The sequence below is a fragment of the Faecalicatena contorta genome (assembly GCF_001404335.1).
In the GTDB taxonomy this organism is placed as follows: domain Bacteria; phylum Bacillota; class Clostridia; order Lachnospirales; family Lachnospiraceae; genus Faecalicatena; species Faecalicatena contortus_B.
In genome coordinates, this window is sequence record NZ_CYZU01000002.1 from 1 (window position 1) to 54744 (window position 54744).

General features: G+C 45.1%; 74 protein-coding genes (1 of these 74 only partly in view). All 74 read right to left on the reverse strand.

Annotated features, from left to right (window positions below; genetic code table 11):
• Positions 1 to 51 precede the first annotated feature (51 nt).
• Positions 52 to 798, reverse strand: a complete 747-nt coding sequence (locus tag ARB69_RS01115) for an FtsX-like permease family protein (protein WP_055150116.1) — start codon at positions 796 to 798, stop codon at positions 52 to 54.
• Between the two features lie 3 nt (positions 799 to 801).
• The gene (locus tag ARB69_RS01120; RefSeq protein ID WP_050639783.1) at positions 802 to 1497 is read right to left on the reverse strand and encodes an ABC transporter ATP-binding protein; all 696 of its coding nucleotides are present in this window, start codon (positions 1495 to 1497) and stop codon (positions 802 to 804) included.
• 104 nt (positions 1498 to 1601) lie between these two features.
• A complete protein-coding gene (locus ARB69_RS01125; protein WP_050639782.1) occupies positions 1602 to 2006 on the reverse strand; it encodes a hypothetical protein in 405 nt (134 codons plus the stop codon).
• A 2-nt stretch (positions 2007 to 2008) separates the two neighbouring features.
• Positions 2009 to 2452, reverse strand: a complete 444-nt coding sequence (locus ARB69_RS01130; protein ID WP_050639781.1) for a LytTR family DNA-binding domain-containing protein — start codon at positions 2450 to 2452, stop codon at positions 2009 to 2011.
• 353 nt (positions 2453 to 2805) lie between these two features.
• Complete coding sequence (locus ARB69_RS01135; RefSeq protein WP_070102293.1) at positions 2806 to 5928, reverse strand: glycosyl hydrolase; 3123 nt, start codon at positions 5926 to 5928, stop codon at positions 2806 to 2808.
• On the reverse strand, positions 5915 to 7444 hold the full coding sequence (locus tag ARB69_RS01140; RefSeq protein WP_055150123.1) for a response regulator transcription factor: 1530 nt from the start codon (positions 7442 to 7444) through the stop codon (positions 5915 to 5917). Before ARB69_RS01140 ends, ARB69_RS01135 begins: the two co-directional genes overlap by 14 nt.
• A complete protein-coding gene (locus tag ARB69_RS01145; RefSeq protein WP_055150126.1) occupies positions 7432 to 9246 on the reverse strand; it encodes a cache domain-containing sensor histidine kinase in 1815 nt (604 codons plus the stop codon). Before ARB69_RS01145 ends, ARB69_RS01140 begins: the two co-directional genes overlap by 13 nt.
• A 150-nt stretch (positions 9247 to 9396) precedes the next feature.
• Positions 9397 to 10227 carry a carbohydrate ABC transporter permease gene (locus ARB69_RS01150; RefSeq protein WP_050639777.1) on the reverse strand — a complete coding sequence of 277 codons (831 nt, stop codon included), beginning with the start codon at positions 10225 to 10227 and terminating at the stop codon, positions 9397 to 9399.
• A 1-nt stretch (position 10228) separates the two neighbouring features.
• The gene (locus tag ARB69_RS01155) at positions 10229 to 11086 is read right to left on the reverse strand and encodes a carbohydrate ABC transporter permease (RefSeq protein ID WP_055150131.1); all 858 of its coding nucleotides are present in this window, start codon (positions 11084 to 11086) and stop codon (positions 10229 to 10231) included.
• A gap of 39 nt (positions 11087 to 11125) precedes the next feature.
• Entirely contained in the window at positions 11126 to 12463 is a 1338-nt protein-coding gene (locus ARB69_RS01160) for an ABC transporter substrate-binding protein (RefSeq protein WP_055150134.1), read from the reverse strand.
• A 740-nt stretch (positions 12464 to 13203) separates the two neighbouring features.
• Entirely contained in the window at positions 13204 to 13446 is a 243-nt protein-coding gene (locus ARB69_RS01165) for a hypothetical protein (RefSeq protein ID WP_242857490.1), read from the reverse strand.
• Entirely contained in the window at positions 13434 to 14165 is a 732-nt protein-coding gene (locus ARB69_RS01170) for a hypothetical protein (protein WP_207643108.1), read from the reverse strand. The genes ARB69_RS01165 and ARB69_RS01170 overlap by 13 nt, the downstream gene beginning before the upstream one ends.
• Positions 14162 to 14512 carry a hypothetical protein gene (locus ARB69_RS01175; protein ID WP_055150137.1) on the reverse strand — a complete coding sequence of 117 codons (351 nt, stop codon included), beginning with the start codon at positions 14510 to 14512 and terminating at the stop codon, positions 14162 to 14164. The genes ARB69_RS01170 and ARB69_RS01175 overlap by 4 nt, the downstream gene beginning before the upstream one ends.
• The gene (locus ARB69_RS01180; protein ID WP_018595964.1) at positions 14512 to 15123 is read right to left on the reverse strand and encodes a type II toxin-antitoxin system PemK/MazF family toxin; all 612 of its coding nucleotides are present in this window, start codon (positions 15121 to 15123) and stop codon (positions 14512 to 14514) included. The genes ARB69_RS01175 and ARB69_RS01180 overlap by 1 nt, the downstream gene beginning before the upstream one ends.
• Positions 15116 to 15391, reverse strand: a complete 276-nt coding sequence (locus ARB69_RS01185; RefSeq protein ID WP_055150140.1) for a hypothetical protein — start codon at positions 15389 to 15391, stop codon at positions 15116 to 15118. Before ARB69_RS01185 ends, ARB69_RS01180 begins: the two co-directional genes overlap by 8 nt.
• Before the next feature lie 8 nt (positions 15392 to 15399).
• A complete protein-coding gene (locus tag ARB69_RS26525) occupies positions 15400 to 15573 on the reverse strand; it encodes a hypothetical protein (RefSeq protein WP_157355571.1) in 174 nt (57 codons plus the stop codon).
• Positions 15574 to 15588: 15 nt separating this feature from the next.
• Positions 15589 to 15933 (reverse strand): hypothetical protein, encoded by a 345-nt coding sequence (locus tag ARB69_RS01190; RefSeq protein ID WP_055150143.1) that lies wholly within the window; start codon positions 15931 to 15933, stop codon positions 15589 to 15591.
• Between the two features lie 51 nt (positions 15934 to 15984).
• Positions 15985 to 17028 (reverse strand): SUMF1/EgtB/PvdO family nonheme iron enzyme, encoded by a 1044-nt coding sequence (locus ARB69_RS01195; protein ID WP_055150146.1) that lies wholly within the window; start codon positions 17026 to 17028, stop codon positions 15985 to 15987.
• Between the two features lie 137 nt (positions 17029 to 17165).
• Positions 17166 to 18293 (reverse strand): hypothetical protein, encoded by a 1128-nt coding sequence (locus ARB69_RS01200; protein WP_055150151.1) that lies wholly within the window; start codon positions 18291 to 18293, stop codon positions 17166 to 17168.
• A gap of 13 nt (positions 18294 to 18306) precedes the next feature.
• Positions 18307 to 18834 (reverse strand): 4Fe-4S cluster-binding domain-containing protein, encoded by a 528-nt coding sequence (locus tag ARB69_RS01205; protein ID WP_055150152.1) that lies wholly within the window; start codon positions 18832 to 18834, stop codon positions 18307 to 18309.
• 10 nt (positions 18835 to 18844) lie between these two features.
• Positions 18845 to 19561 carry a hypothetical protein gene (locus ARB69_RS01210; RefSeq protein WP_055150153.1) on the reverse strand — a complete coding sequence of 239 codons (717 nt, stop codon included), beginning with the start codon at positions 19559 to 19561 and terminating at the stop codon, positions 18845 to 18847.
• A 107-nt stretch (positions 19562 to 19668) separates the two neighbouring features.
• Entirely contained in the window at positions 19669 to 19941 is a 273-nt protein-coding gene (locus ARB69_RS01215) for an LPD28 domain-containing protein (protein WP_055150160.1), read from the reverse strand.
• Position 19942: 1 nt separating this feature from the next.
• A complete protein-coding gene (locus ARB69_RS26530; protein WP_157355574.1) occupies positions 19943 to 20113 on the reverse strand; it encodes a hypothetical protein in 171 nt (56 codons plus the stop codon).
• A gap of 60 nt (positions 20114 to 20173) precedes the next feature.
• A complete protein-coding gene (locus ARB69_RS01220; protein ID WP_018595951.1) occupies positions 20174 to 20641 on the reverse strand; it encodes a hypothetical protein in 468 nt (155 codons plus the stop codon).
• 173 nt (positions 20642 to 20814) lie between these two features.
• A complete protein-coding gene (locus ARB69_RS01225) occupies positions 20815 to 21354 on the reverse strand; it encodes a hypothetical protein (RefSeq protein WP_055150164.1) in 540 nt (179 codons plus the stop codon).
• Complete coding sequence (locus ARB69_RS01230; RefSeq protein WP_055150167.1) at positions 21347 to 21559, reverse strand: hypothetical protein; 213 nt, start codon at positions 21557 to 21559, stop codon at positions 21347 to 21349. Before ARB69_RS01230 ends, ARB69_RS01225 begins: the two co-directional genes overlap by 8 nt.
• Before the next feature lie 229 nt (positions 21560 to 21788).
• Positions 21789 to 22322, reverse strand: a complete 534-nt coding sequence (locus tag ARB69_RS01235; protein ID WP_055150174.1) for a helix-turn-helix domain-containing protein — start codon at positions 22320 to 22322, stop codon at positions 21789 to 21791.
• A 23-nt stretch (positions 22323 to 22345) separates the two neighbouring features.
• Complete coding sequence (locus ARB69_RS01240) at positions 22346 to 23059, reverse strand: hypothetical protein (RefSeq protein ID WP_242857491.1); 714 nt, start codon at positions 23057 to 23059, stop codon at positions 22346 to 22348.
• 164 nt (positions 23060 to 23223) lie between these two features.
• On the reverse strand, positions 23224 to 23463 hold the full coding sequence (locus ARB69_RS01245; protein WP_055150187.1) for a hypothetical protein: 240 nt from the start codon (positions 23461 to 23463) through the stop codon (positions 23224 to 23226).
• Positions 23464 to 23482: 19 nt separating this feature from the next.
• The gene (locus tag ARB69_RS01250) at positions 23483 to 23701 is read right to left on the reverse strand and encodes a hypothetical protein (RefSeq protein ID WP_055150190.1); all 219 of its coding nucleotides are present in this window, start codon (positions 23699 to 23701) and stop codon (positions 23483 to 23485) included.
• A complete protein-coding gene (locus tag ARB69_RS01255) occupies positions 23673 to 24218 on the reverse strand; it encodes a hypothetical protein (protein ID WP_157355577.1) in 546 nt (181 codons plus the stop codon). The genes ARB69_RS01250 and ARB69_RS01255 overlap by 29 nt, the downstream gene beginning before the upstream one ends.
• Positions 24209 to 24778: a hypothetical protein gene (locus tag ARB69_RS01260; protein ID WP_055150200.1), complete on the reverse strand. Its 570-nt coding sequence runs from the start codon at positions 24776 to 24778 to the stop codon at positions 24209 to 24211. The genes ARB69_RS01255 and ARB69_RS01260 overlap by 10 nt, the downstream gene beginning before the upstream one ends.
• A 14-nt stretch (positions 24779 to 24792) precedes the next feature.
• Positions 24793 to 25179: a hypothetical protein gene (locus tag ARB69_RS01265; RefSeq protein WP_055150203.1), complete on the reverse strand. Its 387-nt coding sequence runs from the start codon at positions 25177 to 25179 to the stop codon at positions 24793 to 24795.
• Positions 25180 to 25244: 65 nt separating this feature from the next.
• A complete protein-coding gene (locus ARB69_RS01270) occupies positions 25245 to 25463 on the reverse strand; it encodes a DpnD/PcfM family protein (protein ID WP_055150206.1) in 219 nt (72 codons plus the stop codon).
• 17 nt (positions 25464 to 25480) lie between these two features.
• Positions 25481 to 25861 carry a hypothetical protein gene (locus ARB69_RS01275; RefSeq protein WP_055150209.1) on the reverse strand — a complete coding sequence of 127 codons (381 nt, stop codon included), beginning with the start codon at positions 25859 to 25861 and terminating at the stop codon, positions 25481 to 25483.
• A gap of 10 nt (positions 25862 to 25871) precedes the next feature.
• The gene (locus ARB69_RS01280; RefSeq protein ID WP_055150212.1) at positions 25872 to 26054 is read right to left on the reverse strand and encodes a hypothetical protein; all 183 of its coding nucleotides are present in this window, start codon (positions 26052 to 26054) and stop codon (positions 25872 to 25874) included.
• Between the two features lie 11 nt (positions 26055 to 26065).
• The gene (locus ARB69_RS26535; protein WP_157355580.1) at positions 26066 to 26206 is read right to left on the reverse strand and encodes a hypothetical protein; all 141 of its coding nucleotides are present in this window, start codon (positions 26204 to 26206) and stop codon (positions 26066 to 26068) included.
• Positions 26207 to 26212: 6 nt separating this feature from the next.
• Positions 26213 to 26602, reverse strand: a complete 390-nt coding sequence (locus ARB69_RS01285) for a hypothetical protein (protein WP_055150215.1) — start codon at positions 26600 to 26602, stop codon at positions 26213 to 26215.
• 2 nt (positions 26603 to 26604) lie between these two features.
• Entirely contained in the window at positions 26605 to 26871 is a 267-nt protein-coding gene (locus tag ARB69_RS01290; RefSeq protein WP_055150218.1) for a hypothetical protein, read from the reverse strand.
• A complete protein-coding gene (locus ARB69_RS01295) occupies positions 26822 to 27205 on the reverse strand; it encodes a hypothetical protein (protein WP_055150221.1) in 384 nt (127 codons plus the stop codon). Before ARB69_RS01295 ends, ARB69_RS01290 begins: the two co-directional genes overlap by 50 nt.
• Before the next feature lie 842 nt (positions 27206 to 28047).
• Positions 28048 to 29751 (reverse strand): CHAP domain-containing protein, encoded by a 1704-nt coding sequence (locus ARB69_RS27535; protein ID WP_242857493.1) that lies wholly within the window; start codon positions 29749 to 29751, stop codon positions 28048 to 28050.
• A gap of 72 nt (positions 29752 to 29823) precedes the next feature.
• The gene (locus ARB69_RS01310; RefSeq protein ID WP_018595932.1) at positions 29824 to 30063 is read right to left on the reverse strand and encodes a hypothetical protein; all 240 of its coding nucleotides are present in this window, start codon (positions 30061 to 30063) and stop codon (positions 29824 to 29826) included.
• 127 nt (positions 30064 to 30190) lie between these two features.
• Positions 30191 to 30520 carry a hypothetical protein gene (locus ARB69_RS01315; protein ID WP_018595931.1) on the reverse strand — a complete coding sequence of 110 codons (330 nt, stop codon included), beginning with the start codon at positions 30518 to 30520 and terminating at the stop codon, positions 30191 to 30193.
• A gap of 16 nt (positions 30521 to 30536) precedes the next feature.
• Positions 30537 to 30710 carry a hypothetical protein gene (locus tag ARB69_RS26540; RefSeq protein WP_157355583.1) on the reverse strand — a complete coding sequence of 58 codons (174 nt, stop codon included), beginning with the start codon at positions 30708 to 30710 and terminating at the stop codon, positions 30537 to 30539.
• The gene (locus ARB69_RS01320; RefSeq protein WP_018595930.1) at positions 30643 to 31806 is read right to left on the reverse strand and encodes an RNA-directed DNA polymerase; all 1164 of its coding nucleotides are present in this window, start codon (positions 31804 to 31806) and stop codon (positions 30643 to 30645) included. Before ARB69_RS01320 ends, ARB69_RS26540 begins: the two co-directional genes overlap by 68 nt.
• Positions 31807 to 32179: 373 nt before the next feature.
• Positions 32180 to 32629, reverse strand: coding sequence for a four helix bundle protein (locus ARB69_RS01325; RefSeq protein WP_018595929.1), 450 nt, complete (start codon positions 32627 to 32629; stop codon positions 32180 to 32182).
• Between the two features lie 55 nt (positions 32630 to 32684).
• On the reverse strand, positions 32685 to 33755 hold the full coding sequence (locus ARB69_RS01330; protein WP_055150227.1) for an SUMF1/EgtB/PvdO family nonheme iron enzyme: 1071 nt from the start codon (positions 33753 to 33755) through the stop codon (positions 32685 to 32687).
• Positions 33756 to 33758: 3 nt separating this feature from the next.
• A complete protein-coding gene (locus ARB69_RS01335) occupies positions 33759 to 34124 on the reverse strand; it encodes a hypothetical protein (RefSeq protein ID WP_018595927.1) in 366 nt (121 codons plus the stop codon).
• Entirely contained in the window at positions 34124 to 34294 is a 171-nt protein-coding gene (locus ARB69_RS27060; protein WP_167702477.1) for a hypothetical protein, read from the reverse strand. Before ARB69_RS27060 ends, ARB69_RS01335 begins: the two co-directional genes overlap by 1 nt.
• A 2-nt stretch (positions 34295 to 34296) precedes the next feature.
• Positions 34297 to 34788 carry a hypothetical protein gene (locus ARB69_RS01340; protein ID WP_018595925.1) on the reverse strand — a complete coding sequence of 164 codons (492 nt, stop codon included), beginning with the start codon at positions 34786 to 34788 and terminating at the stop codon, positions 34297 to 34299.
• A 5-nt stretch (positions 34789 to 34793) separates the two neighbouring features.
• A complete protein-coding gene (locus ARB69_RS01345) occupies positions 34794 to 35111 on the reverse strand; it encodes a hypothetical protein (RefSeq protein ID WP_018595924.1) in 318 nt (105 codons plus the stop codon).
• 16 nt (positions 35112 to 35127) lie between these two features.
• Positions 35128 to 36243 (reverse strand): putative phage tail protein, encoded by a 1116-nt coding sequence (locus tag ARB69_RS01350; RefSeq protein WP_055150230.1) that lies wholly within the window; start codon positions 36241 to 36243, stop codon positions 35128 to 35130.
• 14 nt (positions 36244 to 36257) lie between these two features.
• Positions 36258 to 37391: a baseplate J/gp47 family protein gene (locus ARB69_RS01355; protein ID WP_018595922.1), complete on the reverse strand. Its 1134-nt coding sequence runs from the start codon at positions 37389 to 37391 to the stop codon at positions 36258 to 36260.
• A gap of 5 nt (positions 37392 to 37396) precedes the next feature.
• Positions 37397 to 37867 (reverse strand): DUF2634 domain-containing protein, encoded by a 471-nt coding sequence (locus ARB69_RS01360; RefSeq protein ID WP_018595921.1) that lies wholly within the window; start codon positions 37865 to 37867, stop codon positions 37397 to 37399.
• An 11-nt stretch (positions 37868 to 37878) separates the two neighbouring features.
• The gene (locus ARB69_RS01365) at positions 37879 to 38238 is read right to left on the reverse strand and encodes a hypothetical protein (RefSeq protein WP_018595920.1); all 360 of its coding nucleotides are present in this window, start codon (positions 38236 to 38238) and stop codon (positions 37879 to 37881) included.
• 16 nt (positions 38239 to 38254) lie between these two features.
• A complete protein-coding gene (locus ARB69_RS01370; RefSeq protein WP_055150233.1) occupies positions 38255 to 39493 on the reverse strand; it encodes an XkdQ/YqbQ family protein in 1239 nt (412 codons plus the stop codon).
• Between the two features lie 10 nt (positions 39494 to 39503).
• A complete protein-coding gene (locus ARB69_RS01375; RefSeq protein WP_018595918.1) occupies positions 39504 to 40187 on the reverse strand; it encodes a LysM peptidoglycan-binding domain-containing protein in 684 nt (227 codons plus the stop codon).
• Between the two features lie 3 nt (positions 40188 to 40190).
• Positions 40191 to 44717, reverse strand: coding sequence for a phage tail tape measure protein (locus tag ARB69_RS27445; RefSeq protein WP_055150236.1), 4527 nt, complete (start codon positions 44715 to 44717; stop codon positions 40191 to 40193).
• A 156-nt stretch (positions 44718 to 44873) separates the two neighbouring features.
• Positions 44874 to 45422 (reverse strand): phage tail assembly chaperone, encoded by a 549-nt coding sequence (locus ARB69_RS01385; protein ID WP_018595916.1) that lies wholly within the window; start codon positions 45420 to 45422, stop codon positions 44874 to 44876.
• 66 nt (positions 45423 to 45488) lie between these two features.
• Complete coding sequence (locus tag ARB69_RS01390) at positions 45489 to 45950, reverse strand: phage tail tube protein (RefSeq protein WP_018595915.1); 462 nt, start codon at positions 45948 to 45950, stop codon at positions 45489 to 45491.
• A gap of 14 nt (positions 45951 to 45964) precedes the next feature.
• A complete protein-coding gene (locus ARB69_RS01395) occupies positions 45965 to 47374 on the reverse strand; it encodes a phage tail sheath subtilisin-like domain-containing protein (RefSeq protein ID WP_018595914.1) in 1410 nt (469 codons plus the stop codon).
• 1 nt (position 47375) lies between these two features.
• The gene (locus ARB69_RS01400; RefSeq protein WP_018595913.1) at positions 47376 to 47597 is read right to left on the reverse strand and encodes a hypothetical protein; all 222 of its coding nucleotides are present in this window, start codon (positions 47595 to 47597) and stop codon (positions 47376 to 47378) included.
• 9 nt (positions 47598 to 47606) lie between these two features.
• Positions 47607 to 48482: a hypothetical protein gene (locus ARB69_RS01405; RefSeq protein WP_055150239.1), complete on the reverse strand. Its 876-nt coding sequence runs from the start codon at positions 48480 to 48482 to the stop codon at positions 47607 to 47609.
• Positions 48457 to 48765 carry a DUF5026 domain-containing protein gene (locus tag ARB69_RS01410; RefSeq protein ID WP_018595911.1) on the reverse strand — a complete coding sequence of 103 codons (309 nt, stop codon included), beginning with the start codon at positions 48763 to 48765 and terminating at the stop codon, positions 48457 to 48459. The genes ARB69_RS01405 and ARB69_RS01410 overlap by 26 nt, the downstream gene beginning before the upstream one ends.
• Positions 48766 to 48776: 11 nt before the next feature.
• Positions 48777 to 49217, reverse strand: coding sequence for a hypothetical protein (locus tag ARB69_RS01415; RefSeq protein ID WP_055150241.1), 441 nt, complete (start codon positions 49215 to 49217; stop codon positions 48777 to 48779).
• Positions 49214 to 49564, reverse strand: a complete 351-nt coding sequence (locus tag ARB69_RS01420; RefSeq protein WP_018595909.1) for a hypothetical protein — start codon at positions 49562 to 49564, stop codon at positions 49214 to 49216. The genes ARB69_RS01415 and ARB69_RS01420 overlap by 4 nt, the downstream gene beginning before the upstream one ends.
• A complete protein-coding gene (locus ARB69_RS01425) occupies positions 49561 to 49977 on the reverse strand; it encodes a hypothetical protein (protein WP_018595908.1) in 417 nt (138 codons plus the stop codon). The genes ARB69_RS01420 and ARB69_RS01425 overlap by 4 nt, the downstream gene beginning before the upstream one ends.
• The gene (locus ARB69_RS01430; protein WP_018595907.1) at positions 49977 to 50468 is read right to left on the reverse strand and encodes a hypothetical protein; all 492 of its coding nucleotides are present in this window, start codon (positions 50466 to 50468) and stop codon (positions 49977 to 49979) included. Before ARB69_RS01430 ends, ARB69_RS01425 begins: the two co-directional genes overlap by 1 nt.
• Positions 50469 to 50478: 10 nt before the next feature.
• The gene (locus ARB69_RS01435; protein ID WP_018595906.1) at positions 50479 to 51513 is read right to left on the reverse strand and encodes a hypothetical protein; all 1035 of its coding nucleotides are present in this window, start codon (positions 51511 to 51513) and stop codon (positions 50479 to 50481) included.
• A 13-nt stretch (positions 51514 to 51526) separates the two neighbouring features.
• Entirely contained in the window at positions 51527 to 51919 is a 393-nt protein-coding gene (locus ARB69_RS01440; protein ID WP_018595905.1) for a capsid cement protein, read from the reverse strand.
• A gap of 12 nt (positions 51920 to 51931) precedes the next feature.
• Positions 51932 to 53206 carry a hypothetical protein gene (locus ARB69_RS01445; protein WP_055150243.1) on the reverse strand — a complete coding sequence of 425 codons (1275 nt, stop codon included), beginning with the start codon at positions 53204 to 53206 and terminating at the stop codon, positions 51932 to 51934.
• A 48-nt stretch (positions 53207 to 53254) separates the two neighbouring features.
• Positions 53255 to 53515, reverse strand: a complete 261-nt coding sequence (locus ARB69_RS01450; protein ID WP_018595903.1) for a hypothetical protein — start codon at positions 53513 to 53515, stop codon at positions 53255 to 53257.
• Positions 53508 to 54005, reverse strand: a complete 498-nt coding sequence (locus ARB69_RS01455; RefSeq protein ID WP_087148790.1) for an XkdF-like putative serine protease domain-containing protein — start codon at positions 54003 to 54005, stop codon at positions 53508 to 53510. The genes ARB69_RS01450 and ARB69_RS01455 overlap by 8 nt, the downstream gene beginning before the upstream one ends.
• Before the next feature lies 1 nt (position 54006).
• On the reverse strand, positions 54007 to 54744 hold the 3' portion of the coding sequence (locus ARB69_RS01460; protein WP_055150246.1) for a phage minor head protein. 279 nt of this gene lie beyond the right edge of the window; 738 of the gene's 1017 nt are visible here — the last part of the coding sequence; its start codon lies off the right edge, out of view; the stop codon is at positions 54007 to 54009.

Here is a 54744-nt window from a genome sequence, read left to right on the forward strand (position 1 = left end):
ACAAATATGACCACTATGTTTGTGCATTATGGCAAAGAAAAAGAAGCTCTGTTACGAGCTTCCTAAAGAATGAACGCTAAATCGACTGTGAATAGTAACACGCAGTGCAATACGAATAGGAAATTTATCCTTGACAGGAATTCGTTTTACAATCCATTCCGCAGACGACAAACCGCCTGTTATACTCTGCTTTGTTTTCTTTCCGGCAATCAGCAGGCCAGGCTCTTTCCCACGGATAAAGAAATAACTAAGGAAAGCTGTGAGACAAAAGACAAGCGTCCCTCCCAGAAGACCAATGGCTGCGCTGCCAGGAGTAACTGCCCTGGTCAATCCGCTGACGGAACATGTCTCCTCATTCGCCTGAACCAGAATGTCGGACAAATAATATCCGGACAGCATACCAGCCGCAGCCCCTATTGATGATATACATGCAGTCAAGATGATAAAAAATGTGCATAAATCACGGTCTGAAAAGCCCAATGACTTTAAACAGCCAATCTGTTTTTTGGCCGAGCGGAAAAAACGGTAGAAAAACATGATAAATACAAAGGCAGTAAGTATTGCCATAGAAAAGAGAAAGATGTAAGCCAGTCTCGTATTGGAAAGCAGGGCCTCCTTATACTTCAGCTGGTTATCACTTAACGAGACATAGGAATCCAGCGTTGCCATATTCCCGTCTGCGGAGAACATAACAAAGAAAAAGGAAAGCGATGTAAGTCCGGTCAATAGAAAGAGAAGGACGACAAAGACTTTATTCCGCCCTACTTGTTTCACCAGTTGTTTATATAATAGACTCATATCTTACCCCCATACCATGTTTCTGGCTGCTATTGGTCGTTCATTCAGGGCATCACTTTGTACGACGCCATTTTTCATTGTAATAATCCGGTCGGCTGTCCTGGCAATCTGCGGATTATGCGTCGTGAAAAGAATGGTCATGCCAAAAGTCGCCTGCAGGTTATGCAAAAGCTCCACCACAATTTTGCTGTTCTCCTCATCTAGAGAACCGGTAGCCTCGTCGCAGAACAGGAGCCGCGGACTTTTGATCACAGCCCGTGCGATAGAGGTTCTCTGCTGCTGTCCCCCGGAGAGCTCAGCGGGAAACTTATGCAGCAAATCTTCCAACTGGAGTATCCGCACCAAACGGTCAAAGGACAGGGATGGTTTTTGGGGGCTTATTCCAATTTTTATATTTTCCTTTACCGTCAGGTTATCCAATAGCAGATAGTCCTGAAAGACATTTCCGACATCCCTGCGCTTCCATCCGGCAAGCTGTCTTTCAGTATAGTCCGTAATGACGGCATCTCCACACCTTACGCTTCCTCCTGTTGGCTTTATCAGCCCGGAAAGAATATTTACCAGAGTGCTTTTCCCGGAGCCGCTGGGGCCCAAGATGGCGGTGAATGTATTTTCATGTATCGTGAGAGTAATTCCTTTTATCACATGCTCTTTTCCAAAATCTTTCGTCAGGTTTTCTGCTTCCATAATTGTTTCCATGCGCATTTCCTCCTTATTCATTGCCGTTTCCGTATTCCTGTATTACATAGCTATTTAGGCACTGTACTATTGTAACGGTTCAGACATGTCTGAGCTGTTACACCCTATTCATTGTTGATGTTCTTCTTCCTGTTTTCCAGTAATTCATTGATCATCCTGACCTCTTCTTTCGTCCGGTATAGATCCATGAGACAGCCAACCAAATAAATCACGAAAACCATAATGATTAATACCCATACAGGTGTGCTCTGATACCAGTGGAAAACAGCGCCCAGTATCAGTGTCATCAACAGGGTATAGCTGATGTCCAGCATTATTTCAAAAACCGGATATTGGATATCAAGTCGATGAGTCATAAGGAATCCCAAATGCATCATGGTACTTAGTACCGCAATCTCAAAAATTGTATGAATAAAAATGGCTTTTCCGCCGTACAGTAATGCGACAACAGAAAGGGCAAGCACAATAATACCTGTAGATGCCATAATATGAATCACTACTTTTTTCATCACTACATATCCTCCTGTAATTTACGTTTAATATCAGCCAGATATTTTCTGGTAACATTCAGCCGCTCCCCGTTTTTTAATGTGGCTTCCATACGGCTGTTTAATAGAGGCCGTACAAAGTCCAGCACATGGATATTCAGGATGCAGGATTTACTGATCTGGACAAACCCGACCGGCGCCAGCGTTTCTAATAACTGATACAGGCGCATGTCTGTACGGTAAACTTCGTTTTCACAGTAGACAAAAGTACGTTTATCCACGCTTTCAATGTAGTAAATATCTGAGGCATTGAGCAGCCTCTCATTCCCGTCAGCCGTACATCTGATTTGGGTATCTGCTGACTGGACCAGCGAAATGAGCCTCATTACATCCTGGTTCATTTCCGGATATTTTATGGAAACCTCGATTTCTTTCTGGGTTGTATCTTGTTCCAGCTTGAGTAACAATGTAGTACCTCCTGCTTTTTATGGATTTAGATCCGAAGTCGTTGGACACTTATTTTGTGGATTTCGCATTCGAAAGATCTGATGCTTTATATATGTCAGACAACTGACGGACAGCATACGGCTTAAAAGAAGTATAAGCATTGTCCGGAGAAAAGGCAATTGGGAAATAACTGACATGCAAAATGATATAACTGACTTACATAAGAAATTGACCTGAACATAAAAAACAGCTGCTCTTCATAGTGAAGAAGCAACTGTCTCTTTAATTGCTTGTTTACCAATTATGAAATTAGAGCCGGAGTCATGGGCCGCTTATTTTATGAATTTCATATCATTTCTGGACATTCTTCTTTTTAATCACACACGTATAAAAGAGGCGCCTTTAAGATCCCGGACGGTTTTAACTGATATTCGCTGGCCCAGCACGTTCCTTCCGTTCTCCATGCATTTGGGCCATACCATTGCTCCGTTTCATTGCAATTATGGAGCGTACCAAAGGTATTGATACGATTTCCAAAAACAGTGAGCTTCAGTACATGCTCCCCTTCCTCAATCTCCGCCTTTACTTGGTATGGCGCATAGGCGATTGTGTGTTTCCTGCCTTCGTCAATTTGGACTTTTAAAAGAGGCGCTCTGAATCGGGATGCCTCAACAAGGATTTTCTGTCTTTTCTCCAATTGAAATGGAATATGATATTCTATGTTCCCGCCATAAAACGGAAGTCCCTGGCGAGTGATATCCGCATATGCCAGTTTTCTTACAGGCGCTGTCAGGGTTGATTCCGCGCCGGCCGTCTGTACTCCAAAATCCCCCAGCAGAAACATCGCCTCAATATTTTCCTTCTTCCTATAAGGGATTTTTACAATCAGTTCGTTTTCCCCCCGGCTGATGATACCTAATTCCCTGCATATGATGTCCTTGTCCACATACCATCCATCCCCCCTGCTCCAAACCCGGTTTCCATTGAGCCAAACTTCTGCCTCCCGATTTTCCAGGGCCAGTTTTGCTCCCGCTATATCTGCCATTGATAAAAACTTAAACCGCAAAAACAACCAGTGTTTCACCGGTTCAGCCTCCTGATCCAGCCAAGGCTGTGCAAAGGCTTCCATACGAAGGGGGTAACCCAGAACCTTCCGGAACTTATTGTCGATACGCAGTATTTCCTCTTTTTTCTGCCATGGCCCCTGGTCAAAAATATACTCCGCCTGATCGAGCACCAGTACATTCGGTTCCGATAAAACAACCGGTACTTTTTCCGGAATTTCTATTCGTTTCAGAGCTTCCGTTTTTTCCCTTTCCGGTATCACCGGCATCAATTTTTTTTGATATTCCGCAGTTTCTGCAGGACAAAGGCGAAGCAGAAGGCTGTCATGATTATACATTTCTTTTCGGATGATCGTTTTCCCATCAAAATACTCGGGGGCTAATTCTGTTTTTGTGCCATCCAGGGGATTATAACATATAACCTTGTATACTCCTTGTATTATAATGGTATTATTTTCACGCTCTGGTACATCCGGATTTTCCATTTTGTTTACATGTGCAAGGAAAAGTATTTTTTCTTCCTTGTCCTCCCGCATCTGATAAATCAAATTATCCGCTCTCATGCCATTTTCATTTTTTACATCTAACACTCTTCTATTCTCTAATTTATTTAAAAGCTTAGTGCGCGTAAATGGAACATATTTACATGCTTTTACAAATTCTTCCATTTCTTTTGAATATTTTCCATCCAGATACTTCGGCGTGTTACCTGTGAATAAAACGCTGCCGCCCTTTTTGTAAAATGCTTTCAGACGCTTGAACGTAGTAGTTCTCAATGTCTCACAATTCGGTACCAGAATTGCCTCATACCTCATGTCTCCCACCGGGAATATTTCGCCGTTTATTTGTTCTATGCTGTTTTGGTTTGGTAATAGCGATTCACTGATAAAGTCAAAATCCAGAAAACCATAGAGCAGCCACTCTATCACTTTTTCAAAATTCTGCTCCATCTCCTTTCGTATTCCACTTGTTTTTTCCTCACATCCCCAGTAAAGCCAATAAGATTCAATGGGATGGATCACACCGATCTTTACGACAGCCTTTCCCCTTGTCAGCAGCGTATTGATTCTTGCAAAATAATCTTCCACATAATGATACTCTCTGTACCAGGGTGACTGGTAACCAATGGCCGCCGGATAATCCCGCTTTGCTTCGCCTCCCATAGAAGTCCATGTTAAATGATGGACACGCACGGTTACACCCAGGGCCGCCTGCCAGTCTCCCTGCAGTTTATGTCCCCGAAAGTCAAAATCCCAGTTTGTTACACCGTACATTTCACTTAACACACCCGGACAGCCAAACTGGCGGGCTGCACTCTGGGCCTGTTTGGCAGTTGATAACTCCCGCCTGTCGCAAAGCATATCGATTCCCGGGAGCTGAAATGCTCTGTATGACCTCATGGCTTCTCCCAGTGCTGCTGTCTGCGATTCAAGAGCAGGCTCATCCATCATACGTCCTGTCAGCATGAACCCGTTTTGTCTGCACCAGTTCCCCAGCGTGTCTGCAAAAGCGGATACAAACCGTTCACAGACATGGTCATGAAACTGATAACGGATTTCAGAAACACAGTTTTCACCTTTTTCCCAAAATAATTCCGGCAGATAAGACAGAAAATCATGCCCATACGCTTCCGTAAACGTCTCGTCAAAATCATCTGTGTAAGGAATGATGACTTCCGTTTTGTCTTCCGCATAACATAGCCTTGTTTTATGGCAAAACTGCGGTTCATCTGTAAAGATCGCAGGAATAGACTTTCCAAATTCAGCGCCCAGTTTTTCCTTATACTTTTCATGTGTAACTTCAATAAAACATTGTATCGCCTTTTTATCCAGTGTATTCACATATGCCTGGTTATTAAACCATGGATTCTCCCCGGAGATTTCTAAATATGCAAACCATTCATCATAGCCGCTCCGTGGTACTTCTGAATCTGACAGTATGTGATAATCTATAAGCCATCCATCCCTGATCAGTACTTCATAGCGGGATAAGAGCCTGCGCTTATCGCTTCTGACAGCCTGACCCGTAGAGGTAACTTTACTTCCGGTCTGATTTTTCTCCAGACGGCAGGGAGAAAATACCAGAAAACGGATGCGGTATTTTTCATTTTTTGTCACCATTCCGCCTCCCGATCCGGAAGGCCAGCGATCCTCATCATATAACCAGGTCAGCATCTTTTCTTTTTTAAATTTTTTATGAGCATCCTCAACCAGACCAAGGAATTCCTCTCCCATATAGGGATTGTCAAGCCCTGTGCGGCAGTGAATATGCCCGCCGCCCATCCCCATTGCCTTTAGGGTATCTATGGTCATGCTGATTTTTTCTTTCGTCATATAGCAGTTCCATGCCCAGAAGGGCGTACCTCTGTATTCACTGTCCGGATTCTGGAACTGCGCTTCCTGAAAGGGAAATTCATTTTTAGGATATAGCATCATTCTCCCCCTTGTTTAAACTGTTTTTATCCCGCACTGCTTTTTCTATGTACTCTGACGGGCTGATTCCCGTAACAGTGCGGAAGATTCTGCTAAAGTAAAACTGATCCGAGAACCCAACCATTGCGGCGGCATCTTTGATAAACAGCTCCGGATTGCCGGACATAATTTCCTTTGCTTTTTCAATACGGAAAGAATTCAGAACTCTGTTAAAGCTCTGCTCACAATACTTGCGGAATAAACGGCTCAGATATGTCTGGGAGATTCCAAAGACATGGCTGATGCTTTGCGGAGAAAGCGGATCCGTTAAATTTTCTTTCATATATTTTAAAATCTTTTCGAAAAATTCCGGCGTGTCAATTTTTATTCTTCGGGCCTCTTCTTCGAAGTTCTCGCTGAAAATCTGAAGAATATTGTCTGAAAGCTCCTGCATATCCGATGCAAAATAAAAGGCTTCATCTAAAAAGTATTCATACGTGTCTACAGATTCCCATAGCATATTTTGTCTGCGAAACAGACTGAACAACTCTCTCACCTTTTCTTCAACCCATAACTGAGTTCGTTCCTCCTGCTCCCATTTTGCAAAACAGCCTTTAACTTCCTCGCGTATCTGCCTCCGGTTTCCTTCTTTCACAAGTATATTCAGTCTCTCCAGCCCGCTATTATATTCCTGTTTTTGCTGTTTTCTTTCCTGTTTATCATTTACAGGCACAACCTGATCTTTTCCAATTACCAGGGAGGCATCCAGCGTCTGATACAGCCTTCTTACTGCATCCGGCAGTTCTTTTGGTTTCAGCGGATCCTCCAGCAGTACCAGGGTATAATAGTCGGCTGTCCTTTTCTCTTTTTCTGCCATATGAGTCATCAGACGAAAGAAGCTTCCGGATAGAAGAAAATCCTTTGGAAGTAAATAAAGTGCTTCCCTTTCGTCCCTTCCATAGACGGCCATCTGCTCATCTTTCACTGAAAATATCTCTGTTTCTTTTGAATTCACAAATCTGCGCGGAAGACCATTTTTTCGCAAAAGTGCTGCATAATACTCTTCTTTTGAAAAAACACGGTAAAAATCCTTTTGTTTTTCAATGTCGGTTTTTCCCATACACATCTCCCGCAGGATTTTATTCCGTTTACTATAATACAATTCATCCAGACAGCCCTGTATCATCCTCATACTGGCCTGAAAAGCGGATGGCTTGACCGGCTTTAAAATATAGTCACATACCCCGGTCTGAATAGCCGCTCTTGCATACTCAAACTCCTGATAGCCGCTGATAATCAAAGTCATGATCTGCGGATACCTGTCTTTTACTTTTCGCGCCAGAGTTACACCATCCATAATCGGCATCTTTACATCTGTAATCAGCACATCGGTATCTGTATTTTCCAGCAGGTCCAGAGCGCCCTGCCCATTATCCGCCGTTTTGACAACTTCAAATTCCGGACATTTTAGTTCGATTAAAGTACAAATATGGCGAAGTGCTGCCGGTTCGTCTTCTGTTACAATTACTCGATACATCTCTGCCTCCCTTGTTTGGGATCCCCTTCTTTCTGCGTATGGTCTCTGGGACCCCCAATTAAAACTTCTGCCCCCATTTTCCAATTTCCCAGCTTAAAAACGGTTTTCTCCGCATATAACAGATATAGTCTCGCATAAGTATTGACAAGACCCATTCCGCCTATTTTTAATTCAATATACTGTCTGTTGACACTTAATGCCTTTTGCACATTCTCCATCTTTTCTTTCAATGCGCTCAAAACATCCTGCCGAAAGCCGTCTCCATTATCTCTTATCCTTACATACCAGAAATCATTTTCATCCCAGCCCTCAACACAGATGCGCATCACTTCAGTGCTGTTTTCAAACCCATGGGAAACGCTGTTTTCCACAAACTGCTGCAGAATCATCTTGGGAAGCATCTGCTGTGATATCCTGTCATCAATCTCTATCTGATAGGAGAGCTTATGCTCATATCGATACTTTAATAATGAAAAGTATTTTTGAAGATAACTTTTTTCGCTGCTGATATCCGCATATCTTTCATTTGTATTTGTGGTATACCGGAGCATTCCGGCTAAATCATCGCAAATATCACAAATGACCTCGTCATTGTCCTGAACCCCGCGGTTTGAAATTATATTCAGGACGTTATATAAAAAGTGCGGATTTACCTGTGCCTGTAAAACATCCAGCTGCGCCTGCAGCTGCAGCGTTGATAACCGTGCCTCGCGGATGATGGATTGATTTAATTGTTCTTTCATTTCTTTATATATCTGGCTCAGTTCCTTAAATTCGTTCTCCGCAGCCGGGATATTCTCCGCTTTTTCCAGATTTTCCAGATGTGCATTTCTTACAAATATACGGAGCTGCTCTATTGGCTCTGTAAGCTTTTTGGACGTGAAAATAATATAAAAGAATGAAAAGCCCAAAATAATAGCGATCATAAGTGCAGTAATCATATAGATACCTTCCATTTTTTCAGCCAGAATTTTAACATCTTCTGTTACAATGATTCTTGCACCCAATTCTTTATTATATATTCCCGCCGCCAGTATCTTCTTACCATTCACCGACTCGTAGCTGCCGGGAGTAATCTGTTTTTTCTGCATAAACTGCTGATAAAATGCTTTGTCTTCATTTCCTGATTGAAATAAAATAGTACCGTTTTTCTGCAGCAGGCAGACATTTACCGTTTTGTCTGAAACCTGGAATATCTGTTCCAGATCTGCCTCTGTTTTCTGCACTTCAATAAACCCTATGTCCTGTCCCTGGATCTTTACAATCCCTGAAAACACCTGCATTTGTTTTGCTTTTCCCCAGGGATCCCCGTGAAGTCCCTGTATATATAATTCACCCCGGTTTTCACCCATATTCTTGTATGCGTCAAGCTGGCTGATATCCATACCGGACTTAATTTCCCGACTCCCCCAATTATTACTGGCTATTACGTCGCCATGTTTATTATAGTAAATGACCCTGTAAAATTTTTGATTCAGATAGTCCGTACTCATCATTGTCTGGATCTTCTTTTTACCTTCTTGTATGTAATTACTGTTTTGAGGCGTTTTTTCCAGATGCGCCAGCATCAGTATCGCTGATAGGGTATCACTGTCACTTAAAAGATAATGGCTGACATCTTCCATCGACCGGAGCATTTCTACATATTGCTGATTTATTTGTTTAGCCGTGCTGCTGAGGCTCATGCATTCCTGCTGTATAAAATGGGACTTACTCATGGAATAATATATGCTGCCTGTTGCAACTGCAGATACAATTCCAAAAAGCGCATAGACTAAAAATATTTTTTTCTGAAATTTCATCAGTCTCTCCTTTATTCTACTGCCCATTATAACATATTCCTTTCCGGTTATACTACACGATGTTCAGCCTTATTCCGCAGCTCTGCGGGCGGGTTACTACCCAAAGCACCCGTTCCAGCCGCCGTTGAAAGATCATTATTCGGAGCGCGCTCAACCTTTTACTGATCCGGCTACCATGCCGTCCACGATCCGCTTATTAAAGATTAAAAACAAGATGAGCATTGGAATGGTTATCAATATAACATCTGCAAATAACAGATTATAGGAACTGGCATACTGACCCTTAAAATTGTACAGTGTCAGCTGAATTGTAGTATTCTCATTCCCTGGAAGAAAATAGAGTGGATTTGTAAAGTCATTAAATATGGTAACCGCATTCAGAATAATGATCGTAGCCGTAGCCGGTTTTAACAGCGGAAAAATGATGGAACTGAATAATCTGATTTTACTGCACCCATCTATGTAGCCCGCCTCCTCCAATTCGACCGGAATGGAACTCATAAAGCCACGGTAAATCATAATATCAAACGGAATCTGCAGGGCAATCTCAATCAAAATCATTCCAAATAAGGTTTTATATATATGCAGTCCCTGCATGATCCAGATCGTTGGCAGTATAGCCGGTGGAATCATTAGTCCCGTCATGATAATAAAGTTTACAAAAGACATGGTGCGTCCCCGCCTTCTCTGAAGAACATATCCGGCCATGGAACATACGAAAACAAGTCCGCATAAGGAAAATACCGTCAGTAATAAACTGTTTTTAAATGCTGTCAGAATGATGTAATTATTTGACTCGAACACTTCCTTATAATTGCTCCATAAAGGTTTCACAGGAAGTGCCATACTAAGTAAATTTGCCTCTCTCCTGTCTTTCAGAGAATTAACGAACATAAATAAAAATGGAAATACAAATACAATTACAGCCGCCGCCATTCCCACAATGTCACCCAAAAGCAGGATTCTTTTTTTACGCTTCACACTATTCCACCTCCCTTCTCTGCAAAAATCTTTGCAATGGGAATGCCAGAATAGCAATTAAAATGAACATAATCACGTTCCCGGCCGTAGACAGGCCATAAAAACCGGAAGCATACTGTTTATACACAATAGAAGCCATTACATCTGTTGAAAATCCCGGTCCCCCGCCTGTCATTGTCCAGATTAAGTCAAAACATCTCAGGCCTCCAATGAAGGATAATATAATAACAGAATTCATAGCAGGCCTGCAAAGCGGCAGTGTAATGAGTCTGATTTTCTGCCATCCATTTGCCCCGTCTATAGCTGCCGCTTCGTAATATGTTTTATCAATTGAAGAAATCCCCGCTATATATATCATAGTGGCAATCGACAATCCCTTCCATACGTCTGTCCCAATCACCGAGTATAACGCCAGGTCCGCATTTCCAAGCCAGTCAATTCCGGTACCTCCAAAAAATTCAATAAATTTATTGAAACCCCCCTTCGTAGGATGCATAAATGCCGTAAATGTGATCCCGACAGCAATGGTACTTACCAGATTTGGGAAGAAAACCATTAATCGGATTATATTTTTTGTCCGAATTGCACTTGTCAGAAAAACTGCTATTAAAAAAGCCAGCACAACCTTTAAGCCTGATGTCAAAGCCGCGTAGATCAATGTGTTTATAATTCCAATATTCAATGTCCGCTCTGAAAAGAACATCTTAAAATTATCCAGCCCTACGAAGGTGAATTTCTCAAAATCCCACACCGTCAAACTAAAAAAGAGAGAGATTACCATGGGAATAATGAAGAAAACCAGAAAGATTGTCAATGCAGGCGCCAAAAACCAAAGTGAATATATTTTTTTCTTGTCCATATTCCCACCCTTTTTTTGTCTGTTTTTCTATTCTTCTGTCTATTTCCAGTCTAATCCAAGCTGCACGGCCTGCTTCTTACAATCTTCATCATATGCTTTTGCGGTCTCTTCCGGTGTTGATTGTCCGGATCCGAGCTCCTGGCAGAGTGCAGGACAGTTTGCTCCCTTCACAGGCGATAATGCTTCCATAGCCAGCACTGCCCGTCCTTCTTCTATATATTTTTGGGAATCTTTTACCGCATCAAACGCATCTTCCGGCAGTTGATAACCATTATGGAATGGGCCGTCAGGAAGAACTTTTGAAACATAGGCATCGATTGCTTCGTCTGATAACCACCACTCCATAAATGCTTTTACTGCGTCAACATTATCACTATCCTTATTGCCATAGAGAGCCGCTGCTGTAAATATAGTCACACCTGTTTTATCTTCCTCATCCCCCGGATAAGCAAAAAAGCCAATGTCATTTACCTTGTCTCCATACAAAGTATAGATATTGCGAAGCGCCGCACTTGTCATGATGTAATGTGCTCCCTCTCCATTTACCAGCATATCGCAGGCATCATTATAATTTGTTGCCAGATAGTCCGCGTTATAATAAGGGGTCAATTCGGAAAGCTTTTCCCAGCTTCTAACTCCGGCCTTTGAATCTGCATATTTAACTGTTCCCTGTGTAAATTTTTCCGGAAAATCAGGTTCTTCCTGAAGAAGTTCATAATTATCTACCAGAAACGGAACCTGTGAAGTCCAGTTTTCTCCGAAAGAGCCTATAAGCGCTGTATCTCCTGCTTCTTTAATCGTATCACAATTTTCCATGAATTCATCCCAGGTCACGGGGATTTGAAGGTCATATTTCTCATAGATGTCTTTGTTATACATGACTCCTCCAAAAGAGCTGCTTGACAATGGAACGCCATAAAGCACGCCATCCACACTGGCCGCCTGAATGAAGTTATCATCTAATGCCGAAGCAGCCTCAGAATCCGTCATATCAATAAAGTATTCTCCCGGATTTAATGCTGCCAGCATGGCGCCTGAAGAGTATACACAAATATCTGCCATATCTCCCGATGCCAGCCGTGTTTTCACGATGTTATTCCCTTCGTCTCCGCTGGAACGTGTTTCCACCGCTACTTCTAGCCCCAGCTTTTCCTTTGCCAGCTCTATCACCGCCTCATATCCTGCTGGTTCCAGACCATTCTCCACCTGCATCGTAAGTTTCACGCCATCATAGGGCTTGTCCCCTGTTTTCGTATCAGTTTCCACTTTTGACTCTTGCTTGTTTTGGTCGGATTTCTCCTGGCCGTTACATCCGCCGAGTGCTCCTATTGCCATTATTAAAACAGCGAATAGAGCAATGACTTTTTTCCTTTTCATTTCTGTATCCTCCTTTTTTTGATATACACATCTTAACACTTCACCAGCGTTTATTTACATGGATAAATCCGCAATTAAAAATGTACATATTCTGTCTCAAATAAGATTTTTCTTTCCTGTGTCAATTTTTCCATTTTTAATACGAATATTTCCATTGCCCATGAAACAATAAAAACATTTATAAGATGTGAGACTTTATTTGCTAGTAAGTAATAACCCGTATCTTAATAAAGAAAAATCCCCCAGTATTGATCTTACTGGGGGAAATTCATCTGTTACTATTTCTGATTACTGCGTCAATTATCCAGGAGGCTAGACGACCACGGAAGGATTTCCTGTGATGTGCCCTGCCCGTATCTCATGTTCCGAGTGAAGCCGGGTGAATACGGCTTAACCCAAGATCATATTTTGAAGTAACATTATCACTCATATCTATAAATACCTCCGTAACTCTGACAACCGAGATATTCGGTAAAGCAATTAGTGATGCGCCTTTGCAGTTTTTTGCCTTTAATTTTTTCTCACATCACGTACATTGCGTCCCCAAAACTCACGGGTCTGCATCTAAAATCAACTGTACAGTTTATCATTCTTTCCGCCTCTTTCATTTTTTTCATATACACTGCATTATATCACCAAATCATCCGGCAGGCAACGAACTTCTTCTACATGCAGAAAAGCCCAGGAACTCCAACGCTCCCAGGCTTTTATTTCTATCACAATATTCAGATACCCTGTTTTCACGCTTTCCCTTTGGTAATCCTGTCAATTTGCCGTTTCAACTTTTCTTCCACTACTTCTGTAACAGCATCTTCGCAATCCATAAAAACTTTCATCTGTTCTAACATGATTTCTACATCTGCAATCTCTTCTACAAGGTTTTGATATTCTTCATTCCTGAATCCTGCGCCTTCTAAACTGACTTTGCCGCACCTAAGTTGCTTTCGCCAAAACTTATTGATTGCCTGTGTCAATTCGGCCATCTCTTCAATGCACTGCCTGCTTTGTGCATCATAACCGTATTCATTAGCAATACACAAAATTCATCTCCGATCAGTCCAATTCCAGTATTTGATTGCATACTGATTTCTTCGTATTTTTCCGGGAAATTTTCTTTTACATATTCAGTAGCCCATTCCTGGTGATTTCCCCACTCGACCTCATGGAAGGTTCCATTCGGCTCCAACCATCCATAATCCTCTGTTGTATGCTCCTCCTCGTCCATCATGCGTTCCATAAATCCGCTTAACAGGCTATTTCCATATCTGCTTTCAATGGGCTGATCGGTTTCCTTCAAAACATCATTTCTTTTGTACTCCGGCACATATTCCATAGCGACTGCATACCATCCCTGCATTTTCTGTAATTCTTTTTCAGTAACCTTCAGCTTTGACATAAGGTCTGACATTTTTTTGAATACATTAAACCACTCCGGTTGCTCAGGCTGTTCATCTGGTTCGTACACTTCCATGTGGTAGGTGTTATCGCTTGTGCTTCCGACCAGTGCTGCCCTTCCGAGAAGAATATCTTCCGCCAATCTTTTTAGTTCTTTTTCTGACTGTTCAGTTCCCTCCATGCAAGAAAGAAGCAGTTCCATTACCTTGTCATAACCACGGTTCTCTACAAAAAACCATTCCTTTGCCATCTGAGTGATGAACTCTCCACGAACGTCAAAGGATACCTCTCTTACTTCACCCATCATTCACCCTCCTCGTACTTTTCTAGATTTTTTTCAGCCGCTTCACGGTCACGATACCAGTATCCATCTTCCGCCCGGTGATACATGCTACACTTCGGTGCAGAGTTCCCATCGCCGGAACCGAGCAGTGTGCTCACCACATCATCGGTATATACGCACATGCACTGGTCTTTTATTACTCTCGAATATTCATCTCCTGGGTCGTATTCACCCTGATATGCCATCTCGCACATATAGCAATTCTTCCCGTCTGGATTTTTGAGGCAGACGGCTTCATGCCGCTGAATGGTTTCCGGCCTTGCCGCAAGTTTCTGACAATACTCGCATTTATATCTGATGACTTGCTGCATTAATTCACCTGCTTTCCAAGTGTCATGCTCTCTTTCAGGAGATTCATATACAACTCCTTATATACATCACGCTCTATCTGCATACGAATCAGGCTGTCTGGCAGCTCTTTGTCTGCCTCCGCTTTCGGCGGCTCCACAGGAACCTGTTCAGGTTCTTCCACTGCCTCCGGAAAGTCCGTTGTTTCAATGCCTTTCAGCGCATCCGCAATAGCGGTTGTTGCTTCTTCATGGTATGCTGCCGCCCAGGTTTCAACAGCTTTGTTGGCTTTGATATTTACTCCGATTCCAATGCTGATTCCCAGGGCCTTGTCCAGATACTTCTGCTCCGTTTCGCTAATCTGCCCTATGTAGCTGCCAATCCTTCCCTTATAAACCGTCTCAATCTGCTCACACAATGCAACCGAAGGTCTGGCCGCTGTAGTAATCTTCACATGGGTTGGCAGGTTCTTCTTCTCCTGGGTTGTCAGATAAACCACGATAGCTACGGGAGAATGTTCATTTCCCACATCGTTGCTGACGATGATTCCCGGTCTGCCGCCGAACTGCTCACTCCCATGGACTTCTGCTTCATGGATATAATAAATCTCACCTCTGAATATCTTGTCATTCATTGCCATCACCTCCGAATTTGCTTTCAATGCTCTTCATAATCGCCGCTAACCTGCTGTTCCCGATTCCCTTCGTTTCCGCAATCGCATCTCTGATCTGGGAGATATCAATGCCCGGAACCGAATTTCTTCCGTCATTGTACCCTTCCATATACAGCGTCTTGCAGAATCCTTCAAACTGGCTCCGGTCCATCTTCTTCACTTTTCTGTAATCCTCTCTCCGGAGGATATTCTTTCTGTCCTGCGCCAGCTTCTTTGCTATGTTCGACATATCCGCACCTACCCTTCATAATTCTCGTTGCTGATTTCATCTATTTGTTTCACAATCCGGTGTGATTCTTCCGCTGTGATAATCCCCGGATAAACCAGGCCCTCCACAAATTGAACCGCTTTTTCATATTCCCGTGGTTCGGATGCTCCAAAGACTTCTTCCAGAACATCTTCTAATCCCATGCCTGTTCACCTCCATCAGAAATGCGCTCTGACTTCTCTCCCAACATGAAGGAAGCCGGTCTTGTCCAGCGTGCATTTTCTGTACATTTTGTGTCTGCTTCCAAACAGTTTCTTTAATTCTGCTGTCATCGGCAGCTCCTGGAATATCGTTTCCTTCTTGTCATATACCAGAACTTTGTTCCCTCCGAGAATCGCTTTCTGAAACTTCACAATCATAACCGGTTCCTCCTTCCAGTCCTCTACCTGTTGGATTATCGTATTTATAGCTTCATCCCATCCCTGGCCCCATTCGTCTGCCGCATCCACGCCGCCTAATCCATGCAGATATTCATATAATCTTTCCAACTCTATCGTTTTCATTACTTTCTCCTTTGCAGGGCGGCTTACCAGCCGCCCATCAGTTTACAGTTATCAGTCTTTCCGTTTCCTGTAATAAGCGGAGCGGAAGCCAATGTGGCTGTAGGAGTTCGACCGCGAGCTGTACAGGTACACGCCGAACACGCCCGCGCTGGAAGCGCTGCCCCACCCGCCGCCGCAAATCGGCAAACGCTCTCCCTCTGTATCAACGTATATATAGGCTTTCGGTTCACCGTTGAACAATCCAAGGTTCTTCAGCTCTTCCGGGATTTCAAAGTCAAATTCAACCTCTTCCCATCGGCAGCCATCGTAATCGTCTTCTTCCGGTGCTTCTGTTGTAAAGCAGATAATTCCACCTTCTGTAACCATGTACACGCTGTCCTCTCCAATCTCAACCGGAATCCACTTTGGGCTGTTTTCTGACAAATCAATGTTCATTGCCGCATCATTGTTCGGCACAATCTCCAGTCTTCCATTCATTAACCGCAATCCTCTGAACCATTCCCATATATCGCCGCACAATCCATCTATGCCAAAGACCGAATGGTCATGTGTCCAGGTTTCCGGCCCAGAGCCGGTCAGCATCCGATATCCGTCATAGGTTTTGCACTTCTCCTCCGGGTTTCCATGCCATTCACCTCTATTCGTGTTTCCATGCGGCAAGGTGTTGTTGTCATAACAGAACTGCGCCAGGAATCCTCTTTCCGCTGCCGTCAGCAAGTGCCATCCTTCTCCTTTGGAGAAGCAAGCCTGTTCTGCTTCCTCCAGGTTCACATCTGTTGCTGGTTTCTGCATCGGCAGGCTATAGGCTTTTCCGTTGATGATGCAGTTCTTGTACTTGGAAATGTAGATTTCATCGTAAACCTCGCCGCCGATAATGAACATCGGGTGGATTTTCTCCGTGTCCTTCGGTCTGCTAATTTTTACCATGACGGATGGCAAACCAGCATCATCGTAGATGACCACATTGTCCTCCCGGTAAAAATCCCGGTACTTCTCATACCCTGTGCAGATTCCTGAGCTGTCAATCTTCAGAGCCTCCCTGATACATTTTCCTCCGATTGCTTTTCTGCAATCTCGTCCACAAATAACTTCCATCGTGTTTTCCTCCTTTGGGATTATGATATTTATGCCATAGGGCTTTCTGATTGCCCTCTGGTTTCATTTTAACTTACCAATCGGTAATTTTATGGGCTAAATAAAAATCAGCCGTATTTGAGCCGATTTGAACCATTCTATTCGTCCTTATTTTCCATACCCTCGATTTCATCCGCCAAGCTATATGCCGTAACTGTCTCCTCTTCATCCAGACGGCCTTCTATCTTCTCCACAAACTCGCAGAACCGGTCATAGAGGGGCTTCGCCTTTTCCTGCTCTTCTTTCAGCATTTTTCTAACATCAGCATAGTATCTGGATTCTATGATTACATTTTTCTTAGACTCAGATACGATTACTGCTTTATACCCTCGTTTTTTCATGCCCTCAACATCATTCTGATTGCTTACAGGAACCGCTTTTGCCCCATACTGGTTAATGAAGTCGGCCGCCACTTCATCCTTGATTTCATCGGGAACTGCGTGTGCCACAATGTATGTTCCCGTATAACATCCAAGGGAACGTTTTGTCAGTTCCTTATCTTTCAACTCCTCCACCATACGGGCCGCATACCATTTGATGTCAAAGCTGTCCACCATGCTCCTGTCACGTTCTATCCTGACAATACGAGGCTTGAAATTGATTCCAACCTCCAGGCCAGGTTCGTTGCAGATAAAAAGACCAGCAACATAAACCTTACCAACGTACTGTTTACCCTCTAGGATACTTCCGTATGCAGTCTCTTTTTCCTCTACACCATCCTGCAAGTGGAGATTTGCCGTTTTCATTTCCTGGTATTCTTCCGGCGTTATCCCTCCAATCTCAATAATCAGACTGTGTTCAGGAACTTTCTCCCATATTGCCACCTGCTCTACAAAGAATGTGGGAACCTGGATTCCTTCATACTTCCTGGACTTCACCAGACGTGGCCGCCATATTTCTTTCCGGCAGTAATTCTGGAAAACCACAGACTTGCCGAGCCTGAGAAGTACAACCGTTGCTATTTTGTAACCCTCCCCGTGGTTCCCAATCATTTCCCTGTCCTCTTTCTTCGTTGTAACCCCGAAAAGCAATGTCTTGATGTCCAGGTCGCTATGCCTATTCCCAATCCTTACAATCTGACTTGCAGGTTCATACTCGAAAAACATTTTGTTGCTGCTATCCCGTGTCTCTTCATCAATCGCATTCTGGAAGAACTCCCGCATTGCTTCTGTGGTTCCCCACTCCGGAACGTAATCTGCACTGATACTCAATTCATACTTACGCATTTTCTTCTCCTTTCTACAGTTCATACACCAGCAAGTCCTCATTCAGTGCCGGACTGCATTTTTCTTTACACTCCAGTTTCCGGACAACATCCCATCTGGAAAAATTGATATTTGACAGATTGTACCGGTCATATACCCTCTTGTCGATAATCAGCCTGCTTCCAAAATCCTTATTCTGGAGAATGCCGCTGTTAGTCAGATTCTTCAATGCGATAATATCCGCATCTGTGCATTCCGCATGAAGCGTGAAGGTGAATCCGTCCAGTTCCTTCAGGATTTCTTTACTGATTCCTTTTCCATTCCAGAGGGAAGTGTACAGATACATCTTCCCTCTGTACCCCTTATCCCACATGCTGTTGATAAATTCCAGAACCTTTCCCGGAATCAGCATCGGTTCACCGCCGGTAATCACAATTTCCTGATACTTCATCAGTTCTTCATCGCTATGTATTGTCCTGTATTCCGGTAACTGGCTATTGCAGCACCCGGGGCATTTCCGATTGCATCCGAACGTAACGATAACTCTTGCCGTCTTTTTCATATCCTCCTCCTTATACCCATGCCGGTGTCACTTTTGTTTCCGGCAACGAAAACAACCACTGTATCACGTCCTCTGGAACCTTTTCTGTCTTCCAGGAGGTTCCATACTTGTATCCGCATATCGGACATGGTTTGCATAAAATCCCTTCCGGATGTTCTTCAGATCTGAGCCAGCCAAGCGTTTTCGTTTCCGTTGGGCCTTTATCTCCGGAAAACATTTTCGTTTCCGGCTCGTATCTTTCATCGGTCTTCAATTCCTCATGTGTTGTGATAGAGTACGGCAATGTTGCATACTCAACCTGGGTTTTGGTCGGTCTGAAGACCGTTCCTTCTCTAAGTGCCGTAAGAGCCGCCTTTTCTGCATCTTTCTTCATCTCCATTGCCTTTCTTGTAAGTCGGTAGTGATACAATGTAACTTCCTCTCTTGCCTTATCTCTCCATCCGAGTTCCTTCTGGTGTTCGCAGTAAGGGCGCATATCGTTGAGATGCCATTCCTTCCAGATTTCACATAACTTATCAAGCATCTCTTTAGTCCATCCATCAGCAGGCGTTCCTGCCGAAATTTCATCAATACACTGCCCGCATGAGCCTTTGGCATTTCCATTTCTCATAGGTCCAATCACTCCGCAGATGCTAAGTCTTTCATCCTCATATTCAATCTTTACAAAACCTCTGGCTTCGCCTCCGTAAACCTCGCACATACACGGGTTGATAACTTTTATCTTCATATTTCCCTTCCTTTCTTTACCTCTTCAGCAATCACATCCATGTTTCTTTCCAACAAGCACTTCAGATCATCAATCCGGAGTTCCAGGAGATACAAAACTTCTTTCTACTACAAATATCTGAAATCGCCATCTTCAACCCACAAAATCCCCTGTTCTCCCAGTGGAAGTTCTTCATCACTTATCAGCGTTCCATAGAAATTAACCATAACTCCTTTCTGGATTCTTGCCGGATCACCGCCGCTATCATCATCCCCAGCTACCTCGTACTGGAACTTTCCTTCCGGTACTGTGTTTCTGTCGATACGCATATCATTAAACTCACACCGGATTCCTCTAACTTCTACCTCCTGCATCTTTTCTTTTCCATAATCTAATCGCATATCAATCCTCCTTGTAGTCTTCATAGTCAATCTGCATTACCTCGCAGATGCTTTCATAACCCGAGCCATTCTCGTACATGTTCTTGATTGTCTGACCGTGGATTGTTCCATCCCACGCATCTATCTGCCGCTCAATCTCCACATTCAATCTGTGATTACTTCTGTCCGTCATCTTCCTGCCTCCTTTCTAATTCATGCTCTTTTTTAATGTGTGTTTCCGCTGGCCTCCAATCTAACGCCCCCATTTTTTGTAGGTAAATACTGTTGTCAATCCGCTCCTGTGAGATTCAGCCTTTGCGCCATCTTCGCCAATATTCCGCAGGCTAACGATAATCTTTTCAAAGTGCTCTTCATTATCTTCGTATCGCTTTCCGCTGGATAAGAAAAATCGAAATTCTTTTCTATACTCGGCGTAGGTCTGGTAGATTCTTGTCTCACCGCTTTTCGCAATGACCTTAACCTCTACATCTTCTCCCTGCTCTTCGCAGTCAATCCAGATATTGATTGTCCGATTTCCATCTGCCAGGTTTAGTTCCAGACGGTCGTTTAAATCACAAATGTAATCGTTGTGTCTTCCATCAGCGGTACTGCGATAAATTGGATACCCGGCTTTCAGGCTACTCTCCTCGTCTTTCTCATAATCAGTTGGAAAAATTTGATTCGCCATCTCCCATGCTTTCTGAATGCTTTCCGCTTTCATTTTGTACCTCCTACTTAATTTTCTTACCGTTTGGTAATTTTTATCTTGTCATCATCTTAACTTACCAATCAGTAAATGTCAATCGCAAAGTTTATATTTTCGGAAAGTTTTTTAATATAAATTACCAGCTTTACAAATAGCAAAACCGGAGGCATTTATTCCTCCGGCTCCCATCATGTAATACCATTCATCTTCCCTGCCAATTCCTTCTTCAAAGTCAGAATCTCCATAATGATGCTATCCAACTTTTCAAATACGTCCTCTTGCACGCTTCTGCTCTTAATCACGTTTGGCTCCGCTTCCATACACTTTTCAAACTCGTATTCCTTTCCTTCCTCGATTCTTACCTCCCGTTCTACCTTAATATTCCTCGACTGCTGTACAACTTCCTGGCAAAACCATTCCCGGAATCCTTCAGGAAGGCTTTGCCCTCTGTCGATGAACTGTCTCGCCTCTTCTTCTTCAAAGCATCTGGTATCCGTTGCACCTTGCTTTTTCTTAAACACCCAGGGAACCATACGGATTCTTCCAGGGATGCCGCATCTCATAATTACTTTTCCAGGAGCCGCATATCCCATGCAGGCTGCAATGTCAACGCCTGCATATAGTTTGGTTCCGTCATCGTCTACCAGCATCCGGATTTCACCATATCTTTCATCACTGAATACCACGCAATTTTCAAAGTTTTTTCCCTCAAACACATATCTACTCATAGCAGGCACCTCCGTAATAAGCTGTTCTCAGGTTTTCCAGATTGATGCCGAACTGCTCTCTCAGTAGATTCAGGGAATCTTCCAACTGTTCCCCATCCTTGTCATCGGAAAATCCAATACGTCCTGATATGAACGTATCATCAATCATCCGGATCAGTGCCGCCACCTCATTCATTTTGATGATGCAACTTTCCAGGTTCTTCATATCACCACTCCTTTGCTTGTTGCGCCAGAGCCACGGTTATGCTATACTCTAATTGCTATTATTAAAACCGTAGCTTCCGGCTCGTTTTACAACCTCTTTTGATGCCCGTCAGAAGGGGTTGTTTTTGTTACATCATCATTCTAACTTACCGTCCGGTAATTTCCAGTTGATTTCAGAATGTTACCCAAATTATAAGACTTTCTTACCGTTTGGTAAGTCGAGGGCAAAACTAAATAAACATAGCCTCCGGCAATGTTCCATCCCCAAATTTTTTATACAGTTTTCCCGCCTCTTTCTTACCTACCGTAGTGATACTATCGGTTCCGTTTTCCCACTCTACATACCGGGCAACAAAGAACCTCCCGAAAGAATCCACATACAACTCAAACGCCATTCCATCTGTGTACTCATGCTCTCCGTCCTGGAAGAAATCGCTGCATAATGCATCTGCCTTGTAGGTATCGTACAACACGCCATTGATTACTTGCTTCACCCTGCGCCCATGGCCCTTCCTTCGCCCCTCAAACTCAATACCACTTTCCAATTCCACCATACGGACTTCATACCCCAGCATATACGCCATCTTCCTCCACTCCTCTGCACTGAAGGAATTTTTCTTCAGCCGTTGATTGAAGTTCTGCGGTGTCCATCCCATCATCTTTGCAAACTCTCTCTGAGAGTAATTCTTTGCTTCCAGAGCATCCTTCAGGATTTCAGACATGCTCTTTCCGGTCTCCACAGTTCCAAATTCAATACTTACCACGTTAATCGTCTCCCTTCCTGTTTCTAAATAAAATCAAAAATTGTCATTTGCCTACTATCCCATTCAATCTGTTCGTCTATTTCTTGTAGCGACAAGCCGAATGGATTGAACCTGTTATACACAACATCAGTTCTGGATTCCAATTCAACAAACTGTTTCCAAACATCAGGAAGCAGCATTTTTATTTCTTTTTGCTCCTCAAATTTGGCATTTGGACAAAACCAGCAACCACCACGTTTAGACAATTCATACGTTGGACTATAAAGCCCGTATTCTATGCATTTTCGTCTTGCCATCTCCCCATTATATCCATACCTTTCTAGTAAGGATACTCTGTTATTATGCTTATGCAATGTTTCCAGACGCTTCTCTTCATCACAGCAAATTCCTACATACTGAACTAATGTATCATGAATATTCTTTCTATAATCGTCCAGTGGTTTTGCTTTTAAATCTCTTTGTATTCCGCACATTCCAACACCCGGGAATCCATATTTCATACCTTTATGGTTTTGGTGCTTTCTTGGTCGTTCGATTATATGGTTGAAATAATCTAAATAATCTTTATCCGCCCTCAAAATCACAACTTTATATCCCCAGCTTTCAAATACCGGCCTTGCCACCTCCTTTACGAATTTTATGTGACGTGGGTTTTCCCCACTAATTCCATTCTTTAAGTCAAACATAACTTCGCAAAACACTATTTCGTCAATCGGCTCATTATGCTCATGAGCCAAAATTATACTAGCTGTACTATCTTTTCCACCAGACCAACTCAATGAGTAGTGCATAAAGGAATGTGTTGATACACATATCCGTTACCTCTTGACTACCATTAGGCTGCATCCAACCCGCAAAGGCTTTGGTATTACATTGTTCGCCACTCGCCATCACAATACGTTTAAGCGGTCAACATTTCCCTCCGCTGCACTTTATTTTCCTGGAGCATTTTTCTCCAGAACGATATTTCCTCTTTATCTCCTCGGTCGATGGAATATTCAATCATCATTGCGCATTCAGCTATTGCTTCATCTAATTCCTCTTCAGTTGCCGTCTTTTCTACCCCACATATATCCTCTCCATAAAATGCAGAATAAAACTCTCTTTGATGCTGTAAAGTATTTTTAGGACCACCCTTCATTTCATTCCTCCTGTAGAATTTAATTGCTTGCGCTTCTTAACGCACACATTGTACAGAGTTTTCCACTAAACATATCTTCCGAAAATCCGTCTGGCAAAGGTCTATCCCAGCACTCTTTTCCGCATTTAGGGCAATTAACCTTTTTCCAGGTCTTTTCAGCAGGAACCGGCATATTATCTACAAGCGGCATCATCAAATATCCGCCACGATCACTCTTTTTTCTCGACTCTATCTTCATCGTTATTCTCCTCCCCATATAAAAGATACGTCACTCCTTTAGGATGCCGTTCATCGAACCAATGCCAAATTTCTTCCCGCTCAGTTCCGGCAGGAAACATTGTGACTTCTCTGGTTCCTATCATCAGCCGATAATCTTTTTCCAGTACCATACTTTTCGCTTCATCTTCACGGAATGGTACGTCTTCAAGATTCTTCCAGAATCCTTCAACCATCCGGTAGCATAAAGAAGTATCGCTTTCCCAATCACAATATCCGCTATCCAACATACATTCACTGCACAGCATCATTGGAAATCCACAATTCGGGCAAAATATCTGATATCCTTTGTCAACAACGCTCCATTCTACTGTATTTTCATGACCGCAATCCGGGCAAACTTCCGTCACCAGGCTCATGCGTATCTTCATCAACTCTTTGTGCTTGCGGATCACCGCTGCATGAACCTCCTGATTTTCCCTTTTGAGTTTCGTGTTTTCTCTTCTTAGTTCACTTTTAAAAGTATCTTCTATTGACACATCCATACCTCCTCAAATAACTCTCTCGCCTTATCTTCCAACATTTCATTCCTGGAGGTTTTGTCCTCAAAAATGTCTTTGCAGGCGGCCTTCATTTTATCCAGGTTTTCTCTCGTGATATGCGCCCTTGCTTTCTCCATAGCAGCAATCAAATCTTCCTCGTGCCACTTTTCAACATACCAAGGTTTATCTGTCAAAACCGGATATCCGCAATTTGTACAGCTATCGTGCATCTGGCAATCGAAGAGCACCCCGCAGCGTTCGCACTTTTCCCACTCTCCGTTTACAACCCAGTCTTCAACGAGTGATTCCGGATGCTGCCAGTTACAGTTATCAAAAAGTTCATCTGCCATCTCCACATTTCCATCGCAAAGATTCAAGAAATCCTCCCTGGTATAAGTGCTATCTGATAACTCTGGAACATAGCACACCCGGTCTGGATGCTCTTTGTACGCCTCTTCGTCTTTAAAAATCATTCCCTGGCCGTAATACTCACGCTCAATGACTTCTGGCATATCACCTTCAACCGGAGTATATTTCCCAACAACCAAATATCCCACTTTTGCACCTCCTCTTAACCGAAAACAATGTCATCAAACAATGCGTACTGTATAATCATGTCACATACTGTATCGTCTGCATTGCATGTATCAATCCTCAACTTATTGTCAATCTCCTCCAAAATGTCGTATGGATGCGGCTTTTCTAAGTACATTTTCAATCCTTTCATGAACTTCTCCCTGTCAAGCGTGTAGGTTTCATTCTCCTCAATGTCATGTAGAATCAACTGACCTCCTCTGGAAATCTGCTCACTGGCATATTCTCCAAGATAATTTCCAACAACCTCATCTTCACCGCACCAGTAATTGATGCCGCCTTCCAAGGCTCCTGCCATGATGTCATCAATATCTTCCTGGGTGGCAACCATTTCCAATTCCAATTTCAAAACAACAGTGTCCATCTAATCGTCCTCTCTCCTTTTATTCTCCCAACAATCCGGGCAGTAAATCTCATTGCTATCCCGCTTCATACGCTCTCCTCCATGGCCTGAACCTCTTCGTCTGTATACCAGTTTGCAGGGAAGATATATTCCCCACGTGGCATTGAGACTAAATCATCTGGGCCTAAGACTATATCCTCATTGTCATACTTCTCCTGTACTAAATCGCAGGCTTCCTCAATGCTGTCTGCTTTAACCACAATTTCTTTTCTCAAAATCTCCTGAACCGCTATGCAATACTTCAAATCTCTTCACCCCCTTTCTAAAAGTCCGGTTCCAGGTCCTCTTCCCACTCTTCCGGTGGATTCACCTCATAACCACCAATGGCGTGCCATCTTCCGCAATGAGGACACTGAGAGCAACCATAATATCTATCTTCCAGGTTAATCTCTTTCCCACACTCACACCTTGCAAGGGCAGGAATCCAACAGGACCGTTCTTCGGTTACGACACCTAAACATTCCACATCTTCCGGATGCTGTTTGCACCACTCATAATTCTTCTTTGCCTCCGGATTCTTGAATATCGGTTTTCCATCCTCACAATCAAATGCAAATCCAGCTTCCGGATCAGTGCGATATCTGTATTCCAGCCGCTCCTTGCTCATATACTCTCTATGAGCCGGTCTGATAATCTCTGCCATACGCCCCTCCTTAAAATGTCGCTCTATCATACTGCTTCTGTGTTATTTCGCCATTTTTACACAATCCGTCAATATAGCAGGACCATGCAAACTGCACTTTACAGTAATCATCTTTGCGTTCCCGCAAATATTTCTTAAAATCACCTCCGTAAACTTCGTTGATGAAGCGTCTTTTCAGTGTTTCGTTCGCCATACTCTCACCTCCTAGCATCCCAATTTTCCAAGCGTCTGCCCGACTTTAATCGCCAGATCTGTTGCCTGTTCATATGTACTTACATGAAAAACCATCTCTCCGTACTGAACTTTAAATCCAGTCTTTTCTTCCTCAATGAAAACGTGGATCAAGTTATATCACCTCACTTCAAATGCTGTGTATACACATTTTTCTCTGCAATCCCATGTATCATATATCACGCCATCTTTGCAGCAGCTCCAGTGCTTTGCCATGTTCAAAATATAAACTCCTGTGGGATGCTGTTCTGCAAATCTCTGGCCGTTCATCCGACTTTTTCCCTTTTCTGCCGGGAATGATAGCTTTTTCCAGCCGAACCTCTTAACGTATTCATCGCAGCATTTCTTCGTGTTGAAGTCCTTTTCTCCAATCTCACGTTTGATTCTGTTCAGCAATCTACAGGTTTCCTTATAGTCCATCCCGGATGCCAGGCAAATTGCCCGCTTAACGCAATCCGAAACTAACTTTCCGTCCGGATGCGGATTTGAGAACACATATTCTCCAGCCATATCTACGCCTCCTCAAAGAATGTAACTGCGATTCTTGCAATATCAAAACAGATACTTGTGATTTCCTGATCTGTATCGCTGTGTTCCGTGATGTCTTGCGCTATCTCCACAATGTCATCTGTGGTTATATTCTCTTTGCCCTCCGCCATGTCATATAAGAGATGGCCGTATTCTTCGTTGTTTCCTCTGGTGTACCAGTTATTTGCAATGCAAAGACTTCTAAGGCTGTCTGCGTGAATTTTTCTGATTTCTCTGTATCCGTACTTCATAGTTCTTTTCTTCGTAACTTCTTTTTTTCTCCTCCGCTACGTTTTCTCTGTCCACAAGTTCAATTTTGCTATTTAAAGATAACCAATAAAATAATCTGCCATTTTCTGTTACCAAAAACTCTTTATGAAGATTGCTGTCCGCCTCTTTCAGATCATAAGCCTTGCACTTAACAACTTCTCCATCAATGTACTCACAATCTGCATCATCTTCCAACTCTGCGTTTTCCTCTAAGTAAGAGATGAACTCTTTTACCGTCAAAGCATCCATAAGTTCCTCTGTGCTTCTCATAAATCTTACTCTGTATCTGTTGTCATCTTCTTTTCTATACTTCATAATTTTGACCTCCATACTTACCGTTTGGTAACTTTTATCTTGTCATCATTTTAACTTACCAATCGGTAAGTGTCAATCATTTAATTTATTTTTCCGGAAATATTTTTGAAATAAACGATATGCTTTATGTATAGAAGAAACTCTGATTTTGATATGGTCTGAAAACCTCTGAAATGCCTCTGGATTCATTTTTGTCTTTTGCCGAAGGAGATATTGAAAATTTCTGTAGAATCGACTGTGACTTGATACATCAAAAATTTCGTTCAGATTTTGTGCAAATTGTACATTTAGGTGAATATTCAGTAGCAAAGCCGCAGACGGCGGTTTTGCGTATATTCTTTTATTTTTTATGATACTGGTACTGGTGATGGTACTGGTACTGGTTACATTGGATTTTCCTATGGACTGTCCGTAGGATTGTCCTATGGACGAAAAGAAACTGTTGACTTTTTCTGAGAACTGGCATATTATAATCTTAGCCAAATAAATGCTGGAAGAGTTCATGTAGAACAAAACGAAAAACCCCGGAGTTGCCGCTCTGGGGTTTTTCTTGCTCTTTACGGTGAGCTATTCCGTTTAGGCTGTTGCTGCCTATTCATCTCGATCCAGCCACTTGCATATGTAGTAGCCAACCACACTTGCTGCGACAGAGATAATAAACGCTGGAATAATATCGTTCATGCAGAATCACCCCCCTTCTGCTGGAGGTACGGCAGCAAAATTATCATATCACAGCGTTTCGTTGCTTTCCACCATTTTTTCGACAAATAAAAAAATCCCTCTGCCGACAATTCGACAGAGGGTGTGACATATCATTCCTTGTACCAAAAGAGGTTGTTTCATCACGCTTTCGTGATGTAAGCAGAATGAACGAATCCGTAAATCCGCCCATCAATGCGGATGTAGTACCAGCGTGAGCCATCAGCCGCATTTACCACATCGCACACATCCACCAGATTTCCATACCCCAACTGAGGCCAGGACTTAATCTTCGGATTGTTTACTCCAGCCCAGGTGCGGACGTTCAGCACATCTGCTGTTACTTTTCCTACCCACTGAGGTGTTTTGGAAATCTTTCCATCATCCTCAACGGTAGTATTGCTGTTTGGCGTGCTGGTGGCCTGTTTCGTGATATAGGCGGCGGCAACAAACCCATACTTCTCGCCCTGCTCTCCGGTGATTTTCAAATAATACCACGGATCACCATCTTTATCCTGTATCACAGCGCACACGCCCACTTTTGTGCCCTGCTTAATAGACGGATAAGATTTGAGCCGTGTATTTTCTGTTCCGGCCCAGGTACGAACATTTAGAAAACCGGTATTCACCACGCCGTACCACGCAACCTCTTTGCTCAGTGTTGTACCGGTGCTGGTGGACGGCGCACTAGGCTGAACCGGCTGGCTGCTTCCACCAGAGGAATACTTCGGACGTGCGTAGCCTCTAATATAGCCATTTCCAACCGACAGCACACGCCTTGCGACAGCTTCACCTTTGTTGCCTTCGATGCAGGTAATCTGCCCGTTGGAAACGGATTCCACATAACCGATATGGTCCGAATAGCCATCATTCGGCTGATAGGACTGATCCCAGTTGTAGAGAATCACATCTCCCGCCTTCGGTGTGATTGTGCCATCTTCTATCCAAATCCCCATCGCCTGGAAGAGTTTTACGTGCTCTTCGCAACCGCACTCCCGGTTAATCAAATCAGAGCATTCCGCTTTGATTCCTGCCGCTGATACGGTAGTGTCGCACCATTCATCCGTGTATTTCACAACATAGCCTCTCGGCAACGGCTTCACGCTGTTGTAAATGTCAATAATCTGCTTGAACTTGCCGTTTGCTTCGCTGAATCCAAGCCAGCTCCGCATAACGTCCAAAACATCCTGCGCTGTTCTTCCCATCGCTTCTTCCTCCTTGCAATATTTCTGAATCATCTCATAGACTTTTTTCTGCCTGGTTACATAATCCCCGACCTGATTGTTATTGCTCTTATCTGCCGGGTCTGTGCAGAGTGCAGCGTATATGCTGTCCGCTGTGTAAGGCTGACTGGTTTTTGCCAGAATCCTCTTCAGTGCACCCATGCCACCCTGATGCCGGATATTGATACACTCCATCATGGCTCCGTCAGGCATTTCTCCGAAGCTCTTCGTGATACTCTCCGTGTATTCCTCAATCTGTGAATACATCAGGGCATCCTGGCACTTGATTCCATCAACAGAAGAGATAATCTTCTGGATGCACTTTGCCTTTGCAGAAGTCTTGTCCAGCTGGTACCTGCTCCAGTCCGCCGAATCCAAATCCTGCGAAATTCCCGCTGTGTCCAGCTTCTTGAATGTGTCCGGATATTTATCACGAATCATCTTCAGGAGCCGCTTTGCTTCTGTCGCATACCAGGCTCCGGCTCCTATCGTGATTGCGTGTTCTGCGCTGCTGTTCTTGTAGGCCGGAGTGAAATCATCGTAGCATCTGCCGCCATACACCTGACCGCCAGTTTCCACGGCATAAAGAATGTTTGCCATTACTTCTACATTTTCTTTTCTCATTATCTACCTCACCGATTTCCTGTTCGTATAGAAAAAGGCCCGGTTTCCCAGGCCCTCTGATCACTCTGCTTCTTAGTCATCTTCTACCACTTCAATCCCGACTGCCGCATCAACGCCAGCATTGGCTGAATCTGCCATTCCCTCGCCGATGATATAGGCAATCAGTGTGGCGCCGCCCATGATGATTGCGGTCACCTGGGTAATCGTTCCGTCAGTTGCTCCTGCGGCTACCATCATCGGGGTAACAAATCCGACTACTGCCGCCCAAAACTTTCTGCTCGTGAGCTTTCTCGCCCAGTTAATGTTCTTCATAGATACTTACCTCCTGTATAATTTCGTTTTATATGGCTCTGTGAGCTTCTGATCGTTCCGTGGTTGCGTTTTAAACCGTTATGTGGGGAAATGTTTGGGTAACATCAAATACGGTCTAAAATGCCCGCTAAATCAAATTCTTGACTGCGGTTTCGTAGAGCATATCTTTATGCTCATGCTTTATGTGCCTTGCATATTCCAATGCGGCGTGCATATCACCATTGCAATGCGCATCAGGAATCCTTTGGACTGCCGCCGCTGTTGCTTCCCCCAATGACAGCGAAGCTCCTGCCAGCTTAATAAGAAGCAATTCATTCTCTTCTTTCGCTTTTTCCATTTCTTCCTGCTCTTTGTCACGCTTAGCTATTTTCTGCTGAACGCACCAGAAGCAGAATCCAGTAATTGCAGACGGTATTCCTGCCGCAACAACAATGGCTACGATAAAATCTCCCGGCATACTTGTCACCTCCTCCCTACGGTTTTTCCAATATACTCATAAGCTCGTTATTCTGACGAATAACAGCCTGGAGCCGTTCATCAATCTCGAAGGTTGGTTCTAAGCAGTACCGCTTCATTAGCTCAGAAATGACATATCTCTGGTTCTCTATAAGCGTGTTCTGCAATTCCATAATTTCCTGATTGCTCATATCTCTCCTCCGATTCCTTTTGTTCATGTGTCAGTACCAGGTTGTCCAGAATCTTCTTCACCAGGGCTTCGCTGTCGCAACGCTCCAACATACCGAGATAACTCCGGAGTGCAGACGTAACATCCTGCATGGTTACTTCATATTTTGAATATTTTACTGCAAGTCCTCTCAATGCCCTCTTAATCCGAAGACTGGTGCTCTTCCGCACAATCACCCTATCCGGCCAGATACGGTAGCCGACAAATTCAATTCCCTGGCTGATTGGGCGGATACAGGTTTTGCTATTAAGGTGCAATTCCAGTTCATTCATCAGAAATACCTCAATCTGATCTTTCCATTCCCGGAGCTGTATCTTATCGTTGCAAAGAACAATCACATCATCCATATACCGGATATAGAAATGGATTTTCAGCACTCTTTTACAGAACTGATCCAGCACATCCAGGTACACATTGGCAAATACCTGTGAGAGTAGATTACCAATCGGCATACCGACATCATAAAGCCGGTCCTCCAGCGGCACATCTCCCGGAGACGCACCCAGCGGCAAGCCAAACGGAGTATGCTTACAGTCGATTACGGAATACAAGACCTCCAGCAGTCTTGCATCCTTTATTTTCTTCGCCAGTATTTTCTTCAGTATCCGATGTGATACCCGATAGAAGTATTTGCTGATGTCCAGCTTCAGGTAAAACCACTGTTCATCTTTTCTGGATGCCTGTTCAATCCAGTACCTGAGCCGCTGCATGGCACTCAAGCTTCCTCTGCCTGGAATGCAGCCATAAGAATCTTCAATATAGCCGCTTACTAGCATAGGATTGATAATGCGGTAAATCGCCCACTGGACGATTCTGTGTTTGAATGAGATTGACATAATCATTCTTTTCTTGGGTTCGTAGATATAAAAGATGTAATACCGGTCTATATGATAAGTTCCGCTCAGAACCTCTTCTCTCAACTCCTGAAGCAACGCCCAGGAATCCAAAGTATATACCAGTGCTTCTCTTTTATATCTTCTTCCCTGAACAGCATCTTCCAACGCTGCATAGAGATTATCCAGCGAAAAGATTTTGTCAAAGACATTTTTGATTTTCATGGAATATGTTTCCTTATGAATAACTATGTGTAGCAGCTTTCAATTTCTTTACTCGCAGCGTCCATAGGCGTTCTGGTTTTGTCTGTCTCCGCCAGAACAGCACCGCCAGCTCCCGGACAGTGCCGTTTTTTCTCCTGCCTTTCAGCCCGGAGTGGAAACAGGCTCCTTTATCCTCTCGCACTGTCGGAAAGTCCTTAAACTTTGCGCCTCTGGCATATGAGAGTAAAGCGGAGCGGAAGCCAATGTTGCTGTTGGAGTTCGACCGTGAGTTGTTCAGGTTCACGTTGAACACGCCCGTGCTGGAAGTGTTGTTCCACCTGCCGCCGCAAATCGGCAAACGCAATAGTCTGTTCCCAAAAAGATCCGGCCCCGATTACCGGAGCCGGTTCCCTTTATTCTGTGCCGGAAGTTTCCCGCCGGTTTTCTTTGGAACTGGAGAATCTTCGTATATCCATTGTTGATATCCGCCTATCATGCTTCCGATTTCTTTGGAGCGTCTGGTCCATTCCGCATGAGAAGATGAACCTTTCAGATATTTAAGCTTATACGCAAGCGTTATAAAATCCTGCAAAGCCTTGTTTTTCATATCCAGATTCTTGCATGGCGTTTTCTTTGAATACGCCCACTCCAATTCATTTGCCAGCTCCAGCATATCCTCCATACAGGCTGCTATCCTATCTCCGAGCAACTTCTGGTGTGCCACGGACCATCTTTCTATGAGCGGCATGGAATATTCCATCATATCCATGATTTTCATGCGGATGGAGAGATTTTCATATTTCTGCTTTTCGCTGACGGTAGGATTCTCCTCACGCTGTACCATAGTTTCTCCTTTCGTGGCATATGCTCTGCTACCGCAGAGCAGTCAGTGCCGCAGTTTACAGTTCTACAAAAGCGGAGCGGAAGCCAATGCTGCCGTTGGAGCTCGACCGCGAGTAGTTCAGGTACACGTTGAACACGCCCGCGCCGGAAGTGTCGTACCACCCGCCGCCGCAAATCGGCAAACGCTCTCCCCTAGTATTCATCCAGTGGTAATCGCTGCCGTAATCCCCGCCCGGTTCGTCCGGATACAAAAGCAAGGCTTTTGCCAGTTCAGGAGCAGTCAGCCCGGAGGCCAGTGTCATATCCTTGTACTGAATACCATTTCCCTGGTCTGTGGTATAGGTTACATTCCCACTGGTAAGCTGAATCTTGCTGGATACCCAATCCCACTTCAAAGTTCCGGCAGTTCCAGGTTCAACCAGGGAACCATCCGCCTTGATAGCTTTCCACTCAGTAGATGTGGCAGACATATTCGTTTCTGCCAGTAAGCTATTGGCATACGGGATAATCTGGATTTCTCCATCCTTCAGCCTCATTCCAGCACACCACTCCCAAACATTACCGTTCAGGTCAGCAATTCCATCCGGCATCCAGTTATGATACCAGGTGGCAGGTCCGGAGCCGGTTGCTACCCTTGTCGGTTCATTCGGATGCGATTCATGGCTTGCACCTTCATATGCGGTAGGAATGCCTTTTTCATGCTGATAAGAGTAGTCTTTGCCCCAGTAGTTATTTCCTCTTGGCATGGTTCCGTTCTTACGGCACCACAGAGCGATTGCGGACCACAGAGAATACGGATTCAAACTCCAGCCATTCCCTTTGTTCCGGCAGAACGTCAACGCCTGGTCGAAAGTCACATAAACCTTCGGGTCACGCATTGGCAGTGAGTATGCCCTATCGTTCAGCACAATGTTCTGGAATTTGGAGACATAAATCTTGTCCTTGTCCACGCCATTCACCTTGAAAGCCGGGTGAACATTCTGACTTCCTCCGGTCATAATCTCCGAAATCATCATTTTGGGAAACGGAACCATAACGGAAGGCATCTCCATATCATCAAAAAGGACGGTATTCTTACCGCCCGACATCGCTTCAATCGCTAATTTAAAATCATCAAAATTCGGCATCTCTTAAACCTCCACTTCCCATAATCTCAGTTCGCACTCGTCCATACTGAAAGGCACCGGCTCCCTCGTTGTGATAGTCGGGGATTCTGTGCCAAACTCTGAATCCGGGTCATAGTTCGGATTCTCCGTAGTGGTCTCCGTGTACTCTCTGGCCGGGATAACCAGCTGAGCTACATATCGCTCACCTTCGGAAGCTCCCATCACCAGACCGCCCGTGTAATCCAGGCAGATGTCGATGACAACTTCATAATCACGTTCCTTTTTGGACGCGTTGAACATCAGATCGCCGTCATTAAAGTCAATGTTCTTCCCCATGACCTCATAGGGAATGAAATTCTTGCCGTCCTCCGGCAGATGTGTCACTTTCATCAGTAATACCTCCTTCTATTCTCAGCCATTCTGACTGCTTCGTTGGTTCTTGCAGCAGCGATTTCCGCCGCTTCACGTATAGCCGGGTCATTGCTGTCCACACCATAGGACTTCATCACATGCTCCGCCTCTGCTCTTCGCTCTTCATTTGGGATAATCACATTTGCCATGCTCAAATTCCTCCTCTCACATAGCAATTCACAACCACTTCGCTTGCCGAACCGGTATAAGCAACCTTAAAACCGTTCAGTAGCTTGTCACTGAACTCAAACTCGCCAACCGCCCCGCCAGTTATGCTGACAACCTCGCACTCCACGGTATAATCCATGTTGTTCTTAGATTTTGTGAGCTGAACCGTCTTTTTGGAGTTGTTGTGTGGATAAGGCTGCGTGTTTGTGAGCGTGACCTGAATCTTATCTCCGGTAAGGCCTTCAATGTCCTTGGCTACCTGGAGAAGATTTCTGGCATTCTCGGAAGCCATAAGCATCGCTTCCAGTGCTGCCAAATCCATTGCGTTGAAATTCGTGGCGTTCTGCGGTGTTCCTTGTTGTAATACCCTTCCGGGAGAAGCGGTGTGCTGAACCAGGCCGTTGCCTACGTCCTCTTCCTGGAATCGCCCCGGATATTCCACAACATGGTCTTTCCAATTCACAAGTTCCCGCATTATTCCTATACCTCCTTCTCACTGATTACCAACTGGCAGACATAATAAAAGCCCTCTGCCACGGAATCCATCTTTAGGGATTCCTGCTTAGAGAGCCACAAATCATTGTTCGTGTCATACAGTTGGATTTCCGTGACGGTAGCCGCCCCGGTGGTAGCCGTTTCGATTTTAAACGTAACTTCCACAATTCCATCCGCTGTCACTTCCACTGATTCAATTTTCGCCTTGTGGTAAGTCGAGCCAATTTTGTACTTAGCATAGGCAACCGTCCGCTTCGTGTAATCACGGTAGCCCTGGATTGCCTTGCTTGTAAGTAACTTCATGTGCATACCTCCTTGTCTATATCTCAAAGGCGTTTCCGCAAAGAGGATACCTAATCTGGTAACTCTCTGTTTTCACCTCTGGAATCACTGAATCTCCTGATTCTTTTGCGCCGGTTGATACTTTCGGAACCGTACCGGCTTCCTTCTCTCCAGCAAGAGAATATTCAACTTCGGTTCCTTTACCGCTTGCTTCAATATCCGTAACAGCCTTTTTCTGAATCAGTCCGGTACTGACCTGCGGTTTGGTTCCAGCAACCTCATTCTGATATTTGAATCCGGATAACTTAGCTGCAACCTCCGTTTCATTCATGGCGTATACCGCCTGGAATCTTGTTTTCGGATGCAATCCCGCTGCCATGTTTTCGCTCGCTTCTGGATAATTTACCTGGTATCCGGCAGCATATATTTCAGCCTCAACCGCTCCCTCCGCAACTTTCAGACCGGTGCTTGTTTTCGGATACTGTCCGGCTTCCCCGGAGTTCCCGGCCATGGTCGTTATCCTCTTATACGGGTATGTTTCCGGTGATAACTCAACACCTGCATCCATGAGCCGTAGCCCAGTGCTTACGCCAGGAACCGTACCGCAGATTGGATATCGGCTCTCATATCGTTCTACATTTCCACAGAGTTCAATGTGCGCCACAGCCGTAAAGCGGAGTGTGAACGCCACATGAGACTGCTTGATTGTCTTTATCTTCTTAATCGCCGCCGTTACATCAACAGCATTGTTCCCGGATTCCAGCTTAATTGTAAAGGTATTCACCGGTCCGGATTCATCATCTACATGGGCTTTTCTGCCGGTGATATTTTCCATGATAACTTCCATCCGGTAAGGATTCATGGGGGAGCGTTCATCACGCTTCTGGTAAATGAACCGCCTGCGCTCTTCGTAACCGAGTTCTTCCCTTACCGGAAGTCCGTATTTCTGTTCATGGTATCTCAGCCCCCAGGTTGCCGTCTCCGGAAACGCCTGGTACGGAAGTTCTTCGATTTTCTCCCTGGCTTCTCCCATCTCCAGGCCCATGACCTGAAATAGCCACTTCCCCACATAGGAATTATCATAGAAGCCATTTGAAACTGTTTCGAGCATCCTCTTTCCAGTCTCGCTTGAAGGGAAATTCTCCAAATTCATAACAATCCCCCTCTCTACTCGAACAGCACTTCATTGGTTCCGGGGTATTCATCCTGGTCGAGAGAGAGATTCTTTTCCTCCCCATTCAGCTTCAAATCCTCGAAGTCAAGAACCCCTGGCAGATTCGTAAGAATCGCATGGATTTTATTGTACCTGACAATGTTCCCTGCTTTCGCTTCCGTGTAATATTTCATCACGGCTGTTTTGAAATCCTCGATTATCTGCTCCATATTGGTGCTGCTGTCATAAGACAGCTTCGTGCAGGAATAACTAATCAGCTTTGTATCAGCCGCCACAACCGTCAAATTAGCACTTCCAGTAGGCATCAGCCGCTTTTCCCGGTCATTCGGAGATATGATGTGATCGTACACTGCCTGCACCAGCTTATCATTTGCTGGCCTGCCATTGGAATCCACCAGAACCAGTTTTACCGTACCCGGCCCGTTCCAGGTGGGAACCACGATACAATCCCCGATTCCGGTCACTTCTTTGGACCATCTTTTATAATCTGCATCATTTCCGATAAAGGAGGCCCCCTCGGATTCATACTTTTCCATGATTCGTTCGAGAAGGGCTTTGTCTTCCTCTTCATTCGTACCTCCGGTAATATCGTCTTCGTTGTACAGTTTGGTGATTCCCTCTATCGGTTTTGACATGAGATTTACCGTTCCGGCTTTTGTGTTGGAGCCGATTCCGCCATACAACGCTGTCACAGAAACCGTAACCTTGCCTTCTGCCGGTATTGTCACCTCATCATCCAGCCTGTACTCAATAGATGAACCAACATCGGTTGCTGGCGTACAAACAATAAAACCAGCAGCAATCCTGGTTTGCGGTATTCCTTCGATTGTCACATATCCACTTGCCGGATTTGCTTCTTTCCTGACAACTCCCTTCTGTTTCCCGTGAAGGTCCAGCCACTCCCCCCACGACCACATAGGGAACATGAGCATAATCGTCCTGACGAGATGAAACTGTATCAATTCGGACTTTTCCAGAGCCGTTGGCATTGTGAAGTCGTATGGAAATCCGCCGGGCATATCATCAATATCTGCCGGGAGACTGGTCATCATCCTTTCCTGGATATCTTCCGGATTGCTGTCCGAGACAAATTCTGGCGGAACAAAATCTGGTATCTCAAATGCCATCTAACTCACCTCCTGCTCGATTTTTCACTTTTTCCTATGGTTACTGCCAAAGGGAACTCTTCCCAATCAATACCCTTTACCTTGAAACTGCAATGCAGTTCATCGCCGTTCCAGGTAAAGGAAAATCCCCGCACATATTCTGTACGAGGATTGACGAGCAGTGCTTCCGTTATGGTTCTTTCCACTGCGGATTCCACTGCACCATTGCTTTTCTCTTTTAATGCGGATTCCATTTCAGTGCCTATGGAATCCGGATAAGCCATGCAGGTGTAGCGTTCTGTCAATGCATTCTTTACGCACCACACCCGGTATGCTTCTCTTCCGTCACATGCCACCAACTGATTTGCACCAGTTCTGACAAAATCTCCTTTTTCCAAATCCCAAGCTACACTCGGTTTATACTTTTCATCGTACCGCTCTGACTCTTCTATCAATTCCGGAACTTCAACTACCGGAAACAAGGCGTTTTCACTCATGCTGCACCTCCCTATATCGAACTTGCAGGAACAATCACATCAATGACTGTAGCATCGTTCTGAATCCAGGCAACTAAAACTCTGTCTCCTGGCTTAATTGCCGGAACTGGTACACCGTGGCTATGTGCGCCATTTCCTGAGTTATGGCCTCCATGCTCTCCCCCGGTGGTTCCTAAAACAAGACCTCCCACATGCCTGCAAACAGTGTAGTCAGAACGTGGGATAGGAACCGGAAACGTATTCGTCTTCAGGCTGTAATCTGCTTCAATGCTTCCAAAATCCAGGATAAGCGGAGAAGCATTCTGCTTTGCCATTCTATCAGACAGGATTTTCCCCAGCTTGCTTGTGCCTGGGTTTCCTTGATACGGCATGTGTTCCACCTTCTTTCTATTCAAATGTTCCGTCATCAACCCAACCGTATACATTACTTCCGCTGTCCGTGTGAATGAGATGCCACGGGTGCGCTTTTCCGGAACCGTTTTTAATTGTTATCTTGGCTTTTCCTGCCCGTGCGTTGTATCCCTGGGAACCAGGATAGCTTGATACATAATGTGTACCGCCCTTGAAATTCACAACGTCTCCCACGTTGTATGATTTTTTAGTGGTCTGGTTATTCTTAACTGTCTGTGTAACCGCTTTTTTCAGGTCCATCGTCATTGATCCGGTATCTGCATCATGGCGAATCCCTTTCACAAAATAATAGTCTTTCAGGGTTCCTACCGTAACGTGGACCAAATCTCCTTTCCGGATAAAAGGAATGTCCGGAGCCTGGACCGTAATTTCTTCTTTCACCTGACCTTTTTCGTCAATGATGTCTTGTGCTGCCGATTGAGCATCACTTACGCTGTCATCTTTGCCACGGACGTATATCTTTTGGCGGATTCCATACTTTGTAAGCCCGTTCACAAGTGCTTCCACGCTGGAACGCCCATCGTCATCTTCTTGCCCGATTACCTTAACCCTGGTTATCATTCCACTGGTACTCATTTTGTGGGATGCCATCTTTGTATTGTCTGCCTCAAAATGGTAGACCGTCTTGTTACTTCCCCATTCCAGGACGCTTACTTTTCCTTTTGCCGCACGGATCATAGCTTCCCCGCCGCCCTTTTTCTTCGCATCATCCAAGATATTCAGCAACACCTCTGAGAGCATTTCCGTCTTGTATGCTAACTTTCCATGTGTTACATCTGGCCCCTGGTACTTCTCCATAGGAATTTGCCAGTCATCAAATATCTTGGTAATCGCTGACTTCGTTCCGATTCCGGAAGAATAGTAAATGTAGTCTTGGCTTTCCTGCAAATTATACAGTTCGTCATAGCACACAACATCGAACTTATCCTTGCTTCCGGATACTGTTGGTTTCCATTCAGTGATATATCCTCTTGCAACTTCCTCATTGGTAGAGCCGTGTTCAGCGAAAATACCGACCAAACATCCCGGTTTTGCCAGAGATGATATGAGGCCGGCACTTGTTTTTTCATTCTTGGCTGTGAAGGAAATTCTGACAGCTAATTCACCGTCATTCTCCTCCCACCCCAGGTTTTCTACAAAATCTTTGATGTTATATTGCTTTTTATTTTCGGTCATAATCGTAAGGCGGTACTTAATTTTTGATACATCAATCATCTTGCACCTCCTACGGAATAGTGAATACGGTTCCCGGATATATCCACCATCCATTATTACTGTTCGCTTTCCCGTATTTTCTTGCCGTAGATTCTATGACTGTCTGGTTAGCATCGTAAATCTTTTTCCAGTCAGAGCCACTTCCTCCATAAAACTTTCTGGCAATCGCCCACAGGTTATCTCCGCTTACAACTGTATAGGACCGGCTCGATGAAGGTGCCGGTGTCGGTCTGGGAACCGTTTTCTTTACAAAGGCAGCAATCTTCAATTCTGATGTGGTGTATACCTTCAGTTCTTTGTTGATAACAAAGGAGATTGAATACTCTATGTTCCCATAGGCTCCGACTTCATCCGGTTCAAATTCACTGATCGTAACATCATAGTTTATGGTTGTGCCTGTCACCAGAAGCCGGAGTACCGTTCCGTTTTTCATCCATCTCCGCAATGTGTTTATGCACTGCGATGGTGCTGTCCACTCACGAATCATGACTTCTCTTCTTTTGGATTTTCCGTAAAAGATTCCATCCCAGGAAATCGTATCAGCTTCCAGACCTTTCGGTATTTTTACAGTTCCCTTCCCAATAATTTCATAGGTCTGATATCTGGTTCCGAACTTCGTCTTAATTTTCTCCGGCAGAGCCGGAAACGTAAAGTCAGAACTTTTATTCGCAACTTCGCTCAAATATATATCCATGCCTTACGCCTCCCTTACCGGCATATTTGAGAACACCATCTCTAGTCTCTCTGCCAATTCTCCACCTATTTCATCTGCCAACTCTTTCATGTTGGCTTTAATGATCCTGATAATATCCTCTTCCTTCCCGCTGCTTTCGTTTACCTGGAATGTCGGGTTGACTTGCACTGTTACATTAACTTCAGTGCTTCTTTCTTCCTTATCTTCCCTGGCTAATACGGAAACCGGTTCGTTCTGAGGTATGTCTTCAATATCACCCTCTGATAACTCATTATTGCCCCGTGGTGCCTTTGAAAGTGTTTCGTTGATATAGTTTAAGTCCTCATTGTTTTGGAGCGGATTTGGGCTATATCTTGGATTTCCAACCACACCTCCTTCAGCATACTTCTTTACGCCAAGCAGCTCCCCGGCTTTTTCCCACAGGCTAAGTCCTCTGTTTCTCCTCTTGCTTCCTAGAGGGATAATCGCTTCCGGACCGTCCTCTCCTACCCATGAAAGAATCGGGCCGTCTACAATATCGCCGTTTGCGTTTGATGCTATGCTGGCATTTACCGTTGCTGTTCCGGAACCTCCTCCGGAGAAGCTGATTGTTGCCGATGGATTCGCCAACTTATAATTCGCCGTGATAGTAACCGGCGTGGTTGTATTAAAACCAGGGGCAAAAGCGGAATCTATTGCAGTTCCGGTATTCCCCTTTAAAGTTCCGATAGCTGAGTTGATTGGCCCCATATCCGTATTCTGGATTGCTCCTCCAACTCCGCTTCCAACACCAGTGCCGATGCCAGAATAGTCCAGGGCAGTCAAACCAGTAAGCAATCCGGTCTGAATAGATGACATAAGCGGGTCTGTTGCGCCGGTTAATTCTACTGCTGCCATCTGTTCATAAAACTCATTGGAAAACGGCCCTACAAAATCAATACCGGAATATGCTCCGCTCATATCTATACTGCTGAAGGCAGATGTTATCTGCTCCTGCATACTCTTCGGAATGGTTTCTGCAACTCCGCTCATCATTTCTGTAATTGCCGTCTGCGCCTCCATGCTAAGACTATCCAATCCTAACCACTGTGAAGCCGTTGCCGTATCCCATGTTGTTACGTCCACACCGCTTGCCATAGCATTATGCAGTGCTGTTTTAAGTTTCTCTGCTGTTGTTCCCTCAATATCCGGAAGGATTCCATCCAGTTCTGTTGCATATGCTTCAGCAATAGATTCCAACTGGAAGTTTTCTACCGTGACCTGCATATCAGATATTTTTGCTTCGTATCCGTCCGCAAGGGCTTGAAGCTGTTCATCATATTGGCTTTGGTCTATAGCACCCTCACTTAACTGCAATTCCAGGCTTGCAATTCCAACTTTCAGTGCTTCATCATATGACTGTGTAGCACTCTCCACCTGCTCCTGCAATTCCGCCTGCAATTCCGCAAAGGAATCAGCATCCAGATTTGCTCCGCTGTACTTAATCTTCAGTGCCTTGAACTCCGCTTCGGTCTGGATATCCGATACTTTCTGAGTAATTTCTGCTATCTGGTTCTGAAGGTTTGTAATCTCAGCCTGTTCGTCCAGCGTGATAACACCATCTTCCAGGGCTACATTGACCTTTGCCGTCAGCTCGTTTCCGAGTGAATTTATCTGCTCTTGCAGTCTGGCATATGCAGCGTTCATTCCCGTTGTCATATCAATGTCTGTGTTTGGTTCCACTAAAAGGTCTATTGCCGTCTTTGCTTCATAGTGTTTACTCTCTACATAATCCGTTGCGCTCTGGATTAGTGCATCTATCCCGGTCACATACTCCTGTATCTCCGTATCGTCAAACTTCATTCCCAGGCTTGCCTTCCAGTTCAACTTATCCATATTGGATATAGCAGTTTCCATGTTGCTGTATGCCTGCTTTGCTGATTCCGAAGCGTCAGAGAATTTGGTAACACCTTCAATGTTTTCACCGAAGGTCATCTTTCTGGCAATATCCTGAATCTCCTGCATTGACAGCTTAACATCTCCGAAATGGTTCTTCAGGTTTTCACCTACGGCTTTCTGGAATTTCTGACCGAACTCTTCCGCCGTCATACTGCTATCAGCCAGAGCATCCTTCAAATCCTGTGATTCGTACTTTGCCTGTTCTTCAGCCAGTGCCAATGCTTCAGCTTCCTCCTGTGCCGCTTTCAGGTTTTCCTCATACTCTTTCTTTGCGCTGTCACCCTTGATCCATCCTGCTATACCTCCAACACCTGCACCTATCAAAGCGCCTACTGCCGTTCCGAGAACAGGTACAACGCTTCCAATAGCTGCGCCTGCCGCCGCACCAGCCGCAACGCCTCCGACTTTCCACGCTCCAGATTCTTTATACGCCGCCGCTTCTTCCTTGTCTTTGGAAGTAAATCCTTTGTACAGGTCAGCACCTCCGCTTATTAACGTGGCACCTCCGACCGCTCCGCCAGCTACAGCACCAAGACCGAGAGCAGATAACGCTCCGGCGGAAAGTGATGCTCCGCCAGCCAGGTTTCCTGCGCCCAAACTAATTGCCGTGTTTGCACCAAAACCGAGAATACCCGTTCCGGCTCCGGCACTTCCTATCATTCTTCTTCCGATTCCAGGAACCACCGTGGTTCCTCCTCCATCTGTGGAAACTGTCTGGCTCCCAAAAATACTTCTTCCAAGGCTAATACCTTTTGTTCCCATACTCAACAGTGGAAGTCCAACTTTAGCAATCATCGCCGCTGATATCCACGATGACAAATCTGCTTCTTCTCCTCCTGGAAGAATTTTTCCTGCATTGGAGAATATTCCCTGGATAGCAGACCATATTTTATCTTTCAATGCTCCAACGTCAAAACCGTCAATCAGTCCTTTCGCAAAAGCGGAGCCAACACTGGCCCCTTCATCTATCGCACCGGATACATCCACTCCAAGCAATGCCAGAAGGCCAGTGGAGATTGCAGTTCCTATCCCTCTACCTATAGAGCCGGCTTTTCCGACAAAGAATGAATGGCCTTTGTTATCCCACCACTCTCCGAATGGCTGTGCTATGATTTCATCCCAGGCAATTTTAACCTTACCCATGAAGTCTGCATTTTTCCATTCATCTGTAGCTGTAAATTCTGCAATTTTCTTTTTGAAGGAATCAACCTTTTCGTCCACATAGTCCATTAAGTGCATAAGTCCAGCCTCAATATTAGGCATTTGCTCCGTCAACCAGGTAGCCAAATCCATCAGGTACGGTTTGAGACGTTCTCCCAGTGACAGTTTAACGCCATCAGCAGCACTCTGTAATAATGTAAAAGCACCCTGCAAGTTATCAAGCATGGTGTCTGCCATCTTTTGGGATGCCCCGTCTGCATTGTTCACTGCATCAGCTAATTTGTTGTAGTCCTCTTCCGATGCGTTGATGATGGAAAGCATACCCGCCATCGCTTCTTTACCGAAAATAGTGGATGCCGCTGCGGTCTGTTCTGCTTCTGACAATCCTCCCAAGCTGGTTCTCAGATTATCCATCACGCCCCTGAAGGACTTCATGTTTCCTTTTCCGTCAGTGAGACTTATTCCGTATTGATCCATCGCCGCCGCCATCTTGTCTGTAGGGGCTGCCATGTTTGCAAGTGCGGTTTTTAATGCAGTACCGGCCATAGTACCCTTTACGCTGGAATTTGCCATCAATCCAAGTGCCAGGGAAATATCTTCGATTTTGTATCCCATAGCCCCCGCTACCGGAGCGATATATTTAAAACTCTCTCCGAGCATACCAACATTGGTATTGGCATTTGCGGATGCCTGCGCCAGAACATCAGCAAAATGCCCGGAGTCCGAAGCCTTCAGCCCAAAGGCTGTCAAAGCATCTGTAACAATATCACTGGTGGTTCCCAGACTTTCCCCGGATGCCGCCGCCAAAGACATAATTCCCTCAATACCGTCAAGCATATCCTGGGTCTTCCACCCAGCCATCGCCATGTAGTTAAATCCTTCTGCCGCTTCCGTGGCCGTAAACTTTGTGGTAGCACCCATGTACTTAGCCTTTTCAGTCAGCTTGTCAAAATCTTCCCCTGTAGCGCCACTTATAGCTTTCACCTGGCTCATTGCGGCCTCGAAGTTAGCAAAGGTATCTATTGTATCCTTTAGCCCTATGCTCACTCCGAGTACCGCTCCTACTTGGAAGACGGGATTCTTTAGCAGATTGATAATTCCTCTGACTGGAGATGTAACCAGATCTACCGCTTTCATCGTGATATTCCAGGTCTTGTTCCCGATAGTCTTCAGTCCGGATTTCAGCTTATCCACAATGGGAGAAACCTTGTCTTTAGCTTCTAACAACAACTGGTACTGGTATTTCTGCTTCATCCAGCTTGAAAGACTTTTTTGTGTCCTCTCCGCTGATCTATCGAATTGTGATACGGTTCTGCTGGCTCTGTTTACAGAGTTCTGCGCCTGTCTCGCCGCACTATCGACCTGCTCAAACGAATTGGCGATGTTCGACAGTTCCGGGTCTGTATTATCCGTAACTTCAATCGGTATTTCAATTCTCACAGTTTCAGCCATCTACTTCCCCTCCTTCCTTGTAGGATTCAAGCGTTATTTGCATTGACGCAAGCAAAAAAGCCCTCACACCAGGGGGCTTCTCGTAAAATTCATCTATTGTCATTCCTGTTTTCTGGAATATGTGATGGAGTAGCGTGGCCTTTCCTCCGGCCTTTATCAGTTTTTTGCCACTTCCTCCAGATTGTCGCTGCTGTCATAACCGCTGAGTTTATCAATCTCTTCGATTACCCTTTCCTTTTCTCCACTCTTCAGGGCGTATTCGATAACATCCAGCCCATTCATAATCTGGCAGCCTTTATCATTCAGTGCATCCCAGATTTTCTTGTTATCCCAGAGTTTCGCACGGTCTTCTTCTACAGTAGCCTGATAGATAATGGCACATCTGTACTTAACCGTATTCGTATCTTCCGGAAGTTTAATGCCAAGCTGCTTGTTACGCACGTACTTTGTGTGCTTGGTTTTACATCTGTTGTATTCGTCCTCGCCAAGAGCACGGATATCGAATGCAAAATACAGAACGCCTCCACGCCTGATTTCCAGATGCTTTACTTCATCTGTCCGGAATCCAGCCGCCGCAATCAGTCCATTGATGAAGTCATTTTCAAACATTCTGGTCTGTGCCTTATTCTGCTCCTCTGTAAACTCTCTTTCCTCTACCGGTGTTTTTTCTTCTGCCTGTGCTACTGCCATTTCTTTCTTATCCATTCTGATTTCCTCCTAAACTGAAAATATGAGGGCACCACACCATCTCCGATATGATGCCCTTCTGAATTAACCGATTGACAACAAATTCTGTAATTTCGGCGGTCTGTTTACAAAGAAGTTCCATGCCCTCTTGATAACATCGCCAACTGCGATATTCTGTAAATCCACCTGTCCGGACGGCAGGCAATCTCTGTATACCATTCTCTCCTCAGAGCCATTCAGTCCTTTGAGAGTTCCCTGGAAATCCCATACCGGCATGATTCCCGTTTCCATTGCTTCCACCAGTTCGATGATAAAAGCATCATCCTCTACAACAACCTGCGTCATCGTGAGACTGACTGAAAAGGAAGCGGATGTCTCATGCTCCTGCGGATCACCGAGCACATTGTACTTTGCATTGTTGAAAGTCACGTTTGATGTGAATGTCTCCACGCTTGCCAACATTACGCCGTCTTTGTTGTAAAACGCTCCGTCCTTACCTGTTCTTGCGTGCCGGGAATCACCGGCTGCCCTTGCGTTAATAGGCATAACTCATTCCTCCTTTATTCCTGTGTGCTGAATCTAAAGAAGTACGTCAGGTAGAGATGTTCTGCGGAATCTTTATCCACGCAGTCAATCACAAACCAAGCACTGTCTCCATCAGCTTTGTATACTGTGCTTTCTGTTACCGTACAGGATACCAGTTTCCCCTCTTCAACCATCGTGTCACCGATTCCCTGAAGCTGGCTGATAATAGTAGAACGACCATTCGCATCATTGTCTACCTTTCCGACAAGAGAATCCGCCTGGTCGTTCATTCTTGTAATCATTTCATATCTGGTTTTTGTCCTTCGGATTTTCTTCCAGCCGTCATCCTGGTTATCATCAGGGGTTATCAGCGTATTGATAGCACTGTCTATCCACACCTGCTTGCTCTTGTTCAGGCTGAGAACCAGGCAACCGGACTGTTCCGCTTTTGTCATCTGGGTAGGTGTAAGCACGTCATTCAACTGAGTTACTTTATCCAGAACTGTATGAGTAAGGGATGTATTGGAAGGACAGCCTGCAATCATGCCTGCAATTTTAGCCGCCGTCTGGTATCCTTCAATCTCCCCGTAAGTGGTTCCTGTGGCAGAAGAATTGAGAACATACACAATCTTCTCGCTGTTGAATGCTGCCGCATGTGCCATCCTGTCCTCCAGGGCAACTGATTTCTTCTCGGCAACTACACCGATTGTCAACTGGCCCATGTTAAAGATGCGGTCCAGGAAGGAATCCAGAAGTCCATGTACAGCCTGATCGTCCGTATCAACGCAAACCGTGTTCATGTAGTACGGTTCAATGGCGTTGAATCCGTTGCTGTAGTCCTGAATCGTTGTTGTCGGGTCTGTTCCGACTGTCATTGCAGTCTGGGTAACTGCCGCCAGTTCCCCTGTTGCGCTGCCGACTTTTGCAACCTTGAAGTTCGTAGAACCAGCGAACGCTTCCACCAGAGCAGTGACTTCATCACCGCCTTTCGCAAAAGCGACCTTTTCAAATTCCTTTGTTCCGGCATAGATGATACATTCCCGCATACTATCGTCAGATAATTTATCCTTGATGGATACGGTAAATGCCTTCGAGCCTACATATTTCGTGGTAATGGAAACCGCATCAACGCTTCCACCTTCCAGCTTCAGTTTTACATTCCCCTGGGTTCCTCCGTTCCCTACACGGCAGCATATAGCCGTAACTGCTCCGCCTTCAAACGCCAGACCAATAGCATCCGTTGTTCCATCGGTGCCATAGGTTTTCTCGTAACCGTCATCAATACTCACTTCAACCGCTTCGTTCAGCGGCCCCCAGTCCGACTTGAAGAGTACGCCGGTAATGCCGTTCGTTGCCCCGGCAGCCGCTCCATCTCCTTTTTTCTGGATATTGAAGTATGTTCCGGGTCTTACTTTTGTCTCGCCAATCATGTACGTTCCCGCCATTTCACTTGACCTCCTTCTTCATAAAACTTTCTACAATCTTTTTCGCCTCCGGTCTTGTAGCTTCTGTCTTTCCTGCAAACTTAAAGGCAGCAACAACGCACTCGCTCCGTACCTCTGGTCCGAATACCTTTTCTGCGTATTTTGCCAATTCATTCACATCGTAAACAGATTCCGTAGACGTTTTCTTTTCCGCCGCTTTTGTGTCGGCAGTCTTCTTTTCCATGGAATCCTCCTATCTGAAGTCCGTTCCAACTTCTACAATCATGTGCGGTCTGTTCTTGTATCTGAGCAGACCGTATTGAACTGTTACGATAAGCTGACCGTCCTTCAGATAGTCAGCTTTATTATTTACCTGCAATCGCTTAATTCTCATAGGCGATTTATCCAGCATTGCAACCTCACCGGCCAGTGACAGGCCGTTAGCCAATGCCATTACCCATTTCAATCTCAGGTCTGCGGCAGAGCACAGAACGTGGACTGCAATTCTGCCGTCCATCCACGCCACGGTATTTGTTTCTCTACCCTTTTCCACGGTATCTAATCGGCAGTAAAAAACCGGTGCTTTCGCATCTGCTACTCTGAAGGAATCCATATTGTCTTGCCCCAAAACAAAGGCTTCTGGCATTATCCTCTTTATATACTGATTCAAAGCAACCACGGGGTCTGGGTCCGTTGTTTCCTGGCATGTGTATTCTAAGATATCGAACCTGATTTCCATTCCGATGATTCTTGTATCCGTGCCGCTTTCCCTGGAAGGTATTTCAAAGCCGTCTGTTCTGGACCACGCAAAACAATACGGTGAACCGTTATCCGGATTTATGATTAAGTCCTTCAGGCACTCCTTTATTGCAGGCTCAATTTCTTCCGGCGGTATGCCCGCTTCATCGCATAGCAGGCTTATTTCCATAGTTCCTGCGCTCTTTCTTTCCTGATTAGCCTGCATATCTATTGCATATACAATCCGTGGGTACTGGCACGTCCAACCACGCTGATTATCTGCCGGTGCTGTCTGGTAGAAAATAGCCGGTTTCCCGTCATATCTTGCCAGTCTTCCCGCTACTCCCTCATGGTTCGTGAACCAACTATGAACTAACTCCTCCAACGTCATCTCCAACACCGCCTCCTGATCTATATTCATGGACTTCAATCATGTCAGCAGACCAGCGTACTTCCCATTCCCCTGCGGCAACTTCATCAGCCGGAAGGAAGAAATGATTCGTCACGTTAGCAATCCCTGGGTGATATTGCACCGTGATCTGTTTATCTGTGACTGCTGTTACGAACCCGCCCCGTCCATCCGGCCAGGAACGATGCTTTGCGTACATGAGATAGCCTTTTTTTATCTGTGCGGTATCAAACACTTTAGTTATCGAATCTACTATCAACGCCATCTCCGCACCTCCTAACTGTATGGTTCGTTGTAGATTGCCACGATTTCAGGCGTGGCTTTTTCGGTTATTTTGTCTTTGTATGGACGTGGTGCCATTTTGGACGTACCATTTTCCAGATACCCAGCGTAATGCTGTTCGCTTTCAAGCACAGCAGTTATTTGTACACCGCCGCTTCCCGCACTTCCTCCTTGCACCTCACCATGCCAATTCAGCCTCAATGCTCCACTTCTTCTTGCCGGTGGCTCTCCGGGCGCTGAAGCCGTATAAGTTGCACTGCTGTACGGTTTCTTGTAGACACGCCCACTCCTGGAGCCTTTCAGCACATCTAATTCTGCATTCCGGATGGCATTAACAGCCCTGGTTCCCCTGGATACCGCCTGTCTTCCGACATTTTCTACCACCCGGTCTACCGCAATTCTCAGTGCTGCTCCCGCTTGGCCTATACTGCTCATTTCACATCCATCCTTTCTTCCACATAATAGATGGTGCAGATTCCCAGGCTTCCGGCTTCATCGACACCCTGGACAAGAAATATCCGTTCTCCCAGAATCAGCTTATCCTCCGCTTTTGCATTGGGTCTTCCGCTCTGGACAATAGTGTGAGAAATAGGATGCTGTAACTGTTCCCATCGCATCTTCTGCTTATTGTCAGCTTCAGCAAGTACTCCTCTTACCATCTTTGTTCCGTCTCCCACATATGATGTCTTTGGTCTTCCTGACGCATTCACGCCAGCGATATTTTCCTCCACAATGAAATCCTTATACAGATTCCCCGGCCTCAGATACATGAATGTTCTCATTCCGATTTCGCCTCCCCGTTTTCCATCATTCCAGCATAGAAATATGGCGGGCGTTTCCTGCCATCAGGACCGGCACCGTATTGAGGAATTGTAGCGGAACTGTTCTGAACTTCTTTCTTCAACTTCTCGTAGTCCTCTTTCCATATTTTCGCACGTTCAGCAAATGAGAAAGACAACGGGCCTGTTTTCGTATCCGGCTCATATGCGAATCTCCGGCAAATGCTTTCCAGCAGTGCCAGCTTTGCTCTCTTCCACTTCCCAGGAAACATCTCCAACACGGCTTTTATTTCTGCATCACTAAGGGCGGAGGTTTCCGCTCCGCCCTCAACCATCGTATCGCCCAGTTCAAACCTCATGCGGTCTTTGCCGCACTCCCTGATTTTTTCTGGTTCGTATGTGTACCTCTTTTCCATCAGGCACCACCCTTTTCCTGAACCTCCCCGTTATCTGCATTGTCTTCCGGTGGTTCCGGTCCTTTATTCAACTGAGTAGCACGTTCCTCCGCCGCTTTCTGGATTCCTTTTCGGGAATCGGCAGCATTCAGAAGAATCAGCGCATTTTCGTCTTCCAGTCCGGCGATATCCTTTTCAGCTTCCTCCACTGTTTTCTGCATGATAGAGAATACTGTGGTTACAGTCTGAGAACTCGTGATTACCTCCAGGATGCCGTTTTCGGTACTAATCGGTATTGTAATGAGGGTTTCCCCTGTTTCGCTCTGAAATGGGCGAATAGGGGTTACTGCCTCTTCTGCCTGAAGCACACCGCTTTCTACCTCCGCAATATAATTACTGTGAATCAGCGTCAATGCTCTCCCCGGCAGAACATATCCATCCGGAATAACCTCCCCATAGGAGAAACTTCTTCCTGACAGTGTGATAGGCTTTTTGCAAACAAATTCACTCATAAGGTTCCTCCTATACACAATTCTTCATGTAGCAGGCCAGGTCATCGGCAGTCTTTCTCATATCTGTAGACATAAGACCCTCGATAAACTCTGTATGGGTTCCGCCTTCTCCTTCAAACTGATCCGTTGCCATCCAGTTACCATTACCGAGCATATCCCAGGTGAAAGTATATCCGGCAGACGGTTCATCAATGGCCGGTGTCGGTGTTGCATAGCAAAGAAGCGCACCTGTGCTGTCACAGATAAACTGCATATCGTCCGGCTGTCCAGGCTCCGCAATATTGTAGGTGCTTTCCAGGACCGCAATCTCCTCAATCTGCAAAATCTGAGCCAATACCTGCTTAGTTACTACTGCCGGGTTCGCTGTGGAGCCGGTGTATTTCACACGCTCCAGGATATCCGGATGCTCAGTCAGTGCAATGTATGCATCGTATCCGAGTGCCAGCTTATTCGGCTCCCTGCGCCCACTCAGTTTAATTTCCCGGCGGCGGGCGTTGAAGAAATGTACCGGGTCAAAGTTCGCATCGCTGAATTTAAGGAACTGGCTTGCGCCCGGAGTTCCGGATGCAATTCCTTCCAGCTCATTCTCCCACACGCCTTCCCTGAAGTAGTGCTTTGCAAACTGTACGTCCAGGTGGAGATTCATCTGTTCGGAGACAAATCTTACTTTTGACCGGCGTGGGTCAATGGATGCCGGAGAATTGCTTCTCTGGTAGTCAAGAGTACCAATCTGGTCGATTCCGGTAATAATCTGGTCTACCTCGCACTTGTAGGTGTTATCGGTATGCCCCATTACCGCCGGATTGACTTTGCCATATGCAGGCTTTCTCTGAACATTATCCCTTGCCAGGTCACCCTTCAGGAATGTGTAATAGAAACTCGTAGTCAGTGCAACCGGGCAGATTGGAAAGATTCTCGTTGCCACCCAATCCGCCGGGTTTGCAAAATACGCCATGCTCATATTGCTGAGATATCTGTTCGGCTTCCACCCTTTCAGGATTCTTGCCTGAATATCCCCATTCGTTGTTACCTGTCTGTTTCCCATGTCTTCTTACCTCCTATGCTTTATATCCAGCCTTGATAAGCTGTACTCTGATAATGGTTCCGGCTTCCGCTGCGGCGGTGAGAGCAACCGCTGTGATGAAGTTGCCTGCTGCTGCCTTCACCGCAAATCCGTCAGCATCAGAAGTCAATTCATCACCGATCACGATTTTCGCTCCGGCTACCCATGCTCCGATGTCTTTCACCTGTACGGTAACATCGGAGCCTTTCTTGATTTCTTCATCCTCCGAAAGAGGGATAATACCGATGGCATTGGCTCCTGCCGTTGCCGTTATAGCCAAACCTCCGGAAATGATTACCGCTTTCCCCTGTGCTTCCTGGATATCTTCCCCCGCTTCCAGGTTGATTGTGGGGCTTTCATTGATTGTCGTTCCTAAATATGTTGCCATCTCGTTTACCTCCTATCTTCCACTTTCGTACTCATGGACTAACTGCGGGTTCTGCTGGCAGGCTTTGTCAATAGCTGCCTGGCGGTTCATGTCAGGGTTTGCAACCTGGATTTCATCGGCCTTTTTCTCAATCTTGGACCATGCATCCGGTTCAGAACCTCCATATCCGCCGCTCTTACCGATTTCTGCGAACATGCTGGATTTGCTCACTGCCTCAACAGAAGCATCCAGAATACCGATCATATCCGTATACGCACTGCCGCCTGCGTTTTTCAGGCTTTTCAGGACAGGAACCAGTTCCTCCGGCTTCTTGCCGATGATTTCGTACTTTTTAGCAATCTCTGCCAGTTCTTTTTCATCTGCTTCGTCTGCACGTTTCTGTAACCGCTGCAATTCAGCAGCGACCAGCGGATGCAGGCCAGCATAGATATCTTCTGTTGCAGGAGCCACTTTATTTACAGTCAGCTTATTATCGCCCTTCTTAGCAACATCCTCCTCTTCCCCTTCGCCTTCACCCGCTTTCTTTCCTTTAGGGTCGGCTTTGTCAACTGCGGCAGGGGCAACACTGCATCTCTTTTCGATATCCTCAAAAAAAGCTCTCTCTGCCGGTGTGAGTAAACTCTTGTCAATCATGGTTTCTTCTCCTTTCAACTCCACATTTTCTGTTACGCCGTTATCAGCATTTTTCTTTACCGGTTCTCCGGTTTCAGCATCAGCAATCATTCCTTCCAAGCGTTCCTTCGAGAACTTCATGAAATTCAATACCTCCTCTGTTACCGGTTCAGCCGATTTTTTGATTACGTTGGCTCCATTTCCTGAAATCCACTGTGGAATAGCTGCCGTAACTGTTGCGCTGAACTGCTCTAAGCTGGACTGCATCAATTCCTGAGCGTTGTCAACCTCTTCGTCACACATGATGGAACATAGCGAACTCTGCAAGGCATAGCAGATATCCCATATTTCATCATTGATTTTCCGCCTGTTCCGCTCCTTCAACTGCTCTCCGAATGTCTGTGCGCCGCTCTTTTCAATCTCTTCTACGGCTGTATCTATTTCCTCCGGTTTCATGCCGACTGCTTTTCCGATAGCAGAAAAAAACCTCTTCAGGATGCTTTCTTGTTTAGGTTCCTCTGCTCCCTCCGCAACTTTTTCTCCCTGTACTCCTGCGGCACTCCCTCCTGGGATTCCGTCTTTGTTTTTGTACAGCAAGACATTTGCTTTGGGGTTTGCACCGGTATCTACAAAGTCAACCTTTGTAATCTTTAAATCCTTTAGCTTTGTAGCCACTTTTCCGTTTCCTCCTTTCTTTTGGGTTTTTATAATGCAAAAAGCACCCTACTGGGTGCTCTCTGAATTATCCTTATGGACTGGTTCGTAAAAATCCTTGAAAACTTCCGGAAGTGCTGGAATCATTTTTTCATTCAGTTCCATATTGGCGGCTATAAGATACAAATGAAGAACAGGAAGTTTACCTCCTTCATGCTCAACACTATATTTTTGCACGCCTTCAACCACTTTCCCATTTATGCTAATTTCTGTACCATTTATCGTTTCTTTGATAACTACTCTCGGAATAATTTCATTCATTTTAACCATCGGTAACCTCCTCTCGGACAGCTTCTCCCTCTATAGAAAACATCGGGTACTCTCCCGACTTAACTTTATCCCATACATCAGGGTCCGTCACTCTGAATCCTATCCACCATGCTTCAGGCAAGGTTCCTTCCGGAATACCCATGACCGCCATCTTTTCTTTTGTAAACATGATGCTTTCAACTAAGACAGCGCAGCCTCCTCTCTCGTGCATCTCTCCACCTTCCCGGTAGAACTCCACAAAATTATAGGCTGCATGTTCCAGAACATCCGGGTCCACAATATCTTCCTGCAAATCAGTGACCTGTTCTCCATCTGATGTGATTGCTACATTGGCCCAACCAAAGGCAAGCATTTCATCATCATCCGACTTATGAATCTTAAAACGTCCTTTCAGAACGCTTCTGGTACTCTCTGGTTTCCCTCTGGTTGCATTTGAATCAGTTGTCTTAGGATTTGTTGGGGTATGCACCATTTCCCCGAATACAAGCATTTTAACCACTCCCTTCTTTGAATACTGGTGGAGATACTTCTATGTACTGTACAGCGCAAGCGCATCTGGGATGTGCAGGCGGTGTTCTCTTTTGACCGGCAAACAGGATTTTTCCTTTAAAATCAAATTCATCATCCATCGGAATCTGCATACCGTCCAGTCCACGGCACATATCACACACATTCCCATCTCCAGAAGTGCTCCACCTTTTTTCCATCACTCCGAGAAAATTCTGTCCTTGTGCCTGCCTGATACCTTCGTCAGCACCTCTGTTGTAAGCAAACGCCATTTCTGTCTGAGCAATGTCAAAGGCCCGCTGCCTGTGCTGTCTCTCCGCATATTTGATTGCCGCATCCCTGGCCTTATTCCTGACACTCTCCGGTTTCATCTTCGGATGCTGTTCTTTCAGCTTAGTCTTCACTGAATTGTAATACCGGAGATTAGCCTTTGCCTGAGATTCAGTAAGCCCTACGCATGGACGGATAACTCTTGACAGTTCATCTACCGTGTAGGTTCCGTTTACATGCTGTGTCAGCATTGACTTTATCGCCCGTTTCTGTTCGTCTGTCACGGAAGTAACAAATTCAGCCCCTCTCTCATTTATCCACGACAGAACAGATGGCGTATTCAGGTCAAAAGCAAAATCAGCAGCAAAGGCATCCATGATAGGCTGCCCTATGGAGCCTGCCGCCATTGCATTCTGCCATACCGGATACATTCTCTCAGATACCATGATGGA

Excerpts from the sequence above, each read along its gene's own strand:
- ARB69_RS01115 (WP_055150116.1), bottom strand. The coding sequence starts at position 798 with ATGAGTCTATTATATAAACAACTGGTGAAACAAGTAGGGCGGAATAAA.
- ARB69_RS01120 (WP_050639783.1), bottom strand. The coding sequence starts at position 1,497 with ATGGAAACAATTATGGAAGCAGAAAACCTGACGAAAGATTTTGGAAAA.
- ARB69_RS01125 (WP_050639782.1), bottom strand. The coding sequence starts at position 2,006 with ATGAAAAAAGTAGTGATTCATATTATGGCATCTACAGGTATTATTGTG.
- ARB69_RS01135 (WP_070102293.1), bottom strand. The coding sequence starts at position 5,928 with ATGCTATATCCTAAAAATGAATTTCCCTTTCAGGAAGCGCAGTTCCAG.
- ARB69_RS01140 (WP_055150123.1), bottom strand. The coding sequence starts at position 7,444 with ATGTATCGAGTAATTGTAACAGAAGACGAACCGGCAGCACTTCGCCAT.
- ARB69_RS01145 (WP_055150126.1), bottom strand. The coding sequence starts at position 9,246 with ATGAAATTTCAGAAAAAAATATTTTTAGTCTATGCGCTTTTTGGAATT.
- ARB69_RS01155 (WP_055150131.1), bottom strand. The coding sequence starts at position 11,086 with ATGGACAAGAAAAAAATATATTCACTTTGGTTTTTGGCGCCTGCATTG.
- ARB69_RS01160 (WP_055150134.1), bottom strand. The coding sequence starts at position 12,463 with ATGAAAAGGAAAAAAGTCATTGCTCTATTCGCTGTTTTAATAATGGCA.
- ARB69_RS01165 (WP_242857490.1), bottom strand. The coding sequence starts at position 13,446 with ATGGCCGAATTGACACAGGCAATCAATAAGTTTTGGCGAAAGCAACTT.
- ARB69_RS01170 (WP_207643108.1), bottom strand. The coding sequence starts at position 14,165 with ATGATGGGTGAAGTAAGAGAGGTATCCTTTGACGTTCGTGGAGAGTTC.
- ARB69_RS01175 (WP_055150137.1), bottom strand. The coding sequence starts at position 14,512 with ATGCAGCAAGTCATCAGATATAAATGCGAGTATTGTCAGAAACTTGCG.
- ARB69_RS01180 (WP_018595964.1), bottom strand. The coding sequence starts at position 15,123 with ATGAATGACAAGATATTCAGAGGTGAGATTTATTATATCCATGAAGCA.
- ARB69_RS01185 (WP_055150140.1), bottom strand. The coding sequence starts at position 15,391 with ATGTCGAACATAGCAAAGAAGCTGGCGCAGGACAGAAAGAATATCCTC.
- ARB69_RS26525 (WP_157355571.1), bottom strand. The coding sequence starts at position 15,573 with ATGGGATTAGAAGATGTTCTGGAAGAAGTCTTTGGAGCATCCGAACCA.
- ARB69_RS01190 (WP_055150143.1), bottom strand. The coding sequence starts at position 15,933 with ATGAAAACGATAGAGTTGGAAAGATTATATGAATATCTGCATGGATTA.
- ARB69_RS01195 (WP_055150146.1), bottom strand. The coding sequence starts at position 17,028 with ATGGAAGTTATTTGTGGACGAGATTGCAGAAAAGCAATCGGAGGAAAA.
- ARB69_RS01200 (WP_055150151.1), bottom strand. The coding sequence starts at position 18,293 with ATGCGTAAGTATGAATTGAGTATCAGTGCAGATTACGTTCCGGAGTGG.
- ARB69_RS01205 (WP_055150152.1), bottom strand. The coding sequence starts at position 18,834 with ATGAAAAAGACGGCAAGAGTTATCGTTACGTTCGGATGCAATCGGAAA.
- ARB69_RS01210 (WP_055150153.1), bottom strand. The coding sequence starts at position 19,561 with ATGAAGATAAAAGTTATCAACCCGTGTATGTGCGAGGTTTACGGAGGC.
- ARB69_RS01215 (WP_055150160.1), bottom strand. The coding sequence starts at position 19,941 with ATGCGATTAGATTATGGAAAAGAAAAGATGCAGGAGGTAGAAGTTAGA.
- ARB69_RS26530 (WP_157355574.1), bottom strand. The coding sequence starts at position 20,113 with ATGACGGACAGAAGTAATCACAGATTGAATGTGGAGATTGAGCGGCAG.
- ARB69_RS01220 (WP_018595951.1), bottom strand. The coding sequence starts at position 20,641 with ATGAAAGCGGAAAGCATTCAGAAAGCATGGGAGATGGCGAATCAAATT.
- ARB69_RS01225 (WP_055150164.1), bottom strand. The coding sequence starts at position 21,354 with ATGAGTAGATATGTGTTTGAGGGAAAAAACTTTGAAAATTGCGTGGTA.
- ARB69_RS01230 (WP_055150167.1), bottom strand. The coding sequence starts at position 21,559 with ATGAAGAACCTGGAAAGTTGCATCATCAAAATGAATGAGGTGGCGGCA.
- ARB69_RS01245 (WP_055150187.1), bottom strand. The coding sequence starts at position 23,463 with ATGAAGGGTGGTCCTAAAAATACTTTACAGCATCAAAGAGAGTTTTAT.
- ARB69_RS01250 (WP_055150190.1), bottom strand. The coding sequence starts at position 23,701 with ATGAAGATAGAGTCGAGAAAAAAGAGTGATCGTGGCGGATATTTGATG.
- ARB69_RS01265 (WP_055150203.1), bottom strand. The coding sequence starts at position 25,179 with ATGGACACTGTTGTTTTGAAATTGGAATTGGAAATGGTTGCCACCCAG.
- ARB69_RS01275 (WP_055150209.1), bottom strand. The coding sequence starts at position 25,861 with ATGGCAGAGATTATCAGACCGGCTCATAGAGAGTATATGAGCAAGGAG.
- ARB69_RS01280 (WP_055150212.1), bottom strand. The coding sequence starts at position 26,054 with ATGGCGAACGAAACACTGAAAAGACGCTTCATCAACGAAGTTTACGGA.
- ARB69_RS01285 (WP_055150215.1), bottom strand. The coding sequence starts at position 26,602 with ATGGCTGGAGAATATGTGTTCTCAAATCCGCATCCGGACGGAAAGTTA.
- ARB69_RS01290 (WP_055150218.1), bottom strand. The coding sequence starts at position 26,871 with ATGAAGTACGGATACAGAGAAATCAGAAAAATTCACGCAGACAGCCTT.
- ARB69_RS01295 (WP_055150221.1), bottom strand. The coding sequence starts at position 27,205 with ATGAAGTATAGAAAAGAAGATGACAACAGATACAGAGTAAGATTTATG.
- ARB69_RS27535 (WP_242857493.1), bottom strand. The coding sequence starts at position 29,751 with ATGAGAAAAGAAAATGTAGAAGTAATGGCAAACATTCTTTATGCCGTG.
- ARB69_RS01310 (WP_018595932.1), bottom strand. The coding sequence starts at position 30,063 with ATGAAGAACATTAACTGGGCGAGAAAGCTCACGAGCAGAAAGTTTTGG.
- ARB69_RS01315 (WP_018595931.1), bottom strand. The coding sequence starts at position 30,520 with ATGCCGGGAGATTTTATCGTAGCCATTGTTGTTGCGGCAGGAATACCG.
- ARB69_RS26540 (WP_157355583.1), bottom strand. The coding sequence starts at position 30,710 with ATGAGCAATCAGGAAATTATGGAATTGCAGAACACGCTTATAGAGAAC.
- ARB69_RS01320 (WP_018595930.1), bottom strand. The coding sequence starts at position 31,806 with ATGAAAATCAAAAATGTCTTTGACAAAATCTTTTCGCTGGATAATCTC.
- ARB69_RS01325 (WP_018595929.1), bottom strand. The coding sequence starts at position 32,629 with ATGGTACAGCGTGAGGAGAATCCTACCGTCAGCGAAAAGCAGAAATAT.
- ARB69_RS01330 (WP_055150227.1), bottom strand. The coding sequence starts at position 33,755 with ATGCCGAATTTTGATGATTTTAAATTAGCGATTGAAGCGATGTCGGGC.
- ARB69_RS01335 (WP_018595927.1), bottom strand. The coding sequence starts at position 34,124 with ATGAAAGTGACACATCTGCCGGAGGACGGCAAGAATTTCATTCCCTAT.
- ARB69_RS27060 (WP_167702477.1), bottom strand. The coding sequence starts at position 34,294 with ATGGCAAATGTGATTATCCCAAATGAAGAGCGAAGAGCAGAGGCGGAG.
- ARB69_RS01340 (WP_018595925.1), bottom strand. The coding sequence starts at position 34,788 with ATGCGGGAACTTGTGAATTGGAAAGACCATGTTGTGGAATATCCGGGG.
- ARB69_RS01345 (WP_018595924.1), bottom strand. The coding sequence starts at position 35,111 with ATGAAGTTACTTACAAGCAAGGCAATCCAGGGCTACCGTGATTACACG.
- ARB69_RS01350 (WP_055150230.1), bottom strand. The coding sequence starts at position 36,243 with ATGAATTTGGAGAATTTCCCTTCAAGCGAGACTGGAAAGAGGATGCTC.
- ARB69_RS01355 (WP_018595922.1), bottom strand. The coding sequence starts at position 37,391 with ATGGCATTTGAGATACCAGATTTTGTTCCGCCAGAATTTGTCTCGGAC.
- ARB69_RS01360 (WP_018595921.1), bottom strand. The coding sequence starts at position 37,867 with ATGAGTGAAAACGCCTTGTTTCCGGTAGTTGAAGTTCCGGAATTGATA.
- ARB69_RS01365 (WP_018595920.1), bottom strand. The coding sequence starts at position 38,238 with ATGCCGTATCAAGGAAACCCAGGCACAAGCAAGCTGGGGAAAATCCTG.
- ARB69_RS01370 (WP_055150233.1), bottom strand. The coding sequence starts at position 39,493 with ATGATTGATGTATCAAAAATTAAGTACCGCCTTACGATTATGACCGAA.
- ARB69_RS01375 (WP_018595918.1), bottom strand. The coding sequence starts at position 40,187 with ATGGATATATATTTGAGCGAAGTTGCGAATAAAAGTTCTGACTTTACG.
- ARB69_RS27445 (WP_055150236.1), bottom strand. The coding sequence starts at position 44,717 with ATGGCTGAAACTGTGAGAATTGAAATACCGATTGAAGTTACGGATAAT.
- ARB69_RS01385 (WP_018595916.1), bottom strand. The coding sequence starts at position 45,422 with ATGGATAAGAAAGAAATGGCAGTAGCACAGGCAGAAGAAAAAACACCG.
- ARB69_RS01390 (WP_018595915.1), bottom strand. The coding sequence starts at position 45,950 with ATGCCTATTAACGCAAGGGCAGCCGGTGATTCCCGGCACGCAAGAACA.
- ARB69_RS01395 (WP_018595914.1), bottom strand. The coding sequence starts at position 47,374 with ATGGCGGGAACGTACATGATTGGCGAGACAAAAGTAAGACCCGGAACA.
- ARB69_RS01400 (WP_018595913.1), bottom strand. The coding sequence starts at position 47,597 with ATGGAAAAGAAGACTGCCGACACAAAAGCGGCGGAAAAGAAAACGTCT.
- ARB69_RS01405 (WP_055150239.1), bottom strand. The coding sequence starts at position 48,482 with ATGACGTTGGAGGAGTTAGTTCATAGTTGGTTCACGAACCATGAGGGA.
- ARB69_RS01410 (WP_018595911.1), bottom strand. The coding sequence starts at position 48,765 with ATGGCGTTGATAGTAGATTCGATAACTAAAGTGTTTGATACCGCACAG.
- ARB69_RS01415 (WP_055150241.1), bottom strand. The coding sequence starts at position 49,217 with ATGAGCAGTATAGGCCAAGCGGGAGCAGCACTGAGAATTGCGGTAGAC.
- ARB69_RS01420 (WP_018595909.1), bottom strand. The coding sequence starts at position 49,564 with ATGAGAACATTCATGTATCTGAGGCCGGGGAATCTGTATAAGGATTTC.
- ARB69_RS01425 (WP_018595908.1), bottom strand. The coding sequence starts at position 49,977 with ATGGAAAAGAGGTACACATACGAACCAGAAAAAATCAGGGAGTGCGGC.
- ARB69_RS01430 (WP_018595907.1), bottom strand. The coding sequence starts at position 50,468 with ATGAGTGAATTTGTTTGCAAAAAGCCTATCACACTGTCAGGAAGAAGT.
- ARB69_RS01435 (WP_018595906.1), bottom strand. The coding sequence starts at position 51,513 with ATGGGAAACAGACAGGTAACAACGAATGGGGATATTCAGGCAAGAATC.
- ARB69_RS01440 (WP_018595905.1), bottom strand. The coding sequence starts at position 51,919 with ATGGCAACATATTTAGGAACGACAATCAATGAAAGCCCCACAATCAAC.
- ARB69_RS01450 (WP_018595903.1), bottom strand. The coding sequence starts at position 53,515 with ATGGTTAAAATGAATGAAATTATTCCGAGAGTAGTTATCAAAGAAACG.
- ARB69_RS01455 (WP_087148790.1), bottom strand. The coding sequence starts at position 54,005 with ATGCTTGTATTCGGGGAAATGGTGCATACCCCAACAAATCCTAAGACA.